Annotated in this window: 49 protein-coding genes; 18 read left to right on the top strand and 31 right to left on the bottom strand. The window is 47.6% G+C overall.

What is annotated here, in order from left to right; translation table 11 throughout:
- The first annotated feature begins 175 nt into the window (after positions 1-175).
- Genes NDA06_RS14640 through NDA06_RS14625 form a run of 4 tightly spaced genes read left to right on the top strand, consistent with a single transcriptional unit; the run spans position 176 to position 2,904 of the window.
- Positions 176-430, top strand: a complete 255-nt coding sequence (locus tag NDA06_RS14640; protein WP_190411567.1) for a hypothetical protein — start codon at positions 176-178, stop codon at positions 428-430.
- A complete protein-coding gene (locus tag NDA06_RS14635; RefSeq protein ID WP_190986350.1) occupies positions 373-1,335 on the top strand; it encodes a trypsin-like peptidase domain-containing protein in 963 nt (320 codons plus the stop codon). The genes NDA06_RS14640 and NDA06_RS14635 overlap by 58 nt, the downstream gene beginning before the upstream one ends.
- Position 1,336: 1 nt before the next feature.
- Entirely contained in the window at positions 1,337-2,266 is a 930-nt protein-coding gene (locus NDA06_RS14630; RefSeq protein ID WP_190986351.1) for a trypsin-like peptidase domain-containing protein, read from the top strand.
- On the top strand, positions 2,263-2,904 hold the full coding sequence (locus NDA06_RS14625; protein ID WP_190432572.1) for a response regulator transcription factor: 642 nt from the start codon (positions 2,263-2,265) through the stop codon (positions 2,902-2,904). Before NDA06_RS14630 ends, NDA06_RS14625 begins: the two co-directional genes overlap by 4 nt.
- A 785-nt stretch (positions 2,905-3,689) precedes the next feature.
- Here the strand turns inward: NDA06_RS14625 and NDA06_RS14620 are convergent.
- From NDA06_RS14620 to NDA06_RS14610, 3 genes are all read right to left on the bottom strand, one after another.
- Positions 3,690-4,085, bottom strand: coding sequence for a VOC family protein (locus NDA06_RS14620; protein ID WP_190411571.1), 396 nt, complete (start codon positions 4,083-4,085; stop codon positions 3,690-3,692).
- A 216-nt stretch (positions 4,086-4,301) separates the two neighbouring features.
- Entirely contained in the window at positions 4,302-5,366 is a 1,065-nt protein-coding gene (locus NDA06_RS14615; RefSeq protein WP_190986352.1) for an aldo/keto reductase, read from the bottom strand.
- A gap of 138 nt (positions 5,367-5,504) precedes the next feature.
- Positions 5,505-6,491 (bottom strand): aldo/keto reductase, encoded by a 987-nt coding sequence (locus NDA06_RS14610; protein WP_190986353.1) that lies wholly within the window; start codon positions 6,489-6,491, stop codon positions 5,505-5,507.
- 226 nt (positions 6,492-6,717) lie between these two features.
- Here NDA06_RS14610 and NDA06_RS14605 point away from each other — a divergent pair, with 226 nt between their 5' ends.
- A complete protein-coding gene (locus NDA06_RS14605; RefSeq protein WP_190986354.1) occupies positions 6,718-7,191 on the top strand; it encodes a GNAT family N-acetyltransferase in 474 nt (157 codons plus the stop codon).
- A gap of 37 nt (positions 7,192-7,228) precedes the next feature.
- Here the strand turns inward: NDA06_RS14605 and NDA06_RS14600 are convergent, their stop codons facing one another.
- From NDA06_RS14600 to NDA06_RS14580, 5 genes are all read right to left on the bottom strand, one after another.
- Positions 7,229-7,858: a nucleotidyltransferase family protein gene (locus NDA06_RS14600; RefSeq protein WP_190986355.1), complete on the bottom strand. Its 630-nt coding sequence runs from the start codon at positions 7,856-7,858 to the stop codon at positions 7,229-7,231.
- Positions 7,855-8,988 (bottom strand): XdhC/CoxI family protein, encoded by a 1,134-nt coding sequence (locus tag NDA06_RS14595; protein WP_190986356.1) that lies wholly within the window; start codon positions 8,986-8,988, stop codon positions 7,855-7,857. The genes NDA06_RS14600 and NDA06_RS14595 overlap by 4 nt, the downstream gene beginning before the upstream one ends.
- Positions 8,989-9,119: 131 nt before the next feature.
- Positions 9,120-11,345 (bottom strand): xanthine dehydrogenase family protein molybdopterin-binding subunit, encoded by a 2,226-nt coding sequence (locus NDA06_RS14590; RefSeq protein WP_190986357.1) that lies wholly within the window; start codon positions 11,343-11,345, stop codon positions 9,120-9,122.
- Positions 11,342-12,328 carry a xanthine dehydrogenase family protein subunit M gene (locus tag NDA06_RS14585; RefSeq protein ID WP_190986358.1) on the bottom strand — a complete coding sequence of 329 codons (987 nt, stop codon included), beginning with the start codon at positions 12,326-12,328 and terminating at the stop codon, positions 11,342-11,344. Before NDA06_RS14585 ends, NDA06_RS14590 begins: the two co-directional genes overlap by 4 nt.
- A 208-nt stretch (positions 12,329-12,536) precedes the next feature.
- A complete protein-coding gene (locus NDA06_RS14580; protein WP_199324155.1) occupies positions 12,537-13,064 on the bottom strand; it encodes a 2Fe-2S iron-sulfur cluster-binding protein in 528 nt (175 codons plus the stop codon).
- A gap of 413 nt (positions 13,065-13,477) precedes the next feature.
- On the opposite strand from NDA06_RS14580, the gene NDA06_RS14575 reads away from it, so the two are divergent.
- The gene (locus tag NDA06_RS14575) at positions 13,478-13,987 is read left to right on the top strand and encodes a GNAT family N-acetyltransferase (RefSeq protein ID WP_190986360.1); all 510 of its coding nucleotides are present in this window, start codon (positions 13,478-13,480) and stop codon (positions 13,985-13,987) included.
- A gap of 60 nt (positions 13,988-14,047) precedes the next feature.
- Positions 14,048-14,494: a low molecular weight protein arginine phosphatase gene (locus tag NDA06_RS14570; RefSeq protein WP_190986361.1), complete on the top strand. Its 447-nt coding sequence runs from the start codon at positions 14,048-14,050 to the stop codon at positions 14,492-14,494.
- Between the two features lie 169 nt (positions 14,495-14,663).
- Here NDA06_RS14570 and NDA06_RS14565 read toward each other — a convergent pair whose 3' ends face one another.
- The 10 genes from NDA06_RS14565 to murF form a co-directional block, all read right to left on the bottom strand.
- Entirely contained in the window at positions 14,664-15,875 is a 1,212-nt protein-coding gene (locus NDA06_RS14565) for a DUF3747 domain-containing protein (protein ID WP_190986362.1), read from the bottom strand.
- A 108-nt stretch (positions 15,876-15,983) separates the two neighbouring features.
- Positions 15,984-17,582, bottom strand: coding sequence for a mucoidy inhibitor MuiA family protein (locus tag NDA06_RS14560; protein WP_190986363.1), 1,599 nt, complete (start codon positions 17,580-17,582; stop codon positions 15,984-15,986).
- Between the two features lie 29 nt (positions 17,583-17,611).
- A complete protein-coding gene (locus tag NDA06_RS14555) occupies positions 17,612-17,869 on the bottom strand; it encodes a hypothetical protein (protein WP_190986364.1) in 258 nt (85 codons plus the stop codon).
- Positions 17,870-17,882: 13 nt separating this feature from the next.
- Complete coding sequence (locus NDA06_RS14550; RefSeq protein WP_190986365.1) at positions 17,883-18,452, bottom strand: DUF6193 family natural product biosynthesis protein; 570 nt, start codon at positions 18,450-18,452, stop codon at positions 17,883-17,885.
- Positions 18,453-18,509: 57 nt separating this feature from the next.
- Positions 18,510-20,735, bottom strand: a complete 2,226-nt coding sequence (locus NDA06_RS14545; RefSeq protein WP_190986366.1) for a DUF4139 domain-containing protein — start codon at positions 20,733-20,735, stop codon at positions 18,510-18,512.
- 122 nt (positions 20,736-20,857) lie between these two features.
- On the bottom strand, positions 20,858-23,116 hold the full coding sequence (locus NDA06_RS14540; protein ID WP_348251758.1) for a PAS domain S-box protein: 2,259 nt from the start codon (positions 23,114-23,116) through the stop codon (positions 20,858-20,860).
- 237 nt (positions 23,117-23,353) lie between these two features.
- Positions 23,354-26,941: a PAS domain S-box protein gene (locus NDA06_RS14535; RefSeq protein WP_190986368.1), complete on the bottom strand. Its 3,588-nt coding sequence runs from the start codon at positions 26,939-26,941 to the stop codon at positions 23,354-23,356.
- Positions 26,942-27,019: 78 nt separating this feature from the next.
- Positions 27,020-28,024, bottom strand: a complete 1,005-nt coding sequence (locus tag NDA06_RS14530) for a BMP family protein (RefSeq protein ID WP_190532120.1) — start codon at positions 28,022-28,024, stop codon at positions 27,020-27,022.
- A gap of 481 nt (positions 28,025-28,505) precedes the next feature.
- Positions 28,506-29,081: a 3'-5' exonuclease gene (locus tag NDA06_RS14525; protein ID WP_190532122.1), complete on the bottom strand. Its 576-nt coding sequence runs from the start codon at positions 29,079-29,081 to the stop codon at positions 28,506-28,508.
- A gap of 73 nt (positions 29,082-29,154) precedes the next feature.
- Positions 29,155-30,507 (bottom strand): UDP-N-acetylmuramoyl-tripeptide--D-alanyl-D-alanine ligase, encoded by a 1,353-nt coding sequence (gene murF / locus NDA06_RS14520; RefSeq protein ID WP_190532245.1) that lies wholly within the window; start codon positions 30,505-30,507, stop codon positions 29,155-29,157.
- A 420-nt stretch (positions 30,508-30,927) separates the two neighbouring features.
- Between murF and NDA06_RS14515 the strand changes: the two genes are divergently transcribed.
- From NDA06_RS14515 to rpsU, 3 genes are all read left to right on the top strand, one after another.
- Positions 30,928-32,208, top strand: coding sequence for a hypothetical protein (locus NDA06_RS14515; protein WP_190524064.1), 1,281 nt, complete (start codon positions 30,928-30,930; stop codon positions 32,206-32,208).
- Between the two features lie 499 nt (positions 32,209-32,707).
- Complete coding sequence (locus tag NDA06_RS14510; protein WP_190411592.1) at positions 32,708-33,028, top strand: RNA-binding protein; 321 nt, start codon at positions 32,708-32,710, stop codon at positions 33,026-33,028.
- A 613-nt stretch (positions 33,029-33,641) separates the two neighbouring features.
- On the top strand, positions 33,642-33,824 hold the full coding sequence (gene rpsU / locus NDA06_RS14505; protein ID WP_190411722.1) for a 30S ribosomal protein S21: 183 nt from the start codon (positions 33,642-33,644) through the stop codon (positions 33,822-33,824).
- A 41-nt stretch (positions 33,825-33,865) separates the two neighbouring features.
- Here the strand turns inward: rpsU and pth are convergent, their stop codons facing one another.
- The 7 genes from pth to rsmA form a co-directional block, all read right to left on the bottom strand.
- The gene (gene pth / locus NDA06_RS14500) at positions 33,866-34,513 is read right to left on the bottom strand and encodes an aminoacyl-tRNA hydrolase (protein WP_190411593.1); all 648 of its coding nucleotides are present in this window, start codon (positions 34,511-34,513) and stop codon (positions 33,866-33,868) included.
- Between the two features lie 83 nt (positions 34,514-34,596).
- Entirely contained in the window at positions 34,597-35,184 is a 588-nt protein-coding gene (hemJ, locus tag NDA06_RS14495) for a protoporphyrinogen oxidase HemJ (RefSeq protein ID WP_190986204.1), read from the bottom strand.
- A 68-nt stretch (positions 35,185-35,252) separates the two neighbouring features.
- On the bottom strand, positions 35,253-35,477 hold the full coding sequence (locus NDA06_RS14490; protein ID WP_190411595.1) for a DUF2811 domain-containing protein: 225 nt from the start codon (positions 35,475-35,477) through the stop codon (positions 35,253-35,255).
- A 529-nt stretch (positions 35,478-36,006) separates the two neighbouring features.
- The gene (locus NDA06_RS14485; protein WP_190986203.1) at positions 36,007-37,674 is read right to left on the bottom strand and encodes an HD family phosphohydrolase; all 1,668 of its coding nucleotides are present in this window, start codon (positions 37,672-37,674) and stop codon (positions 36,007-36,009) included.
- Between the two features lie 887 nt (positions 37,675-38,561).
- Positions 38,562-38,897, bottom strand: coding sequence for a DUF3082 domain-containing protein (locus NDA06_RS14480; protein ID WP_190411597.1), 336 nt, complete (start codon positions 38,895-38,897; stop codon positions 38,562-38,564).
- Positions 38,898-38,949: 52 nt separating this feature from the next.
- Positions 38,950-39,897 (bottom strand): 4-(cytidine 5'-diphospho)-2-C-methyl-D-erythritol kinase, encoded by a 948-nt coding sequence (gene ispE, locus NDA06_RS14475; RefSeq protein WP_190432523.1) that lies wholly within the window; start codon positions 39,895-39,897, stop codon positions 38,950-38,952.
- Positions 39,898-40,034: 137 nt separating this feature from the next.
- Positions 40,035-40,886, bottom strand: coding sequence for a 16S rRNA (adenine(1518)-N(6)/adenine(1519)-N(6))-dimethyltransferase RsmA (rsmA, locus tag NDA06_RS14470; protein ID WP_190986206.1), 852 nt, complete (start codon positions 40,884-40,886; stop codon positions 40,035-40,037).
- A gap of 212 nt (positions 40,887-41,098) precedes the next feature.
- On the opposite strand from rsmA, the gene NDA06_RS14465 reads away from it, so the two are divergent.
- From NDA06_RS14465 to NDA06_RS14450, 4 genes are all read left to right on the top strand, one after another.
- On the top strand, positions 41,099-41,764 hold the full coding sequence (locus NDA06_RS14465) for a TIGR00266 family protein (protein ID WP_190986202.1): 666 nt from the start codon (positions 41,099-41,101) through the stop codon (positions 41,762-41,764).
- A gap of 67 nt (positions 41,765-41,831) precedes the next feature.
- A complete protein-coding gene (locus tag NDA06_RS14460) occupies positions 41,832-42,509 on the top strand; it encodes a TIGR00266 family protein (protein WP_190986201.1) in 678 nt (225 codons plus the stop codon).
- 78 nt (positions 42,510-42,587) lie between these two features.
- On the top strand, positions 42,588-43,286 hold the full coding sequence (locus NDA06_RS14455; RefSeq protein WP_347275876.1) for a TIGR00266 family protein: 699 nt from the start codon (positions 42,588-42,590) through the stop codon (positions 43,284-43,286).
- Positions 43,287-43,583: 297 nt separating this feature from the next.
- The gene (locus tag NDA06_RS14450) at positions 43,584-44,405 is read left to right on the top strand and encodes a M48 family metalloprotease (protein ID WP_190986200.1); all 822 of its coding nucleotides are present in this window, start codon (positions 43,584-43,586) and stop codon (positions 44,403-44,405) included.
- 112 nt (positions 44,406-44,517) lie between these two features.
- Here the strand turns inward: NDA06_RS14450 and NDA06_RS14445 are convergent, their stop codons facing one another.
- Positions 44,518-45,033, bottom strand: coding sequence for a hypothetical protein (locus NDA06_RS14445; RefSeq protein ID WP_190429154.1), 516 nt, complete (start codon positions 45,031-45,033; stop codon positions 44,518-44,520).
- 112 nt (positions 45,034-45,145) lie between these two features.
- Between NDA06_RS14445 and NDA06_RS14440 the strand changes: the two genes are divergently transcribed.
- The gene (locus tag NDA06_RS14440) at positions 45,146-45,571 is read left to right on the top strand and encodes a hypothetical protein (RefSeq protein ID WP_190429155.1); all 426 of its coding nucleotides are present in this window, start codon (positions 45,146-45,148) and stop codon (positions 45,569-45,571) included.
- On the opposite strand, the gene thrB is transcribed toward NDA06_RS14440, so the two are convergent.
- The 3 genes from thrB to NDA06_RS14425 are packed head-to-tail and all read right to left on the bottom strand — an operon-like array spanning position 45,558 to position 50,024.
- The gene (gene thrB, locus NDA06_RS14435) at positions 45,558-46,523 is read right to left on the bottom strand and encodes a homoserine kinase (RefSeq protein WP_190986199.1); all 966 of its coding nucleotides are present in this window, start codon (positions 46,521-46,523) and stop codon (positions 45,558-45,560) included. The two genes, NDA06_RS14440 and thrB, sit on opposite strands and share 14 nt — an antisense overlap.
- 55 nt (positions 46,524-46,578) lie before the next feature.
- Positions 46,579-47,706: an ATP-binding protein gene (locus tag NDA06_RS14430; protein ID WP_190986198.1), complete on the bottom strand. Its 1,128-nt coding sequence runs from the start codon at positions 47,704-47,706 to the stop codon at positions 46,579-46,581.
- Between the two features lie 8 nt (positions 47,707-47,714).
- The gene (locus tag NDA06_RS14425; RefSeq protein WP_190986197.1) at positions 47,715-50,024 is read right to left on the bottom strand and encodes a CBS domain-containing protein; all 2,310 of its coding nucleotides are present in this window, start codon (positions 50,022-50,024) and stop codon (positions 47,715-47,717) included.
- Positions 50,025-50,673: 649 nt separating this feature from the next.
- On the opposite strand from NDA06_RS14425, the gene NDA06_RS14420 reads away from it, so the two are divergent.
- The gene (locus tag NDA06_RS14420; protein ID WP_190411608.1) at positions 50,674-51,261 is read left to right on the top strand and encodes a Yip1 family protein; all 588 of its coding nucleotides are present in this window, start codon (positions 50,674-50,676) and stop codon (positions 51,259-51,261) included.
- Positions 51,262-51,513: 252 nt separating this feature from the next.
- On the opposite strand, the gene thrS is transcribed toward NDA06_RS14420, so the two are convergent.
- Positions 51,514-53,340 carry a threonine--tRNA ligase gene (gene thrS, locus NDA06_RS14415; RefSeq protein ID WP_190411609.1) on the bottom strand — a complete coding sequence of 609 codons (1,827 nt, stop codon included), beginning with the start codon at positions 53,338-53,340 and terminating at the stop codon, positions 51,514-51,516.
- 173 nt (positions 53,341-53,513) lie between these two features.
- On the opposite strand from thrS, the gene NDA06_RS14410 reads away from it, so the two are divergent.
- Together NDA06_RS14410 and NDA06_RS14405 are read left to right on the top strand one after the other, a co-directional pair.
- Positions 53,514-53,843, top strand: a complete 330-nt coding sequence (locus tag NDA06_RS14410) for a DUF2605 domain-containing protein (protein WP_190411610.1) — start codon at positions 53,514-53,516, stop codon at positions 53,841-53,843.
- Positions 53,844-53,962: 119 nt separating this feature from the next.
- The gene (locus NDA06_RS14405) at positions 53,963-54,277 is read left to right on the top strand and encodes a DUF2973 domain-containing protein (RefSeq protein WP_190411611.1); all 315 of its coding nucleotides are present in this window, start codon (positions 53,963-53,965) and stop codon (positions 54,275-54,277) included.
- A gap of 117 nt (positions 54,278-54,394) precedes the next feature.
- Here the strand turns inward: NDA06_RS14405 and NDA06_RS14400 are convergent.
- Positions 54,395-56,240: amylo-alpha-1,6-glucosidase (locus NDA06_RS14400; RefSeq protein WP_348251757.1), on the bottom strand; the 1,846-nt coding region annotated here is incomplete at its 5' end.

Raw genomic sequence — 56,240 nt, 5'->3', positions numbered from 1 at the left:
GACCTGCCTGCTGTCTATGTTGGAGAAACCGCTCTCAGCTTACCTCGTTCTTAAGAACTACCTTCGTGGCGGGTGAAGTTCTGCCAGAGGGGTTAGCCCCCATAAAGTTAACTTGTAATTAGGAATACATGGAACCCTAGCCATTTTTCTAGGGTGAGTTCTCCCCATTTCTCTGATGCCGCCCGTCTCTTCAAAACGGCACGATATCAGCAGGAGGAAGTGGCAATCCGGTTTAGATCGGGCAGACCTCACCCCCGAACCCGCTTCTCTACCCCCGCGAGGAGGGTTAGGGAGAGATGGAGAGGGGTTGAGGGAGTTTACCGAACCGGATTGGCAGCTGTCCCGTAAAAGCGATCGCATGGGAGAAATGGAATGTCTTTATCTTCATCGGAGATATCCAGCACCTTGCTGGCTCTGTCCAACAATTTAGCCGATACTGTTGAGCGAGTCGGTGCCTCAGTTGTTGCAGTCAATGGGCGAACCTCCCACGGGAGAAGAGGATGGCTAAGGCGGAATTCCTCCTCAAGCGGTATCCACTGGCGACCCGGTATCATCGTCACCTCTGACGAAACCATCAAGCGCGAAGAGGAAATCACCGTCACCTTACCCGATGGTCGGACAGTCCCCGTTACCATCCTGGGGCGTGACGCTAGCACCGATGTCGCTGTCCTGAAGCTAGAAAACATCGAATTCCCGGTGGCGGAAATTGGCGATGCGGCAACCCTAAAGGTCGGTCATCTAGCACTTGCACTCGGACGCGGGACTGAGAACGGCGTGAGTGCCTCTATGGGTGTGGTGAGCGCGATTGGGGATGCTTGGCGTAGTATGAGCGGTGGTTCGATCGATCGATTTGTGCGTCTTGATTTAACCCTCTACTCCGGATTCTCCGGCGGGCCGATGGTCGATGCAGCCGGTAAAGTTGCAGGCATGAACACCTCCGGGCCTCGCAATATGGCTTTAACCATTCCCGCGTCTACGGTGAACCGGGTGGTCAATCAGTTGCTTTCAAAAGGACGGATTGCACGAGGCTACCTGGGTTTGGGAATGCAGCCGGTTCGCTTGCCGGATACGCTGAAGAGGGCGCTTTCTCTGGCTTCCAATGGTGGGGTGATTGTTGTCAACGTTGAGCCGAATGGCCCTGCGGATAAAGCTGGGGTGCTGATTGGCGATGTGTTAGTCGCAATCGATGGCAATCCGGTCAGCGACACGGAGAACGTGCAGGCGATGTTGGGCACGGAAAGCGTCGGAAAAAGCCTGAAAGTGCAGATGATTCGGGGGGGTGCGCCTCTTGAAGTCACACTCACCGTTGGCGAACGACCGGCGAGGGAGGATTAAGATGGTGAACTTGACAAGTCAGCGCTTCGCGATCGCAACCATAGAAAATACAGGTGCAAGTGCAGAGATTGCCCTGGAGTTGTCGCAAATCGCCGAACAACTACGCCGTTGTACCGTACAAGTCCGCAGCAGGGGCGGGGGTGGCGGATCGGGTACAATCTGGAATTCTCAAGGTTTGATTATCACTAACGCTCATGTCGCCCCTTTCGACCGGGCAATTGTGGAACTTTGGGATGGACGAGTCATTGAGGCTATCCGCACTGATATCGACTCCCGGCAGGATTTAGCGGCACTCCAGGTTGAGGCAACTGACCTGCCAGCCGTCACGGTGGGCGACTCCAAGGCTCTCCGCGTGGGCGAACTGGTGCTGGCAGTGGGAAATCCTCTGGGTCTAGTCGGCGCACTCACCACGGGAATTATCCACGCGACTGACGCCACCGAAGACTTCAGCACTCAAAGATGGGTGAAGGCTGATATTCGGCTAGCACCCGGAAATTCTGGGGGTTTGCTTGCCGATGCACGGGGGCGAGCGATCGCAATTAACACGATGATTGCCAATGGTTTAGCGTTGGCAATCCCCAGTAAGAGAGTAGAACGATTTCTCAAACGCGATCGCCCACTCTCTCTGGGTGTCACTCTCCGTCCCGTGCTGTTTCGTTTAGAAAATCAGCGCGTTTTAGGCTTATTGGTGTTGGAAGTTGCTCCGGGGAGTTTAGCTACCTCGGTGAGTCTTCAAATGGGCGACGTGCTAATAGCCGTGGGCGGTGAATCTTTTCATACTCCTGAGGATCTGCTCAGCATTCTCAAGTATGCCGAACCGGGGAAGCCCCTGATGTTGGAATTTCTGCGTTCTGGGAGACGCTGCTACGCGATCGCATCTGCTCCTCAAGACACTATCGAACCAACCTTTCCAGAGGTGAAGTCAGCGTGATTTCGGTCGTGGTGACAGCCGAAAATCCCATCGTGCGTGCGGGGTTGGAGAGCATCATCCGCACCTCTGAGTTGCTGGAAATCGTCGGTAGTTCCTCTAGCACAGACACTCTGGTGCAGCTGCTTGAGGAACGACAACCCGATGTGGTGTTGCTGGATTATTCCTTCTCAGATGACGATCCGGCTGAAGAGAAATTACTCGCGCTTGGTGCAGAATCTCCGGCACTTGTCATCTTAGCGAACAACCCCCACAGCACTTGGCTAGAGTCGGTTTTGCAAGTCGGCGTGCGGGCAATCTTACCGCGAACGGCAACGGCTGAGGAAATTGTCGCAACTGTGGTGACAGCAGCGCTGGGGCTGATGGTGCTGCATCCAGACTTTATGGATTCTCTGCTGCCTCTCAAAGAGTCCTCCGCACGCCGACTCCCTGCTTCCCCGATTCAGGCGCTGACACCACGGGAGATCGAGGTCTTAGGGATGCTGGCGCTGGGAATGGGGAACAAGAACATTGCCAAGCAGTTGAGCATTTCTGAGCATACCGTCAAGTTTCACGTATCATCAATCTTTCAAAAGCTCAACGCTTCCAGCCGAACTGAGGCGGTGACTCTGGGTGCGAGGTTGGGTTTGATTATGTTGTAAGCAAATGAGGTCGTGGCTATCAACTTAAAACGCCATGCTTGGCAAATCGAATTTCCTAGCCCCTTTCCCTGCTAGGGAAGGGGCTAGGGAGAGGTTAGATCGGGATGCCAACCGTATCCTACAAGTGGGGCGGGTCATATGAAGACGGAACTCGTCTAGCTCGGTTTACTTCCCTCCTGGTGGTCCGTCATGTCTATTCGGATCTTTCTTCTGCTTCTTAGTGCCGTCAGATTCCTTTTTAGGCTTTTTGGCTTCTTTGCCACCCTTTTCCTTTTCCTTGCCCATAACAATTCCTTAATAGAGGTTCCCTTAATTGTGGAACAATTTACAGATTTCGGAACATGGAAAACTGTAATTTTATATTTCGATTTAGGGGAGCAATGGTGGTTTGGAGACCGATAGTTAGCGCTGGGACAACAAGGGCGGAAAAAGTCAGTTCGCCAGATTAAAGTTGCGATCTTCTCTCTTCAGCTACATTATTCGCTGGAAAGCCCTCTTCTCGGATCGGTAGCACGCCAGGATATTGGCTCATTTCACATGGGTTCGATTAAACCTGCACCGCCTTGTGTCAGGAGTTCTTTAAAGGTATCGAAGGCACTGTGTCCGTCAGCAAGCCGCACCTAAGAGGGATGCGGAATTTGGTTTGCCTTTGGTTTCCGAACGCTGAGATAAACTGCTATCCAGGGGCAGCGCTTTTTTTGTAATGCTGACGGCAGGCCCAAAATGCAAATAGCGATCGCACAATCATTAGCGTAGGAATCGCTAACCAGACTGGCTCTTTTATATCAGTCTAAAAATTGATATAAACCGATAAGATTTCCATCAGGATCTCGAAGATAGGCTGTCTTCATTCCATAGTATGGGTTGGTCATCGGATCTGTAGTAAATTCGATGTCTTTATGTCTTAATTCGTGATAGGCTTCGTCCAAGTTAGGTACTGTGAAAATTAATACAACTTTGTCTTGACATTCGGCACTGGAGGGCTTCTGATCGTTGCCTATCATCTCTGCCATTTCCTTGCGCCTGAATAAAGCCAGCTTCATATCTCCCGCTTCAAATTCAGCATATCCGCTCGTGAAATCTTCTACATTTACCTTGAATTGCATTACATCTCGGTAGAACAGAAAGCAAGCTTCAATATCAGTAACCAGAAGCCTTGTATATGCAGATTTAACTTTCATGGCAACTTCACCTTATTTAAGCGATACATTTTTGTGGGAGATTTAAAATCATTTCGTTCTGGATTTTGCAACCTTAACATTACAGATTCTCGCTCCAATTCCCCCAAGCATTCCTGATTCTCTGGCTTTAGCGTAAATTCTGCAAGGTGAATTAGATCGCCATTGGAAATTATCAGGAAATAGCATGGGTTTATTGATTTATTCCTTACCCTGGTTTCAGCTGCGATGATTGTCGATTAAGTTGAATGTGCCGCCATAAAGGCGATCGCGGATCGTGTCATTACTCAGGAAGTCATGGGGGAAGCCCAGATCGATCTGACTCACCTCATTGAGGCGTTGCAAATGCTCTGGCGTCAGATGGACATCTAGGCAAGCCAGATTATCTTCGATCTGGCTGACCTTCCGAGAACCGATAATCGGGATGATGACGCTGCTTTGAGCGCTTAGCCAAGCCAGCGCCACCTGTGAAGGCGTGTGTCCAATTTCTTCGGCAACTTGACACACAACGTCAGCGATCGCTAAATTCCGCTCAGAAATATTCCCCCCTATCGTTCCGATTCGCCCCTGTTCGCCCCCCTGTTCGCTATTGTTGCTCTGGGTGCGCTGATTGTACTTGCCCGTTAGCACACCGCCACCCAAGGGCGACCACGGCGTAATTGCCAAGTCGAAAGCCTTTGCCATCGGTAACAAGTCCCGTTCCGGCGTCCGCTGAATCAAACTGTACTCGACTTGCAGCGCTACAAACGGCGTCCAGCCGTAACACTGCGCCAGCGTGTTTGCTTGGGAAATAATCCAGGCGGGTGCGTCAGAAATGCCAATGTAGAGAACCTTGCCAGAACGTACCATGTCATCGAAGGCACGCATCACTTCCTCTACAGGCGTCATAAAGTCCCAAGCGTGCAGCCAGTATATGTCAATGTAGTCAGTTTTCAGGCGTTTCAGACTGCCTTCTAGCGACTGCATCATGTTCTTGCGATGGTTGCCACTGCCATTGGGATTGCCCTTGCGATCGCTCATGTGCAAGGGAAATGAGTATTTGGTAGCAACGACAAAGCGTTCCCGTTCTGAGGCAATGAACTCACCAACCATTTTCTCGCTGGTGCCCTCTGTGTAGCCGTTGGCAGTGTCAATAAAGTTACCGCCTGCTTCCACAAAGGCATCAAAGATTTGGCGGCTTTCATCTTTGGATGCGCCCCAGCCCCAGTCTTCACCAAAAGTCATTGTGCCAAGGCAGAGTTCGGAAACTCTTAATCCACTCTTTCCTAGTAGCTTGTATCTCATGGTTTTCCTCGTAGAACGAAGGGAGTTTTAGCGCGAATAAAAAATCTGATTGCGAGGAATTAACCGCCTTCAGGATTACACGCAGTAACTTTGACCTGTCACAAGCATCTTTGTAGCAGAAACCGTCGCTCAAAAATGTCAGCGGTTTACCATGCTCATCATCGATTCCGGATAACGTCCGCCGCTAGCAACGCCCTTAGGTGCCACTTCGTCGATGCGCTGCAAATCTTCTGGTGTCAGATTCACTTCCAGCGCAGCGGTATTTTCTTCCAAATATTGTCGTCGCTTAGTTCCGGGAATGGGAACGATGTCTTCACCCTGCGCCAGCACCCAAGCAAGAGCCAGCTGCGCTGGTCGGCACCCTTTTTCTTGGGCAATTTCGCCAATCCGTTGTACCAGTTCCAGATTTTTCTGAAAGTTCTCGCCCTGAAAACGCGGTGAGTTGCGGCGGTAATCATCAGCAGCCAAGTCATCAAAGCTTTTGATCTGCCCGGTCAAAAAGCCCCGTCCGAGCGGGCTATAGGCAACAAAGCCAATGTTAAGCTCTCGACAGGTGGCAAGAATATCGTCTTCTGGATCGCGGCTCCACAGGGAATACTCGCTCTGCAATGCGGTAATTTGATGTACGGAGCAAGCACGACGCAAGGTTTCCGATCCGGCTTCCGAGAGTCCTAAATATCTGACTTTGCCTTCTTGAACCAGTTGCGCCATCGCACCGACGGTTTCTTCGATGGGAGTATTGGGGTCAACTCGATGCTGGTAGTAGAGGTCAATCGTCTCTACACCCAGACGACGCAAACTCGCTTCGCAGGCAGAACGAACATACTCCGGTTTGCCATTGATACCGCGAACGTTAGGGTCTTCGCTGCGAACGATGCCGAATTTAGTAGCGAGAACCACAGAGTCGCGGCGATCTCTTATCGCTTGTCCGACCAATTCTTCGTTCTTGAATGGCCCATACATATCAGCCGTGTCGAGAAAATTTAGCCCCAACTCCAGCGCCCGATGAATGGTGGCAATTGATTCAGTATCATCGCGGTCGCTGTAAAAATCTGACATTCCCATGCAACCCAAGCCGATTGCCGAGACGGTGAGATCGCTTTGTCCTAACTGTCGTATCTTCATCGCTAATTTCTTGTTGAAGTTTGCCTGATTGACTTGCGCTCAGTCTACGCAGGGAACGATGTTTTGTCACTTGCCTGGGGATACGTCTTAAGATAGACATTTTTCCTAACTGGCAATCTGGTTTCCGCTTTCACACTTGGTGGGGCTTGACTCAGCAGTTGCACATCGACTTTAAGGATCTCAAACTTATAATCTGTCCCGTTTATACGCAACAGCAGAAAAACAGATGATAGAAATCAAACCGATACAATCACACCAAGTTGAAGAACTCAAGCGCGTAATCATCGCGGTTTGCAACGAAATATGGCAGCTTCCTGAAGAAGTGATTAGGCATTACGATGCCATGTCTGATATAGATGACGTGCAATCGCACTACTTCGACAATAAGGGCACATTTTTGGTGCTGATTGATGAGGAGCGGGTTGTTGGTAGCGGCGCAATTCGGCGTTTGAGCGACGACATCTGCGAACTAAAGAGAATGTGGTTTCTTAAAGATTATCGAGGACGCGGGTTGGGGACGAAAATGGCTCAGATGCTCTTAGATTTTGCCAGAATTACAGGTTATAAGAAAGTCAGGCTGGATACGATTGATGAGCAAAAACAAGCACAAGCTCTGGAGCTTTATCAGCGGCTCGGATTCTATTTTATTGAGCGATACAATACGAGTCCTTGTACTGTGTTCATGGAGAAAATGCTTTAAGAAGTAAAAATTGCATTATCTTTCATTTTGATATTTGCTAAATACCAGTCCTGCTTTGTAGAGACTCATCAGCGATCGCTTGAAATTTTTGATAATCTTTTGGCGTATCAATGTCGATAGCACCCTCCGGGAAGGAGATGCGAAAGACTTCGGCGGAATATTTTTTAATGATTTGTTTTGCACCTTCGGTCGTTTTTAGGCTCATGAGTTCTGAAAACAAGGTGCGGCTGAACAAAGCGGGTACGCCCAAGCTTCCTGCATACTCTGAAGCAATAATCGGTCGGCGCGTCACCTGATAGGCTTCCACGATTTGATTGAGTAGTGGGGAAGAAATGAAAGGCTGGTCGCAAAGAGCGATCGCAACGGCGTCTATGTTCTGATTTAAATTACTCAGCGCTTCAATACCCACCCGAATCGAAGAACTCATCCCCTCCGCCCACTGTGGGTTTTCGACAATTTGGATGGGTAACTCGCTGAGTTCCGGCTTAATTTGTTCCACATTCGCTCCCAGAACGACGACGATGGGTTGACAGCGGGAAGCGATCGCAATTTCTGCGGTATGGCGGAGGAAGCTGCGTCCTTGATACAACAGCAGTTGTTTTGGCGTCCCCATGCGAGTAGATGCTCCTGCTGCCAGAATTATCAAACCGACGACAGGCGCATTCATCCGGTACTCCGGTTGTGGATTGGTTCCTGGCGCTTTCTTAATAACCCGCCCGAACGATTGGCGAGAACCGCTTGAATTTCCGCCACAATTGAGAGTGCGATCGCTTCCGGTGTATCAGCGCCAATATCCAGTCCAACAGGACCATGCAAGCGGTGAAGTTGGGCTTCTGTAAGCTGAATTCCCTGTTCTTTTAGCTCAAGAAGTAACTGTTCGGTTCTTCTCTTGGGGCCAAGAATGCCTAAATATTGCACGGGAGAAGGTAAAAGAGTTTTCAGGATTTCTAGGTCGTGCAGATAGTTATGAGTCATCACGACAGCTACTGTGCGCTTATCGATTTCTAGGGTTTCATTGACGATTTCTGGGCGAGACAAAATCACTTCATCGGCGCTGGGAAATCGGTCTGATTTTGCATTGGCAGGTCGGCTATCAACGACTGTTACGCACCATCCCAATTCTTTCGCCAAGCGTACAACCGGGATAGCATCGTCACCTGCTCCAAAAATGACCAGCGAGACAGGTGGCTGAATCGCTTCGATAAAAACTTCGGCTTTCCCTCCCAGTAAGGGATACGCTTTAAAAAGCGAGCAATTTTTATCAAGCACTTCACGGGCATCTTCGAGTATGTCTGCACTCAAATCTGCATCTTCGAGGTTACTGAAAATTGTGCCATCTTGATGCAGCATTAAATGGGTTCCGACTTGTGCCTTGATTTGACCTTCAATGTGAAATATCGTTGCTAGAACTCCTACCTGCCGCTGATGCAGACACTCTCCCAGAAAGGTCATCGGACTTAACTCGTTCTCTGGAATTAGGCGTTCAATCAACACCTGTACCATTCCCTTGCAACCGAGTCCCAGACCCCAGACGATGTCATTGTCGGAGGTCGTATCGTAGTTCACCAACATGGGTTGACCAGACGCGATGACCTGTTGAGCGCGTTCAAAAACGTCATTCTCCAGACAGCCGCCGCTAATTGAGCCGATTCTCTGACCCTCTAGCGTTATCAGCATTCGAGCGCCCGGTCGCCGGTAGGTAGACCCACTAACTTTGACTATGGTGGCGATCGCTACTGTCTTGCCGCAATTTTTGGCTTTTGCAAATGCGGCAACAATCTCCTGTAATTCTTTCATAGAGCGCTTTGCAGTTTGAGCCAATACGGATTGACCTCTCCCCAAACCCCTCTCCGACTCGGAGAGGGACTTTGAATATGGCTCCCCTTCCCTAATAGAGAAGGGGATGGGGGGTTAGGTGCTAAGACAGATTACAGCAACTTATCCGGCGTAATCGGGAGGTCGCGGATGCGCTTCCCGGTGGCGTGATAGACAGCGTTTGCCACCGCCGCTGCGACGCCAGTGATGCCGATTTCGCCCGCGCCTTTAGCTCCAATCGGGTTAATGTGCGGGTCGATTTCTTCAACGAAGTACGACTCAATTGCGGGGATGTCTGCGTTGACGGGTACGTGGTACTCACCCAGGTTGGCGTTGACGATGCGTCCGGTACGGGAGTCTGTCACCGTTTCTTCTAGTAGTGCCATACCTAGTCCCATGACGATACCGCCAATCATTTGCGATCGCGCTGTTTTGAGGTTGATTACCTGTCCCACCCCAAAGGCTCCCACAAAGCGGGTTACGCGCACTTCGCCAAAGTCAGGATCGACGCGCACTTCGGCAAATTGAGCGCCGAAGGAGTGCATGGAATACTTCTTCTCGGCGCGGTTAAACTTGGCATCAAAGCTTTCTTCGACTTGCGGCAAATTTTGGCGCGTCAGCACTGCTTGGTAAGTTTCGCCCTGGTTGCGATCGCTCTTGCGAAACAGGCGTCCGCCCTCAATCGCTATGTCCGTTTCCGGGACGTTGTAAAGCGGCGAACTAGCATCCGTGCGTGCTAATTCCAGTACCTTCCTACGGGCTGCTTGCGCCGCTTCATGCACAGCAGTCCCCACGCTTCCCATCGTCGCCGATCCGCCCGATATCGGCGCACGGGGCAACTGGGTATCTCCCAGTTCAAATCGCACTCGCTCAACCGGCAACCCAAGGGCGTCAGCGGCGACTTGCGCCATCACCGTCGCCGTACCTGTCCCCATCTCTTGAGAACCACTCTGCACTAAGGCGGTGCCGTCTTGCAGGATGCGGACTCTCGCGCTAGCGGGAAAATGGTTTACGGGGTACGTGGCGCTTGCCATGCCCATCCCGATTAGGTAACGACCGTCCCGCATCGAACCCGGTTCGGGAGTGCGCCGCGACCAGCCAAATTTTTCTGCGCCGAGTTGGTAACATTCTTTGAGGGACTTGCTCGACCAAGGCAGGTTATTGCTGGGATCTATGTCTGCATGATTGCGGAGGCGCAACTCAATTGGGTCAAGTTTCACGGCATAAGCGAGTTCGTCCATTGCCGATTCCAGGGCGTACATCCCCGGAGTTTCGCCGGGGGCACGCATAAAGGTCGGCGTTCCCTTGTTGAGACGGACGAGACTTTGCTTTGCTTGCAAGTTGGGAGTGGCATACATCATGTGTGTGCCCACCGTGTACGGTTCGAGGAATTCCTCGAACGTTGAAGTATGAGAAATGCCCCGATGGGCGATCGCGGTGAGGCGACCGTCGCGGGTTGCGCCCAGTGCGACTTGTTGCTCGGTTTCCGCCCGGTGCCCGACCGTGGTGAACATTTGTTCGCGGGTTAAAACTAATTTCACGGGACGACTTACCTGACGGGCAGCGATCGCTGCCAGCGTTACGTGAGGCCAAACCAAACCTTTGCCGCCAAACGCGCCGCCGATGAATTGACACACGACGCGCACGTTCTCTTCGGGGATGCCAAACGTCGTCGCCATTGCCTGACGCACGCCGAAGTTATACTGCGTTGCGTCGTAAATGGTGAGGCGATCGCCCTCCCACACGGCAGTTGTCGCGTGCGTCTCCATCGGGTTGTGGTGTTCGGTGGGCGTCCGGTAAGTTTCTTCAATCCGCACCTCAGCATCGGCTAACGCTTGCGCCGGATTGCCGCGTATCGTCTCTGGCGGTTTGCCAAACACGGACTTCGGCGCGAATGCCTGTGCCTTTTCCATCTCCACTACTGGCGTTTCGGCTTCGTAATCGATGCGGACGAGGGATGCGGCGTGGGTGGCGTTTTCTAGGGTGTCGGCGATCGCAACGCCGATGTGCTGACCGATGTGATGTACAACCGCTTCTTGCAGCACCAGCCGGTTTTCGGCGGCAGCCCCACCCCCGAACAAGGTTGCGACTGGAAGGAGTTTGGGCGGGTTGAGGTGCGTCAGGATGCCCAGTACACCGGGGGACTGTTCTGCTGCACGGGTGTCGATGCTCTTAATCCGCCCACGGGCGATCGCGCTGCCGATAGTGACAGCATAGGCGAGATTTTCTAAGGGGATTTCCGCCGAGTAGCGGGCACCGCCCGTCACCTTCAGGCGTCCATCCACCCGATTTATCGGCTTGCCCACAGCTTGGTTGGTTGCATTATCAGATTGACTCATACGGTGCCTCCTGCTGCTTTTGTGAGTGCCCGCGCGATCGCTCGTTTTGCCATTTCAACTTTGAATCGGTTGTATTTTTGGGGTTGGGCTTCCCGAACTGTTGCCTCTGCTGCTGCTGCAAAGGTTTGCTCGTTCGCTTTTGCACCAACCAGAATTTTCTCCGCCTCAACCGCCCGCCACGGCTTATGTGCGACGCCCCCCATTGCGACTCGTGCCGCTTTGATGGTGCCATTATCAATATCGAGGGCGGCGGCGACGGAAACCAGGGCAAAAGCATAACTGGCGCGATCGCGTACTTTTAAATAGTGCGATCGCGCGGCAAAGGGTGAATTTGGCAAATCAACCGCAACGATTAGTTCGTCATGTTGAAGCACCGTATCGATTTGGGGCGTATCTTCCGGTAAGCGGTGAAAGTCACTGATGGGGATTTGTCGCTCTCCGTTCGGCCCCTCAACACGCACTACGGCATCAAGGGCTGCCAGCGCCACGCACATATCCGAAGGATGCGTTGCAATGCACTGTTCGCTTGCACCGAAAATCGCGTGAATGCGGTTGTACCCTTCAATCGCCGAACAACCGGAACCGGGTTCGCGCTTGTTGCACGGCATCGTCGAATCGTTGAAGTAGTAGCAGCGGGTTCTTTGCATCAAGTTGCCGCCGATGGTTGCCATATTCCGCAGTTGCGGTGACGCGCCAGCGAGTAACGCTTGAGAAAGTAACGGATAGCGATCGCGCACCAACCGATTATTTGCCACGTCGCTGTTGCGTGCCATCGCCCCGATGCGTAAGCCATTCGAGATTGCCGTCACGTCTGCCAAGGGTAGCCGGGTGATGTCCACCAGTTGGTCAGGCTGCGCTACTCCTCCTTTCATCAAGTCGATTAAATTAGTGCCGCCTGCGATGAATTTCGCTGCCCGATCCCCCGCAACTGTCTGAATGGCTGCGCCTTTTTCAGTAGCACGCACATAACTAAAAGGTTTCATGAAGACTCCTGTGCATGGGTTTAAGTTGAATGGCACTGACTTAAGAGCCATGAAATAAATTTCCGGCTTCACCGCTCAAACCCATTTCAACCCGTTGAAATCCATATCCAGTTAGCTTTAGCTAACTTTAGCGATTAGCCCGATTATTTCAGGGCGGAGCGGGTATGCAATTGATTGGTGAAACGACGGAATTGCTCATGCGTCCCGACTACCCATTGCTAGTCTGCGTCTGATGAACTTCGCGCACAGCGGCAACAATGCCAGGATAGGCACCACAGCGACAGAGATTGCCGCTCATGCACTCCCGAATTCCCTCATCGGATGTCGGGCAACCTTCTGCCAATAGACCCACCGCAGACACGATCTGACCGGGCGTACAATATCCACACTGAAAGCCGTCATGCTTAATGAAAGCCGCCTGCATGGGATGCAGTTCATCGCCACGAGCTAAACCTTCAATCGTTGTAATTTCCGCACCCTCCTGCATCACCGCCAAGGTCAGGCACGAGTTGATGCGCCGTCCATCGACCAACACAGTACACGCACCGCATTGTCCGCGATCGCAACCCTTCTTGGTGCCTGTCAGACCGATGCGTTCGCGCAGTGCGTCCAGTAGCGTCACGCGCGGTTCTATTTGCAAAGTGTGCGATTTACCATTGATCCGCAGCGTCACGTCAATAGTACCAGGCTCCAGGGTTTTCGCGACTGCGGTGGAAGTCTTAGGGCTTGTTTGCATAAAAATATTTTTTGTAAGGTTTGCATTCGCGATGCGGGATGCAATTGCATCCTTAGCAACGACCAAGGTACTTGCGATCGTTAGCATACCGAACCGTCGCCGTGTTATCCTCAGCCTCATTTTGCGGTGTCAAAATAGGTCTAATAACAAAGATAGTGCGTTTTACATTTCTCGGCATGAGAACTGAAGTTTAATGAGACGCAAGGAAAGCATTTTTTTTGCTGATAACTTTAATTTCGTTAAAACGGGCTAAAAATCAGAAATATTAAGGTTTTTAGTCTATTTCAATAGACCTGATTTATTCACCCAGAATTTGAATTCTGGGTAGGTTATCGGGTTGGTGCAAGATTGCAAGATATTGGTGCAAGATATCAGTTGAACTCAACTTTGTGAAACAGGCACCCAAAAATCAGATGATTGTAACTGAAACACCGCGCTTAATTCTCCGACATCTCACCTGGGATGATGTAGACGACTTGGCAGCCATTTTTGCCGATCCAGTCGTGATGAAGTTCTTCCCCAACACGCGAACATCTGAAGAAACGAAGGGTCACATCGAGTGGATATTTAGCTGCTACGAGAAATACGGCTTCGGTTTGTGGGCGACCATTCACAAGGTTGACAACCAGTTTATTGGTCGGTGTGGATTAATACCGCAGGGAGTGGATGGGCAAGAAGAAGTCGAAATTGCTTATATGCTGGCTAAGGAATACTGGGGAAAGGGTTTGGCAACCGAAGCGGCTAGTGCAATTCGGGATTATGGTTTTGAGCTGGGTTATAACCGCCTCATTTCCTTAATCCATCCGGGAAACATCGCGTCTCAGAATGTCGCAATGAAAGTCGGCTTAACTTACGAAAAAGACACAATTATTCAGGAAAAGACTGTTCGCGTTTATGCAATCAATAGACCCACTTTTCCGTAGAATTAACTACAGCAGTTTTATTGGCTGAGCCACAGCGAGAGAGAAAAGAGAGGGTCACAAATGCGGATTTTATTTGTGTGTACGGGCAATACCTGTCGTAGCCCGATGGCAGAAGCGCTATTCCGCCAAAAAGCGCAAGGAATGGAAGTGGAGGTGCGGTCGGCAGGCGTCGTGGCGTTTGAGGGAGATTCTGCATCCCCGCAGACCCAGCGCGTCCTGAAGGAGTATGGTATCGATTACTACCATGAAGCGAAGCGGCTGGATCGCCAGCTCTTCGATTGGGCGGATTTGGTGCTGACAATGACGGGCGGGCAAAAGAAAGCGATCGCTGATGCATTCTCTGCTGCTGCCGACAAAGTATATACCTTGAAAAAATACGTTGGCTATCACGAGCAAGCTGAAATTGCCGATCCCTATGGTGGCGACTTGGCAACTTATCGACAGTGCGCTGGAGAAATTGAGCAAAAGTTGGATCTGTTGTTAGCGAAGCTAGCGGCTACGCGCTGACCAGAATCAGCTGATTTTTAATCGGGAAGGCTTTTATAACCGGATGTCTATTAATCGGTCAGGGTTAAGCGGAAGGTTACTTGATCGTAGAAACAAGGGTTTATCGCGTCTAGAACAAACTATCAAAATTGTCTTGAGAGTCTATTTAGACGCGAAAGAACGATGAGGATTACTCAGTTTTGACGCAGTTGAGCATCCGCAGAGTGGCGGCGGCAGCATAGTTACGGCGAGTCGGAGAGTTTGGCTCAAACTTGCTGCCGACTTCATTGACTGGGGAGGCGACATTGCAATAAGAAGACATTTGACTAATCAGCGGGGCAGCCCAGTGTTTCTCGGTGTCTGAGAAGGTTTTCGCTGAGTTTTTGATCGCTAATTCTGGGGCAAGTCCACGCATATTTTTACCAAATTCCGCAGCACGTCGCAGCACTGCCATCAATTCAGCTCTCGTGACGGGTTGAGTGGGTTTAAAGGTGCCGTCTTGGTAGCCACTGACAATTTTGTTATCCCGCGCCCATTTAATTTTAGCGGCGCTCCAGCGCGAGGCATCGACATCAGGATAGGGTCGAGATGCAGCTTGAGTCGGGATCGTGACATTGGCTCCGGGTAGCTTTGTTAAAGATTCCAACACCATCGACACCAGTTGCTCTCTGGTTAAGGCGACTTGAGGGCGGAAGGTGTTGTCTTCTTTGAAGCCAGCGACGAACCCCAGCGCAACGGCTTGTTCAATTTCTTTTGCGTAGACATCTGAGGCGATATCTCCGAAGGTGGAGCTTCCGGGAGGCGTTCCGATATCGCCAGGGTCGATTCCCGGCGCGGCTTGGTCGCTGGCAAGATAGACGTGACCGAGGGTTTTACCGTTGTAGGTTCTTTTGGCGAACCGCCACGCCGGATCGAGATTGATTTTCATAAAACCATCGCTGAGTCCGTTGGTTCTGCCAATTTCAATGGTTGGGACAGTGCGATCGCTAAAGTTTGTACCGACGAGGACGAGTTCGCCGTCGCGCTTTACTAAGTTGAAGCTGTACTTCAGTCCCAAATCCGTCCCCGCCATGCGGATAGAATAGCCGTTGCTGTCGGTACTGCGTCCACAAATTCCGGTGAAGTCAAAGTTAAGTAGCAGCGGATCGATTGCCACCGGGCGATCGCCACTTTCACTCCAACACGCCCGTTTATCGGATATCTGTTCCAGAATCAGCAGTTGATGACTATTCGTTCCGTAAGGGGCGGCTACGGCGATAAATTTACCTTGTTCTACTTCTTTTTGAGCAAAAACGGCGGCTTGGCTGGGGTTGACGGCATTGAGGGTGGAGAGGACAACGGTGGCTAGGGCGGCAATTGACCGTCCAAATAGACGCTTGGAGGAGGTTGACGGCAAAGACATGGTGAGGAGGTTATGGAGCTGGGTAGATTTATTTTCTTTAGTTATGTGATAATATTATTCACCCAAAAGTTCCCCCGTCATAGCGCCTAAATTCATGGGAGCAAAGCCCTAGATGCCTTGTACTTCCGGTGCGGCTGAAACTTGGTAGACCAAGGATGCCTGGAGTTGAGAGTAAGGTTCGAGGGTAAAATTCCAGGTGCAAAAGCCGTTTTCATCCAGTTGCACGCGATTTGTGGTTTGAGCGGAGATTACCTCTACTTTCACTTGCTCTAGCTCCGAAATTGGCACCCGCTCGGTAGTTTTAATCGCTCTTTGTTCTGCACCTATATTGGAAAGGAACAATGTTGTTGTCGTTGTGACAGTGTTCCATTTAGTCAGATGATCCTGTTTTCTTTTTTGGGTTTGGGTGCGCTGCACGCGCATTGCATTATCTGCTCCCCATCCCAAAGCAAATTTCTCTCCAGGCGCGATAAATAGAACTGAGGTGCGACCGACAAAGCCAGAAGTCCGCACCAAATCCACTGGCCCAGCTAGAATCGGGAATTTAGAAGTGTTTGTCTGTTCGCTCTTGAGGATGACTTGACAGGATAATTCTGGCATCAAGACATACTCTACAGAGGCGGGAGAGTCGAAGGAGAAGATGGCAACGCGGTAAGGGCGACCATCTGAGGGAATCGTTGCTTTTGTCTGGCTGCGTAGGTTGCGAACTTCGCCGCCGTCATCAACACCGGGTAAATCAACTGTGGCGGGGGTGGTGTCGGTTCCGAGTCCGGCTGTCTGAACTTGTTGATCTCTCGCTTGAATGATTATCTGCTGAGATTTTTCTTGAACATTTAAAGGGTCATCTGTTAGCAGTGGTGGTTCAGTTCCCAAGGATGCGCGAGCGGTAGAAAAGACTAAATCTACGTCTTTCCAATCTTCGCCAGTGCGTTGCCAGACGCAGCCATCGAAGCGGAAAGAGAGACTCGGCTTTTCGTCAAGGAGAAGGCGTGCTTGGTGCCAGGGTCGCCACATGGCATTGGGAACTACGTAGTCGAAAACGATCGCATACTCTCCCGCTTGGCGAATCATTAAGTCGGCTTCGATGTTGGCAACATAGACCATATCGGAACGCGATAAGGCTTCTGCTTTGGCAATTAAGTCGTGAATTTGCTGGTGTAGTTGTTCTTGAGTGTGATAGCTGCTTAAGATTTCCGATCGGAAATCTCGCAATTGTTTAAATAAAGTAGAAATTTGCTCTCGCCAGGATTTAGGGTCAATTTGTCCCCAAATCGCATCCACGGGGAGTTCCTGCAAACCTTTAGCAAGGATGGTGTTTACTCGCTCGAAGCACGATTCGAGGTGCTGGCGGTCTTCGCTGATATTGTTGAAGGAGTTAAGTAGCGATCGCAGTTCTGCTTGTAGAGACGCGAAATTTTGCATCTCTACATTGGCTAGTCGATCTGTTTCCTTAACCAACATCTGGCGGCGAACGCGAACATCGTCAATCCGTGCCTCTGGATATTCCTCACAAAACTCTGCCCGAAGAGATTTATCTGAAAGAACTGGGGCAACTTTCTGGACTTGAATTCTCCACAGTCCTTGGGTTAAATTAATTTTGCCAATTCGTCGCACCTGTGCCCTATCTTCTAAGAGTGTTACTACACAAACAGGTGCATCGAGCGTTAATTCTTGAATGACTTCTGGCGACTTTTGAATTGCTTGCATAATTTATCACTTCCTCATATCAAATTTATTTAAATCGTCATTGTTTGGAACCTCACCCCTATCCCCTCTCCGTTAACGGAGAGGGGAACCGGAGCCGCAGGCGATCGCGGGAAGAGTTTCTGAGGGAATGCTAAAGCAAATGCTGAATAATCAACCGGATTTGATGACATCATTTGAAACCTCATCCCTAACCCCTCTCCGTTGACGGAGAGGGAAACCGGAGCCATCGGCGATGGCGGGGAGAGGTTCTTTGCAAATGCTGAATAATCAACCGGATTTAATATCATTTAGCTTTTGCATTTAAGTAGGAAGATTAGAATATTTACGCGGCAAATTTTCAACTATCAAGCTAATTGCTGTTGGTGCATCATTAACGATTGCAATAATCTGTTGATAATTACTAGGAGCCAATACTTCATACTGCCCCTTTCCTGTGGGTACAGCAGCAGGGCAATCATACCAAAAAGGAGGTTCCGTATATCTGCTGAAACCTAAACAATAATGACTGGTATACGGATAAAGTTGACTCAGCACTGAGTGTTTTCTAGCAGTTTGAATAAGATGAACTAAATCGTACACAGAACGGTGAGACTCAACCATGCGGATTCGGATGATAGGGGGCATTTGATTGTTTTCCCAAGTTTGCTCTGTGTATTGCCACCGCTGCTCGTGTTTTTGCAAAATTTCTTGCCACCGCTGTTCGAGTTCTTGCCATTTATTTTCAACATACTCATTCGTTGATATTTTTGTGGAAATAGGATTGGTTGATGCTTGAGAAGGCTTGCTGCTAGCACTAACGCTCAGTAGCAAGAGGCTGCAAACGGTGGCTGAGCCATACACAATAAACTCCCGCCGATTGTATTTTTCCACGGTACAACTTACTCTCTTTAGGCTATATATTTAGTAAGCCCAAATCTTCAATTAAAATTACGACTCCCGCCGATTTCCCCCAATCAATTCGCTGTCTACAAAAGTTTTAATGATGTAATCAACTGATAGGGTAGTTTTCTCTTTTGCGGGGACTTCGACTTGCCAGCGATAGCCGCCTTTGATGGGTGAGTTACGTTCTTGTTGTTCGTATTTTTCCCAAGGTGGCGAGACGCGATCGCAATGGATATCTACTTTGGCTCCTTCTTGGGGAATGGGGAGTCTTTCTCGTACTTCAATCTTGGCAACTCTTGGTAGATAGTTGTTAATATCGATTTTAATTTTGTGGCGCAGTTCGTTGAAGGAGACGATGGTTTCGCCGGAACGAACTTCTTCATAAACGGTGTTTCGAGCAACTTTGATGGCTTGTTCCACTCCTAGCCCTAATTCCATCTGTGCTTTTGGTGGAACTGTGGCAATATTTGTAGATAAGATGTACTCGCCATCGACATAGACATCCGCAGGGCCAGTGAGTAGCGGTGCTTGTAGGGGGTTGCGGAGTTGGGCAATTCGGAAGACGTTGGTATCTTCGCGGGGAACGACGATGTAGCGCAAATCTACATCTGTACTGTTGCTAGTTAGGGCGACGGAGTGAAATTGCGCGTCTGAGGGGACATCAATTCGTCCATCAGCGCTATAGGCATAGTCGAAGGAACCTGCAACGTCTCTCACATGGATACCACCGGGAGGAAACATCATCCACAGGCATTTTTGGGCGTTATCAAAAGCCTGTTGCACGACCTGCATGATATTAAACGTAACCGTAACTTTCTGACGTTGAAGGATTTCTAAATATATTTCCTGCTGTTGTTCTATCGACAATTTACCGCGCTTTGCTCGGTCATCTGCTGCGCCCATTCGCATGAGACCGTATGCAAGTAAATCGGTTACAGAATTCTCATCTGTAGTATCCTCCAGGTTCTGCCTCCTTCGACGCTGGAGAAATTCTGGTGCTGCTGGTGGGGCAGCTGCCGCCCGTTTCAGTGCTTTGTGAGCCGCTAGTCGGTCTCCTAGGGAAGGGGATTCTACTTGCGGTGCCAGTGATTCCTCTATATAGTCTGCACAAGGCCCTGCTGCTGGCATAGCCATCCCATAACTAGCGTACATTTCAGAGCGATCCTGCGCCGTCAGATCGGGTAAGGGTGGAACTGAAGGAGCATCGCATAAGAAATTCGCGATCGCATTTTCCTCCGATACAGCAGCTAAAGCTGTCGGTTTCTGGCTATCGTAGTCCTCAAAAAGAATCTCTGCACCAATTGGGGGACGACGCCACCCTGATTTTCTGATCGCTGGTTGCACTCGTCCTAGCCGCAAGGAGGGCAATTCCGGTAACGCACACCAACTCATCGGTTCGGCTGTAGAAAGTTCCAATCTTACCCCTGACCAATCTTCACCTGTGCGCTGACAAATCAACGCCCTGACGGCAATGCTGGCAGTAGATTCCGCACTATTTAGGCGGCAAACATAGGTGGGTGTCCAACGCGCACCGGGGACGAAATACTCGATAACTAAGCGTGAAAAACCTAACCCGTCTTCCCCCGTTTCTACAAGGGAAGGAGGAGAATTTTGCCCTTCTCCTGGTAGAAAAGGGGTAGTGGAAGTAAACTCTTCGTAACTCAAACGGACAATGACCGTCTTGCGAAGCTCATTAGGTCTAGCATTTCTGGCGGTGGAAGCGATCGCCTGCTTTTGTTGCAAATCAGCAAGAGATTCCTGCGCTAGACGCAATTTTTCCAAATTTTCCCGCTTTTCCTGGATTCGGGCGCGGATTTGTTCGTCGCTGAAGTTTGCCAAAGCAAGTCTAGCGTTCATTGGCGAAGGCGGCGGTGCTGTCCCAGGTTGAGCGTTGGGGCGATCGGGTACTTTTAGATTACTGAGGACGCCAATTTCTTTTTCGATGAGAGCGATCGCGTCCTGAATGCGTTTTACCTCAGCCGTCGCTGCACGCAATTCCTCCTCCGGGGGTGGGTTCTGTGTCTCTTGCGGCGGGGGAACGGCTAAACCAATGCGAACATCTGAGGCAATCGGGGACGGGTTTTGCGTCTCTACAGATTCAACCCTCACTCGGACACTGCTATCATCTAGCGCCAAAGGCAATCCCGGTATCTCAACGTGTTCGGGCAGTTCCCCAACGTTCAGATGTAACTCAGCAATCCGAGTCACGGTGGCACCGGCAGCGTAGACTTTAACTGTGTCAATCCGAGAAGCCAGTTCTTGCATTGCCATGATATTTGTGCTGAGTTACTGCCTATAGATCCAGTAAGGCACAGGGGAAGAAGCGATCGCAAGTAACTCTATGAAAAATTTAAAAATAAAAGATAGACTTTAAACTTTTTAATTTTGCAGTTTTAACTTTCCGCTGTTGCCAAAGGGAAGGTAAACCAGAAAGTAGAGCCGCGATTCGGGCGACTTGTCACTCCAATTTCTCCGCCGTGAGCGGTAATAATTTGCCGACAGAGATACAATTTTAACCCGATGTTAGTCGAGCAGCGAGCTTGAGGATCGCGGACGAAGAGATTGAATAAGCGATCGCACTCAAGCTGACTCATTCCTCTACCATTATCCTCAATGGTAAAGCGAATCATCTGCTTATCAACTTTAGCTTTTAGAGTCAATTTCAATCCAGGCGGATTTTGTTTTAAAGCATAGGTGAATAGGTTTTCAAAAACCCGCTGACTCTGATACGGATCGACCATGACTAACGGTAAATTTGCCGCCATCATATTTTTGATAGTTGCTTGATTTTCCGCCAGCATGGGTTGCAAGTCTCGGAGAATCGCCGGAACCAATGTATTTAATTGAAGTAACTCTCGCTGAAGAACAATCCCTCTATTTTCGTTAGTATTGGTTTCGATTAATGATTTAATCATGCTCAGATGGCGTTCGTTGCCTTGGATCATTCGCTCTACAAGAGAGCGAGGAATGGTCACTTTTTCTTCTGGCGAACCGAGCAGATTATTTAACACCATGATAGTGCCCTGAACCGAGGTGCGGAGATCGTGAGAAACTGTATGTAAAACAACGTCTTTAATCCGGTTCAGCTCTTGCAGTTCTTGCATTTTCTGCTGTAGCTGAGCGGTACGTTCTTCTACTTGGCGTTCTAGATTAGCATTCAGCATTTGTACTTGTTGGAAGAGAGAAGATTGCTGAATTGCGATCGCTACCTGTACTCCCAGTTGATCGAGCAAGTCAATTTCATACTGCTGCCACTCCCGTGGTGCAGAGCATTGATTGGCAATTAAGATGCCATAAAGTTTGTCTCCTAGCATGATTGGGACACCGATGCCAGCTTTGACTTGATATCGATTGTGGTATTCAGCGATAAATGCAGATTTTTCTACTTTTGTTGTATCGTTGACAACTCGGATGCGAGCGAGTTCAAATATTTGTTGAACTTCTTTGTAAGCAACGTTCTCCGTAACCCAACCTAAAATTGACGGAAAATTAGGATCTACTGACTCTGCAACGGTTGTACCTTGCCCCTTTTCATCAAAGTAACTAATAAACACGCGATCCGCGTGCAAAAACTGCCTAACTTCTTCAACTGTGGTGTTGAGAATTTCATTCAAATCGAGCGAGCGCCTAATCCGCAAGGCAATCTCGTAGAGCAAGCGATCGCGTTCTGCGGTGGCGCGAGCCAAAGCTTCAGCAGCTTTGTTCTCAGTAATATCGCTCCTTACAGAAACTAAGCATGATTCGCCATTAATGTTGACAATTTCTGCTGAAAATAAATAGATTCCTACCTCGCCAGACTTCTTGCGAAACTCAAATTCCTGGTTGTGAATCGCTCCCTGTTCCCGCAACATCTGTTGCATCCTCATGCGATCTTCTGGATTCACCCAGGCATTGATTTCAAGTGAGGTACAACCAATAACTTCTTCTTTTTTATAATTACTAAGGCGGAGATAGCTATCATTGACATCAATATAACGCCCCTCATTGAGGGTTGTAATACTCATAGCATCAGGGCTATAACGAAACGCTATAGAAAACTTTTCTTCCGAAAGCAAGAGTGCCTCTTCGCGAGTCTTGCGCTCGGTAATATCTATCAGTAAACCATTCCAATAAATGTCATTATTTCCTTGCAAAATAGGTCGAGCCGCAGTTTGCATCCACTTGAGGTTGCCCGATTTGGTAATCACACGACCTTCCCATATCCAAGGTTGAAGATTCGCTGCCGAAATAACTAATGATTGTTCATAAGCTTCCCGATCGTCTGGATGGATCAGTTTCCATAGCAGAGGTGGGTCTGTATAAGCTGAATAAGATGCTAATTCTAAGAATTCTTGGCAACCGGAATGGGCAAATAGTAACCAGCGAGAATCATCACAATTGAGAAGCTGAAAAATAATTCCCAGCTTATTTGCTGCCACTTTTTCAAGTGTTGAGTCACTTTGTGCCAGGGAAATTTCTGCGGGTAAAAGATTTTCCCAGGAATGGGTGACAGTTGGGAACTGAAAATCTGAATCGACTTGTGTTTGAGTTTGGCTGACTATTTCTTCAACACTTTCTTCCTCCAAATTCAGGAGCAGCTTTAACTGTTCAAAAGCTGCTTCATCTCGACAGCAAGCCCGTAAAGCTTGTAAATAATTTAAATCAGAAACCATGTCCTTCCTAGATATGGGATGACACTGAAAAACTGATTGATGAGCAGCACGTGATTGAGTTCTCTGAGCCAAGAATTTCTTTTTCAACATTGCACTCACCCTTCATTTTCAGTATTATTCAGTCTTATTCCAAGTTACAATAAGCACTGGCGATCGCCTTCGTGCAGGTGACTCACCCGATTGGGTGATTTTTAGCGATCGGTCATTAGTCAGTGGTAACGCAATAATGACGATGAACTAACCAGCTTTTTCTGCCTCTGGTGAGGTTGCTAAAGGTAATGTGAACCAGAAAGTTGCTCCAGTTCTGGGGGCGCTAATGGCACCAATTTGTCCCCCATGAGCGGTGATGATTTGCCGACAAAGATATAACCCTAGACCGATGCCAGCAGAACGGGCGCGGTTTCCTCGAACATAACGATCGAAAAGACGATCGCACGCTTCTGGAGTCATCCCGATCCCGTTATCAGCAACGGTGCAATGAATCATCTCTTCTTCTATGGTGGCTTCCAAGGTGATGCGAAGTCCGGGTGGGTTATGGTTCAGAGCATTAGTCAGCAGATTTTCAAAAACTCGTCTTAGCTGCAATGGATCGGCTGTCACGCCCGGTAAATCGTCGGGAACTCGATTTATCAGCGACGCTTGATGTTTTGATAGCAGCGGTTCTAAGTCTTCTGCGATCGCTTGAATCAACGTACTCAATTCTACAAACTCATATTGGAGGACAACGCCGCGAACTTCGCTGGAATGCGCTTCGAGGAGAGAGTTGATTAAACCCAGTTGGCGATCGCTACTCTGGATCATCCGCTCTAAAATTGAGCGAGGAATGGGAATCGTGTCTCCTGGCTTATTCAACAAGTTATTCACTACCAAGGACATTCCCATAATCGGGGTGCGAAGATCGTGAGAAACTGCATGAAGAAACTCATCTTTGAGTTCGTTCAGCTCTTTGAGTTCCTCCATTTTTTGAATGAGTTGGGCAGTGCGCGTCTCAACTTGACGTTCCAAACTAGCATTGAGATCCTGTACTTGTTGATAGAGTTTTGCTTGCTGAATGGCGATTGTCACTTGAGTTGACAGCGATGAAAGCAAATCAATTTCCAATTGTTTCCAGTCACGCGGGGTTGTACATTGATCGACCATCAAGATTCCCCACGGCTCGTCATTCAGAAGAATCGGTACAGCCAGATAAGCTTTGATATGATAATTGGAAAAATCTTGAGAAATGGCTGAAGAAAGCTCTATTTGAGAAGTATCTTTGACAACGTGGATAGTTTTATTCTCAAACATCGCTCTGATTTGTTGCATATGTTCTTCATCTGTGGGACTCCATCCCAAAACAGGTCGCCAAGGGGGAGCGACCGATTCCGCAACCACCTCAAAATTGCTATAAATACGACTGATAAAAACCCGATCTGCTAACAGAAAATTTCGGACTTCTATCACAGTAGTATCTAGAATTTGCTGAATATCGAGTGATTGTCGAATCCGGAGTGCCATCGCGCCCGACAAGCGATCGCGCTCCGCCGAGAGTAACAGCGCCTCTTCTGCACGCTGGCGCTCGGTAATATCAATTCCTAACCCAAAGAAAAAGTCAAGTTCCCCATTTTCTTTCGCAACCGACTTTCCGTGCCATTCTACTAGCAGTTTTTCGCCTTGTTTGGTAAGCACGTAGTTGTGCCTTTGAGGCAGTTGCTGTAGTTGGATGACATGCTCAAAGACTTCAGAAACGATTGCGCGATCGCTTTGGGGAATAAAAGTTGAAAGATAATCAGTTCCTAAAACCTCCTCAAAGGTATAACCAAGAGCGTGAAGCATTGCGTCATTCATCATCCTGACGGTGCCATCCGGATTGATAGCCACAAAAAAAGCTGGAGAAGTTTGGACAATCGTGGTGTTAAAGTCTCTTTCTTGGCGTAGTTTCTCCTCTGCTTGCTTCCAATCGGTAATGTCTTGCGTCATCACCATTGCCGCAAAAATTTCTCCGCCCTCATTTTTGACGGGAAGTGCGTGCAAAAGATAGATCCTGGAAGCAGCGCGATCGCTATCAGACGAATTATTGTAAGGAACTTCAATAACAGTGCCTTTTCCTGCCAGCGCCGCCCGATAAGTCGGCTCTAACAATTCACAAGTTTCACGAGGTAATGTCTCCCAAAGCATCTTTCCTTCTAACAACTCTTTAGAAAGACCAATCGCAGCTAATCCTGCACCTTCAGCAATCGTGTAACGGAGGTCTTGATCGAATAAGAAAACTGCGCCGTTCGGAAAGTTTCTTGCAAGCGTGCGGTATAGTTCCTCACTTCGCGTCAGAGCCTCTTCCGCTCGTTTTCGTTCGGTGATATCTATCCCAATACTGATAATGTAATTAACTGAGCTATCCGCATCGACGAGAACCGTATTCGACCAAGCAATCGGTCTTCGGCTTCCATCTTTCGTTACCCAGTAGTTTTCATTAGTCTTAGGAAATTCCCCTGATTGAAGAGCTTTAAAGATAGTTTTGACGGGTTCCAATTCCTCCGGAATTATAAATAAATCCCAGAAATATTTGTTCTTGACTTCTTCAAATGAATATTGAGTTGTTTTCTCGCAAGCTCGATTAAAACGGATGATTCGTCCTTGGCAATCGAGAACTACCACTAAAGCACCAGCCGTATCAAGGATTGCAGAAACAAAATTTCGCTCCTTCCTCAAATCTTTAATGAGTCCCCGCAATTGAGACGTCATTTCATTAAAAGTGGTCGCTAATACCCCCAATTCATTGCCTTGTCTAACTGTGACTTCCGTATCTAGATTTCCCCCACTAATTTGGGCTGCTGCTTTTGTTAAACGCTGCAAAGGTAATACAATTTGCCGGGAGAAGAACCAACCCAGCTCAATTGCCACTAGCATCGCCACGCTCAATGCTATCCCCATCACCAAAAGCATTTTTCGCACCGGAGCGTAGGCTTCAACGGTGGGTAGTTCTACCACCACCTTCCAGCGCCCAGTACGGATGGTAGAAATGGCTCCCACTACCTCAACACCTCGCAAACCTTGATAAGTAGTCAGCCGTTTTGCACCATTTAATTTAGTTAATTTTTGGATGAATGGGTAGTCTGAGAGGTCTTTCAGATTAAAATTTTCAGGAGATTTTCCTTTCTCAGCAATTAAATAATTGCGATTATCGATCGCATAAGCATAACCCGTCTTCCCTACTTTGGTGTGAGAGAGAACATTCCAGAGAAACTTTAAATTGATCCAAGCCATTAAAACGCCATTAATTTCATCCTGTTGATTGCGAATGGGCACAGCTAAGATGACCGTCTGCAAGTGAGTCTTAGGGTCAATTCTAACGGGGCTGACAAAATCTTCCTGTTGTCTAAAAGCTTGTAAAAATGATGTAGAAGCTTCTTCTTGATAGAAAATTGCTTTACCATAAGGCGAAGAGGAAGAAACAATGTTACCCTTATCATTAAAAATTGCCACTGTTTCATAAGCACTATTGTGGCGGGTTAACGCTTCCAGAAATCTATCTTGAATCTCAGGCGAAAGATCGGTCAATCCTTGCACTCTCGCTAAATAGCTTAGTTTCCGCTGCAAGTCATCCAAGTAAGCATTGATTTCCCCAGCAGCCGCATGACTACGCTCTTGTTGGACAATTTCTACTTGTTGCAATTGAGCTTGAAAGCTTAGATAGATTAAAATTCCAGAAGTGAGCAATAGTGTTGAAACGACTAGCAAGACCAGGCCGTATCTCAGCTGATTTGCAATTGAAGAAAGCCAAGATAAAGGTAAATTTATACCTGTATTAGCTTGATGCGAAGCACTGTTGCGATTTCTTTTGTTCATCGTGCCTCCTAGCTCAGAAAGTTGCACCCGCTGATTCGCAATTGTTTAAAGCCCCTACAGAAGCGATGTAAATTGCCTCTAGGGTGAAACATCTATTTTGCCAGTGACGATCTCTTGCTTAACAGAAGCGACGAAAGCTTCTTGCTCTGGAGTTAACGAGCCGTAAAAAGGAGCTAAATCTTGGACTTCCTCTAGCAGCCCAAACTTGTATTGCTTGCCTTCCCATCGCCCCTGTTGTACCAAAGTTGCTCCCTCCAGCATTAACATAGGCACCTGCTGGATAACGCTGGTAACAATCGTCTTTGGAGCCAGTTTGTGCTGATTTTCAATCTCATTGGTGGCATGTCTCCAGCTGATAACGTAAACGCCCTTACTTTGGGCAGCTACTTTAATAACACCTATATTGGCTCTATCGGCATCAACGACTAAAACGTCAGTTCCCGCTGCTACTTGCTCTTGGGCAATTTTTCTAGCTTTGTCTGCATCTGACCAACTGTTAAGCCACTTGATAGAAACTGTACTGTCCAGTTTCGTTGCCCGGACACCCCGTTTAAATAAGATAGCCTCTTCTTCCATCACTGGATATGCTTGACCGCCAATAAAGGCAACTTTTTTAGTTTTGGTTTTGAGTCCGGCAACGACCCCAGTTAGATAACCCACTTCCCCACTCCGAAATGCCAAAGCACCCACGTTTTTATTGTTACCGGCATAACTGCTCATGAGGGCAAATTTAGTGCGGGGAAAATCTTTGGCAACTGTTTCGGCGGCGTCGCGATATTCATCACCATGACTGATGAGGAAATCAAAACTTTTTTGGGCATATTGACGAAAAAGTTTCTCACCATCAGCTTCAGGAACGCTAGCACTATAAGCCACCTCAGCCCCAAGTTCTTTTTCAATTAATTTCAGCCCTTCGTAACCTGATTGATTCCAACCTTTGTCATTTATAGGGCCAGGAAAAAGCATCGCTACTTTAAAAGTCCCGGCTTTTCCAGCCTCAGGTGTAGGTGTAATCTTGCTTCCGGTTGCACCGCAGGCCACCAAAAACAAAGTTAAAACTAGGCAAATAGTTTTCTTGCTCATGGATAGTGGGTAGTGGATCGTGGGTGGTGGGTAGTTGGTAAGAACGATCGCTGATTACCTACTACCTCTTGACTAAGGACTCAGGACTACTAAGACACTAAAATAATTTTGCTTCTAGATTCTATCTACTTTCACTTAATTGGTCTACCTGGGGACAGCAGGCAATATCCTCTCTAAAAAGCGTTCATTATATTTGCGTTTTTTTTTATTGATAAATATAAAAAAAATATTTTATGGGGAACAAGATGAGTATTATTGCAGCTATTGATAATATTTCCCCACAGGTTGTTGCCCCAATTTTATTTTCAGCTAACTTATACTAATACTATTTAACTTTTGTGATGCTAAACTTCAGATACTTCCAAGCTAAGCTCAAAGAAGTGCAACTCGCTATCAGCCTCTGCTGAACCTAAGAGAATCGATGGAAGTAATGTGGGTGTTGGTGTTTCCGCGGGCATAACGAATGGGTGAGTTTAAGTTTTCAACTTGCACCTAGTGTTAAATTTATTCTTTTTTGTAATATTAATATCGATAAAATACCGGCTATATTCCAAGCATCATCTCCTCCTCTATGGTGAGTTCCTTCAAGGGGAAGATTCAGTAATTCTAATGCCATATCCATGCCAATTTCATTTGGCATGGCATGAATAATCCCAAAAAGAGTTTTGATATTTATATGTCGGTTTCCGAAAGGATAACTGATATGGCGAGATTGGCATTGTTTTTCAAATTGTTTTCGGTCGTAGTCGCCGTAGCTTGCCCAAACTCTATCTTTTGATAAATATTTTTTCTTTAAAATTGAACAGGCTGATTCAAAAGAAATTCCTAGATTAACTTGTGCTTGAGTTAATGTGGTTAGATTGGTGCAAAATTGACTAACTTGGGAACGTTCGGGTTTCACGAGGATACTTTCTTTTTCCAAGCGATCTCCCGTAGCGATATCAATTGGACAAATCCCAATTTCGATGATTTCGTTTTCTTGCCCAGCGGGTGGATTTCCTTGCCAGCAAGTTGATTCAATATCAACCACAAGGATTTGGTCTAATTTCTTAGCCATTTTGGGGTGACTTCTTGTTTGGTGTGGACACCCCGTAGAGGTGCCTCTACGGGGTATTGGGAATTTGAAATAATTAGTCAGTTAATTCGGTGCGAAGTTGATTGACAACTCGGCTTAAGGCTACTGAATGGGAGGCTTTGAAAAGGATGCGATCGCCTTCTTGCACCATTTCTTTCAAACGCTCTACCACAGCCTGATGCGTCGAAAAGCACTCAGCAGGTAAAGGGGCAGCACCCAGAGCGATCGCTTCGGCTTCTTTGTCATCTACCAACACCAGCAAAGCGTCTAGATTCAACCGCCGCGCCGCTTCTCCAACTGCAAAGTGGAATTGGGGCGATCGCTCTCCCAATTCCTTCATCGTCCCCAGAACCGCAATATGCCTTTTTCCTGGCGTTTGTGCCAACAATTGCAGTGCCGCCAGCATTGACTCTAGCCCAGCATTGTAGGTTTCATCCAAAATGGCAACATCGTTGGGCAAATCGTAGCGCTGCGCCCTCCCAGATGGGAGATTTACCGACAAACCGGCGGTTAACGATTTCCAGTCAACCTGGAGAACTTTAGCTACTGCCAAGGCTGCCAGAAAATTAGATGCATTATGACGCCCCGGTAGCGGTAACGGCAGATGCACCCCTTCGACGCACAATGTCTCGTTATCAATCAATTCCCCGCGTAAATCTCCCCCTTCCAAGCCGTAGGTAATGGTTTGCCCTTGCCAAACTGTTGCCGCAGTTTCCATTAACAAGCGGTTGTCGTGATTCAGAACAGCGATGCTATTGGAAGGCATTTCCGCGAGTAATTCGCATTTCGCTTGGGCGATCGCTTCCTCCGAACCCAACCGCCCGATATGCGCGGTTCCCACATTCGTAATTACCGCTACAGAAGGTTGTGCAATTTGTGTTAATAGGGCAATTTCACCCCTAGCACGCATTGCCATTTCAATAACAGCATAGTTATGCATTGGTGAAAGTTCTAATAGTGTTTTGGGAACACCAATTTCGTTGTTGTAGTTAGCCTGAGTTTTAAGAATGTCGCCCTTTGTTGACAAAACTGCTGCAATTAATTCTTTGGTAGTGGTTTTACCTACCGAGCCAGTTATACCGATTACAGGGATATCGAACTGCAAGCGCCACCAATGAGCGATCATCTGATATGCTTTCAAGGTGTCTTCTAGGCACAAATGTGGAAGAGATCCCGACAATGGGTGGTCAGTAATGGCTGCGATCGCTCCTTTTTCTAGAGCCGTTTCCACAAACTCATGCCCGTCAAACTTGTCTCCCCGTAGTGCCACAAAAATTTCCCCCGGCTTCAGACTACGGGTGTCAGTTGTAATTCCTGCAACATATCTTGCTAATTCGGCGTCAGATAGATTGATTGGTTTCGCCCCTATGATTTGGGCTATTTGAGAGAGGAGGACGTGACAAGGCATGAGGCTTATGTTCATTCAAGAAGATTCATCCTTATCATGCACTACGCAAAGCGTTAGAACAAAAGATGCATTTTGAGCAGTGATTTCCATCACATAATCCGCTATCTTGTCCCACTACTTTAGAGGTAGATGCGCGAAGTGAATAATTGATGCTCTGCGGCATCCGTATTTCTACTTCATCGAAACTTCACAATTTTGCCGCATATTTGCGGAACCATTTGAAGAATCAACCAAGATATGCTCTATTTGGGGTAATCTTTCTCCGATTATAGGAGTATAGAAAATAGCCCCCTTATCAGGGTGATATTTAGGGTGCATCGATTCAAGCGTCTACTACACGACAGTTGCAATAGAAATAAACCGAATCAACCGAACTGATATAAACTCAGCCCTAGCGTGCGTACGTAGGGGGGCATTGAAGTGACAACCTGGACAGACTGTTATCACCGACACACTAGCACTGAAGAGCAGCAGCTTTACGATCATTTGCTTTACTGGGTTCAACATGAATCACCCAGTCGGATGATCGAGCGATTTCGCCAGCTGTTCATGGATGGCGTGGGGTATTCAGAGCCAAAAATCTGGATGGCGCTGGAGAGAATTACGACTTCCAAGCAGGCTGAGCAGGAATTCCGGTTTATTCTTAATCGGTGCTGCCATATTCTGATCAATCGCTGGCAGATGCACCCCAATCTCCAAGCGTCCATCCCGGATTTGGTAGAAATATTCCAGACGCCTCCGGTCATGGGAACGGTTCGCTCTCGCGGAGCCAGACGTTTGCGGGAACTGGTAAGGATTTTCAACCAGACGGAGCAATATCTGACCCTGCGACGGCTAGCCCAGGTGATGAGTCAAGCCGCAGAGGCAGCTGGCAATGACTCTAAGCCTTTAGGAAGCTTAATTCGCCGGTATCCCTACCTATATGAACATTGCCTGTTGAGTGAAGACAGCTCTTACGAGCATCAGCAAACAGTTCGGCAAATTCAATCCCGAATTCAGCGGGGATTTGAAGTCGATTTGTCTCAGTACGTGACTTACCAAGTACGGCGTGCCCAAGTGTCGCGTCAGACTTGCCCCAGTCAACGCGAACGAATTATCCAGCCGGTGACGAATCCAACGTTATTGAGCGATCGCGAACTGGGTGTTGCTCTCAAACAATTTTACGGCAAAGTAGAAGGCTCCCACACCTACCGGGATTTATCACAGCGCTTCCTCACCCACACTAGCCAAACACCTTCCTACAGAGCTTTTAAATGGGATTTATACGAATATCTGACCGCTTCCATTGACCCAGAATTTGGTAAACGTCAGTTTAACGAGCGCTTGTATGCCCAGCTAAAAAACACTCTCCCGAATAGCGATTCCCAAAGACCTAGCGAATTCTTGATTGTCCGAACTTGTAGTCAATTGTTGAACTTTTTAGTGGTAGAAAGTCCGCAGCGACCGAATCACTATGTCTTCGTCGATCTGATTACGAATTTGGGGGCGACATTCACAACCGGCTTGCTTTTGAAAATAGTGCTGCTGTGCCGCAAGGTCAAGCCCTACTTGGAAAAGCGATTTTCAATTCTTTTTAACCACTACGAGTCTTATGCCAGAGATGGTGTGCCGTGGTTAATCAAATCTCTGGAAAATCTGAATGTAGCTTTAAGCCTACACTTTGGGGATGCTGATGTTTCCTGCTTGAGCCAAATATTATGAGCTAAATATTATCAGGAATTGCCGCTGATTGCCCCAACGAAGGCAAGAGGCATTATTTTTTACTTTTCTAGTTTTTCCAATTACCACTACATTTCATCTGTCTATTGCCCCGAATTCAGCAGGGGTTCAGGAAAGCTGATGTGTAGCCTCACAAAAGTGAAATGGTAACAGTTAGCTCAAATACAATCCCTAACCCCCTAAGCCTCCTTCCCTTAGTGGAGGAATTGAGGGGGTTCGCGGGGGCGCAAGGAGGGTACACAGACGAAGAAATCCGACTTCTGCTGCTGGTGAAAAACAGTTTTCCCCTGATTTTGTACGCCTGCTTAATGAAAAGTTAGGAACGGTTCGATGCAGAAAATAAATTTTATGCTAGAATCTTGCTCGTGAATCAGAATCGGATGTAAGCTTTGTTACTCGCGCAGCAAGTTTATCTCTACTGTGTGGGCAAATAGCTCTCCGAAACTGGAGCTTGAAAATATTGAATGGTGGAGATATTTCCGTGTCGATATATGTAGGAAACCTATCCTACGAAGTTACGCAAGACGATCTCACATCTGTCTTTACAGAGTACGGAACCGTTAAACGAGTTCAGCTGCCTACAGATCGAGAAACGGGGCGGATGCGTGGCTTTGGATTTGTAGAAATGGGAACGGATGCTGAAGAGGAAGCTGCAATTGAAGCCCTCGATGGAGCAGAGTGGATGGGTCGCACCCTGAAAGTAAATAAAGCCAAACCCCGTGAAGATAGGGGTGGGAGTCGCAGTCCAGGAAGCCGGAGCGGTCAAGGAGGAGGAGGAAATTTCTCTTCCCGGCGCTATTGAGCTAGTGGCTTAATCATGTCAACTTGAGATTGGAATAACAGCAAAGATCGATTGCCTGTAATTCTCTGCTTGATTTCGGTTAGGGACTAGCAGTGTTAGTTGGTCAAAATTGAGTAAAAATGCGCCCAGCATCTTACGACTACACCAGACCAGGTTAGTCGTAAGATGCTGGGTGGCGCATGGTACAATCAATGCTTAGGGTAGCTTAAGTGTGCTGCTCGCCCGTCGTTTGGCTGGAGTCATCTCAGGTACTCAGAGCGACTGAATAAGGTAGGGCTGCTCCTGGAAGTTCGAGACTGAGTACGTTGGTAGGCTAATCGCACTCGTCGGGAAAAACAATAAGCAAAAAGCTTTGTACAGAAGCGATATTGGGTCTGTACAACTCCAGTACGCAAATGGTCTGGAGGTGAGTAGGGCACTAGAGACTCGGCAGCCAAGTCTTTACCCGAAACACACCGAAAACGGCAGTAGGGACATGGTCATAACCCTTGCCCCTGCTCCAATCGCAGGAGGAATGAACGAAAGCTGCGATCGCTCAAGCGAAGCCATCGATCGTGGATTAAGTTCACACCCGAAAAGCAACTTAATCACCTATACAGAGGAATCATCAAGAATGACCCAAGTGGTTTTAGGCGAAAATGAGGGAATAGAATCAGCTTTGCGCCGCTTCAAACGGCAAGTATCCAAGGCTGGAATCTTAGCAGATTTTAGATATCGGCGGCATTTTGAAACTCCCATAGAAAAGCGCAAGCGCAAGGCAACTGCTGCCCGCCGCAAAAAAAGACGTTTTGGGTAACAAAAGTGAGTTGCCCTGGCGTGCTACCACTACAGCATCAGCTAGGGCGCTTCTTTAGATTCTTTATTTGCCATAACACTACGGCTATTGTAAAGACTCATAGATTTCTCAACTCCTTGTTTGAGGCTCAACTCCACCGCCTCAACCACGAGTTGCATGACATCAGACAAAGCTTTACTTTCATCAGGGGAAAACCGACCCAAGACGTGGGAAACCGTGTCCTGTTCTACTTTGGTTTTACCGATGCCAATCCGCAATCGAGGGAAATTTTGAGTACCGAGATGAGCGATCGCAGACTTCATTCCATTATGTCCCCCAGCCGAACCAGAAAGACGCAAGCGAATCTTTCCCAGGGGCAAATCCATATCGTCATAAATTACTAGGACAGACTCTGGCGGCAATTTATACCAATCCGTCACCGCGCGAATTGCCTGTCCGGAGAGATTCATATAGGTAAGGGGTTTGAGTAACCGCACCTTGTCTCCGTGTAATCCGCGTCCCTCCCCAAACTCCCCCTGGAACTTGCGATTTTCACTCTTGGAAATTTGCCAGGAACGCGCTAAGGCATCAATCACTTCAAACCCGATATTGTGTCGCGTCTTCTCGTACTTGGGTTCTGGATTCCCCAGACCAACGATTAGCTGGGGAATCACTAGAGTAGAGGTTGCTTTTCCGTTGTCAGTGGTCATTTTTTGATTGTCCATTATCAATTGTCGATGATTAGTAACCACTAACCTGGGTCAAGCGAATTCAGAAGCGATCGCTAACTTCGTCAGATTACTTGTTGAGCCTCTTCTTGGGGAACAGAAGCCATGAGTTTTTCTTGGTCTCGCTTGCGCTTTTTCGCATAAAGCTGAATGGTCGCTGCCATCGTCACAATCAGCCCAACAACGAGCCAAGTGGTAATGTCTGTAGGCAGGCTATTCTTAAACACAGCCAGCAAAACAATCACCACTAAAAGTAACGTCGGCGCTTCATTCAAAGCGCGTAACTGCTGACTATTCCAGGTGCATCGGTCTTCGGCTAACTGTTTGATGAGACGACCACAGTAATGATGGTAGCCAATCAAAGCAGTCACCAGACCGAGTTTGATATGCAACCAACTCTCTCGTAGCACTTCAGTCTCAGTACTTACCAGACCAATTGCCATCGCTACCGTGACAATCATGCCCGGTGTCGTGATGATGCTGTAAAGGCGTTTTTCCATAATCTGATACTGATTCTTCAGAATCGTTTGGGCAGGTTCTGGCTGTTCCGACGCCTCTACGTGATAAATAAATAAACGTACTAGGTAGAACAAGCCTGCAAACCAAACCACAAAGCCGACAATGTGAAAAGCCTTAAACCAGAAATAAGCCATCAATCGTGTCCTCTACAGTCAAACTCTGTAAAATCAACAAGTTTTTGCAAGGGTAGCAGAGCAATTTTTCAAACTGAGTGCTGGAAGAGAGTTTCCAGATAGACCCGTGCTGCTTTGCGATAACTGTGCGAAGCTTCTGGGGTGCTGCCATTACCATTTTGCAGCAAGAACAGCGACAGCGCTGCGGCAAATACCCGGTCTTGATCCCAATCGGGATGAGTTTCCAGGTAATCTTTGAGAGATTCGTGTAGGTCTTCGGGAATTTCTGCCAAGATACTGATATTTGTGTTCATAGAATTCCTTTGCGTTGTCTATGGGTAAGGGCGCAACAGCCCCATGCCCTTACAAGGGTCAGTCTTGCAGTTGCCAATCACACTGACCGTCGCATCATTGTCTGCTGAGAGGGGGTAGGGTTGTCAATGCTGCGAAATATTACAGGCCGGGGTATGTCTAAAAAATATTCACGAGTTAATCAGCTTTGTAGGCGGATTTTTGTTACTTATCTTTACAAAAACTCGGTTGCTCTCGGCTGAGTTACTGTCTTTTAGAAAAATCCCCAATAGAACAGCAAAACCCGATCCGAGTGTTCAACCCTGTGGAAAAGGTCAGAGAACCTGTGGAAAAAGTTGAACGCCTTTGTGGAAAGGCTGGGGAATGGGTGGGGAAAAGTTGGGTGAAAGATAAGAATTGCAAAGTGCTAATCGAAGGACGGCTGATACTCAGTCGAGGGTTGAAATGTTGATACTTTAAAACGTTGGTCGGTTAAAATTTAACGTTTTAATCCGATCCAACATTTCAACCTTAAATGGCTATCCTACGGAATCAGGCGGCTGAAGGAGCTGGAACTGAGAGGGAATGTCCCAAAGCAGCGAAAACTTGGCGTTGCTCAAACAGGGTAACGAGGTCGCTGTTGATTTTGTTTTGGGCGGCTTCTGCTTTGAGGATTTTCAGGGCAGTTTCTACGGGCAAGCGGCGCTTATAGGGGCGATCGCTTGCTGTAAGAGCATCATAAATATCCGCAATTGTCAATATCTGAGACTGAATTGGAATCGCTTCCTGTTTCAAGCCTTGAGGGTAGCCACTCCCGTCGAGTTTTTCGTGATGCCCTGCGGCGATCGCGGGAACATCTTTGAGGTGTTTCGTCCAGGGTATCCGGTTGAGAAACTCAAAAGTGTGCGTGACGTGCGCTTGGATGATTAAACGCTCTTCGGTTGTCAGGTTGCCTTGTGGCACCATTAGCTGAGCAATCTCTGTCGGTGAGAGGAGAGGCTTGATCTGTCCATCCACATCTTGATAAGTGTAAGCAGACAGCTCTTGGAGCCGTTCTGGAAGCTCTTGGGCGAGAATGTGGGGTTCGTTCGCCTCTAGTAGGAGATGCCAATATTCATTGAGTTGCGCGATCGCATCCTCTAACTGACTATCTAATTGTTGTAGCTGTTGGCAGTGGGAACAGACAATTTCCGAATCTTTATGTTGATGGCTGGGATGCTCCAGTAAATACTTAAATTTAGTCTGGGCGCATTCCATTTCCAGCGTTCGCTGCGCCACAGCAAAGCGGTTACGAATCACCTCTATCTGGGATGGGTAGAGTTTTTTCTGTTTCCCCAGAATCGCTTCGGGTGTACTGACTTTGCCAAAGTCATGTAACAGTGCGGCGTAGCGAATTTCTTGGATTTGGCGTTCGTTAAAATAAATTGACCGCAGCGATCCCGTGGTAATTGTACTGGCTTCTTGCGAGAGACGCACCACTAAGTCGGCAACTCGTTCGGAATGCCCGGATGTTGTGGGATCTCGTGTTTCAATAATTTGGACAGAAGCTCTAACAAAGCCTTCAAATAGATTTTCAATACTTTCTTGCAGCTGATTGCGTTCGATCGAGATCGCCGCCTGAGAAGCAAGCGATCGCACAACGCGCTCTTCCCAAGCAGAATAAGGTTGGGTAACATTCAGCACATTTTCAGGCGTGACAATCCCATCACGATTAACCTTGCGATTAATTAGCTGAAGCACCCCAATAATTTCCCCTTCACCGTCTTGCATGGGTAGCACTAAGACGGAGCGAGTATGGTAAGGAATCGAGCTGTCAAAACTGCGATCCAACTGATAGGGAACTTCCAGGGGTAAATTATAAGCATCCGGCAAATTTAAGCTTTCACCTGTCAGCGCCACATACCCTGCCAGACTTTTCGGAGTCAATGGCATCAAAAACTCTTGAAAGGAATCGCTGCATTGAGAATCATTTTGCGCGACCTTAAACACTAACTTGGGAGTGTCACTACTTCGCTCTACTAAATAAACACTCCCCGCATCACTACAAGTAATTTCCCGACTCTTCGATAAAATCAGATTCAGTAATTCTTTTAAATTATGACTGCTCGAAAGCGCTGTCCCGATTGCCAAAAGTTGCTCAATGAGTTCTGCTGGCTCTTTGATTTCCGGAAGCCACACTTGGTTCTTCGCTGTGATTATCTGGCAAGGGGAGACAGTCATAAGTATGCACCGTTTGATTACACGTAAGCTTGATGGTAGCTGCTTGAATATAGGTTTCTAAAAAAGCAACTCAGGCACCGCAGAGCAGGAATACCGGGTTTATCTTTGCAGCCGGTAATGCTCCTCGCTCAACCAGGAGTATTTTAATCCTAGTTTTTGGAGCGAACCTCTCTATGACTATCATCTGCTATTTCTACGCACCTCTAAACAGAGATTTTAAAGAAAAGATAAAGTTAGCAAGATTTGCGACGAAATCAGAAGCATAGTTTGTCTTGAAAGTTACTGTCGAGTCTGTTGAAAAGGCTAAAAACCGTCTTTTTAGAGTGATTACTTATTTGCATACTTCATCTATTCTTCATAATTCTTCTTGAAAAATTTACACTGGTTGCTGAGTCCTAAATTCTAATTTCCAGGTAATTTGGCGTACCAGTCATCGGCATTTTTACTGATTCTTTTTAATGACTTTCGGGAGATGCGAGCTAAGTTAGCTAGAATCAAGCTCATCTTGCCTTAAAATAGGAGTTTGTGGCGGTCATGGGCAAGAAAGCCGCATCAGAAAAAATTGCCAAGACAAGTCTTTTTGACAGTGCGAAATTGTAATACTCATTACAATTTCCCTAGTAGTTGCTCATCTGATTAGGCATAGCAGTTCTAAATAACTCGGAAAGGTGAGATCCCAGACTTCTCTCCCGAAGTCTGGGATCTGATGGGCTGGCTCACCGGTCAAATCGGATTGCTCTAGTTCGCTAACGGCGCGGAAAATTGGGAAGCTAGCACCTACCATCGGCAAGCTTCCCCGATTCATTCCATTTGTCTCAAGATAAAAATGCCCACCCGACTTTTGGGATGGTATCTCGCTTTGCCCTGAAAGTAATTAGATAAGAATTCTAATTTTGACTGGGTGGAGGCGTCCGATTCGTCAAGCGTTGAAAGGCGATTTGGATCGCTAAGGCAACTAGACCAACAGCCACTAAGGCAAAGATAGAGGTTGCCAGCGTGCTGACGCCCACCACGAGGGTGCGAACAGCGATCGCAATATTGATGGTCGTTACATTATCCGAGTGGATGGGCTTGGCAGCAAAGCTTTGAGCAATTGAATTGGTGAGGAAATAACAACCTGTTGCCATTGCTCCTGCGATCGACGCACCACTCAAACAGCGTAGAGGACTCGTGGGCGTTTGGACTGGGGCTGGTGGGTTATCTGTAGTGTTTGGATTATTCATAGGTTCATTGAGCGATTCGCAATTAGGGATCGGTGATGAATATTTAGCGCAATCAATGGGCAACAACCCGAATCCCAGCGGTGGTAAACGGTGCTACCCACAAATCTAAATTGGGTTCGGGGATTGACTTTCTTACGTGCTGCTGTACTTGTTGTGCTTTGGCTTCTGATTCTGAGAGAGCAAACACGGTTGGCCCCGATCCCGACATCATTGCCCCCAAGACCCCCGCTTCATAGAACGCTTCCCGCAGTCGCAGCACTTGGGGATACTCCGGCAATACGACTTTTTCTAAGTCATTGTGCAGTAATTGACCGATTTTCACCTGATCTTTCTTGAAGATGGCGTTAACCATCGATCCAGAATGTACCCGTTGTCTGCGAGCCTCTAAACTATCAGCGTCAGAAACGTAGGTACTGATATACTTCTGCCGGTAAGTTTGATAAGCCCAGGGTGTAGATACCGCAAGGTTGCGGTATTTGCCCAATACCACCCAGGGATGCTCCAAATTAGGGAGGGGAGAGAGTTGTTCGCCTCGCCCAGTTGCCAGCGCTGTCCCCCCCGCGATGCAAAAGGGGACATCTGAGCCAATTTTTGCTGCCAGTTCTTGCAATTCCGACTGAGTGAGTCCTAGATGCCACAGCAAATCGATTCCCATTAAAACAGCAGCAGCATTGCTAGATCCCCCTGCTAACCCTGCCCCCACGGGGATTCGTTTGTTGATGTTAATCTCGACACCGCCGTACTGGGCAAAAGCTTGGGGAAATTCTGCCGCCATCAATTCTGCTGCGCGGTAGGCAAGGTTGGTTTTGTCTGACGGTACTAGGGGATGATCGCAGTGAACTTGGATGGATTCAGTGCTAAGCGATCGCAAATCAATTTGGTCGGTCAGACCAACACTTTGCAGCACCATCGCCAGTTCGTGATAACCATCTGGGCGATCGCTGATAATTTCCAGATACAGATTAATTTTGGCTGGGGAAATCAGGGTATAGGAACGCATTAGGGTTTTGTAGATATATGCCCACAGGCTCTCATACTGGGGCTACATAAACCAAGTTTGACGAGAGCAGGCTTAGTCAAACAAGCGATCTTTTCAGTCCGCGCACCATCCTGACAAGAGTTTGTGTAGCCGCAACTTTAGTCGTTAGGCTTGAGCAAATTACTCAAAGCAACCCACTGGGTAAGGCCCAAGTCTTCGGCGCGGGCTTGAGGGTTTACTTCTAATTGTTCCAGTATTTGGGTGAGGCGATCGCGTTCAACCACACTTTTCAGATTATTTCGCAACATTTTGCGCTTTTCGGCAAAGCCGAGTTTGACTAAATTCTCTAGGTGCTTGGGGTTCTGGGCGGGCGGTTCTATCAATCGCGGACGCAGCCGCACTACCGCTGAATCTACTTTGGGCGGCGGATAAAATGCTCCCGCTGGCACAATACAGATTAACTCGCACTCTGCCAAATACTGCACCCGCACGGTTAATGCCCCAAAATGTTTCGTGCCTGGTTTGGCATAAAGCCTTTGTGCAACTTCTTTTTGTACCAGCAGCACGATGGAATCAAACGGCTTAGCGGCTGGCTGGGCAATGGTACCTAACAACTTTTCCAGAATTGGGCCGGTGATGTTGTAAGGAATATTGGCAACAACTTTATTGGGATTTTGGAAGGCTGGAAAAGGAGCAAGTTGAGCATCTAAGTCGAATGAAAGGAAATCGCCTTGCAAAAGTAAAAAATGATCGACTTTACCTAATTGTTTAGCCAGCAGTTGACATAAATCGCGGTCAATTTCAACCGCAACAACAGATTGAGCTAAAGGTAATAAGCGACGAGTCAGGATGCCGGTGCCGGGGCCAATTTCTAAGACCCGTGAAGCGGAGCGATCGCCCTCAGGCGACTCGCTGCTGGATAACTCCGCTGCGGCGACAATTTGATTGAGCGCCTTGTCACTCCGCAGCCAGTGTTGAGCAAATTGTTTTCGAGGTTGAGGCGATCGCATGGAGGAAAGGATGCTGTTACAGTCTTCCTTCCAACCTACCACGCGGTCAAGTTGCTGCTTCCCCAAAGCTAAATAATGCCCTAAATCCAGAGCCAAGCCGCCTCAGTCGCCCCGGATCGACTTATTGCTTTTTCTTAAAAAAATCTGGATACCGGAAAAACTTCTGCCAGACTTGTATAGGTTTGCATCCTCCACAAGCAGGAGATTTGTCGGTGAAGTACGAAATTCGCTATAAACCAGCCTTTGCCTCTATTTTTGTCATCCTGAATCCAGGTGATAGCCTCACTGCTGAGGCGGGAGCTATGACCAGTATGGATGCCAAATTGTCGATAAAGACGGAATTTTCAGGGGGTTTAATCTCTGGATTGCTAAAGAAATTCTTTGGTGGGGAATCCCTTTTTGTGAATGTTTTTACCAACAATACACAGCAACCTCTGAATTTAATCTTGACTCAATCCACCATTGGCGATATAGCTTGTATTGACTTGCGGGGCGGACGAGAAATTTGCTTTCAACCAGGTGCTTATATTGCCCATACTCCAGGCGTGAATATGGGAGTTCAGTGGGCAGGTTTTAAGAGCTGGATATCAGGAGAAGGGCTGTTTAAGCTGAAGTTAAGCGGTCAAGGTCAGGTATTTTTCGGTGCTTATGGCGGCATCATTCAAAAACGGATAACCGGGGAATTTGTGGTTGATAGCGGTCACTTAGTTGCCTACGAACCTGGCATCAAAATGAATGTTGGACTCGCAGGCGGCTTGCTTGGTTCTGTCACGTCGGGGGAAGGGTTAGTCAACCGGCTGACGGGGCAAGGAGAAATTTATTTACAATCTCGCAGTATTGGGGGTTTGGTCGGATATTTACGTCCTAAATTCCGTTAAGAAAAAGCCGATCGTAATAGCTTTTTCGCCTAATTGCTGAGTGCATAAATCAAGAGGATTTGTAGCGATGGATGTGGAAGTTTTACATCAACCGGACAGCGCGATCGCTCGCGTTACTCTCGGTGCCGGTGAAGAATTAGTCGCAGAAGCTGGCAGGATGATTGCCATGAGCGGTTATATCAATGCCAGTACGACTTTAAGGCAAGGAAAAGGCGGCGGAATTTTGGGCGGGCTGAAACGCATGGTTGCCGGTGAGTCGCTGTTTTTGAGCGTTTTTCGCTCTCCCACGGCTGGCGGTGAAGTATTTTTATCTCCCAAATTGATGGGCGATATTTTACTTTATCAAATGACTGGATCTGGGCTGGTCGTCCAATCTGCTTCTTACCTTGCTAGCGAGTCAGATGTTGATCTTGAATTAGGATTTCAAGGCTTGAAATCTTTGTTTTCTGGGGAATCAATTTTTTGGTTAAATGTCAGCGGTCATGGCTCTGTTCTGCTTTCTTCCTTTGGGGCAATTTATGAAATTCCTGTGAATGGCGAATATATCGTTGACACGGGACATATTGTGGCATTTGAAAAAAGCCTGAAGTTTGAAATTAAAAAAGCAACTTCCAGTTTAATTGGTTCGTTCTTGGGCGGAGAAGGATTCGTTTGTCGGTTTCAAGGGCAAGGTCGAGTGTTTTGCCAAACTCACAATCCAGGTGCCTTCGGGGTGCTAGTGGGTTCTCAGCTTCCGCCGCGATAAAGAGTGAGTGGGAATTTGTCATTGATAAATAGATTTTGAACGATTACCCATCCTTCAATTAGGAATTAGCAAAGGATAATTATGAATGAGATTGCCTACGAAATCGAGCATTCCCCAGCCTATGCTTCCCTACGCCTCGACTTACAAGCAAATCAAACTGTCTTGGTAGAATCGGGCGCAATGGCAGCAATGGATACTTGCATTAAAATGAAGTCCAAAGTCAAAGGTGGCTTAATGCAAGGTATCGGTCGGATGCTGGGCGGTGAATCTTTATTTTTGAGTGAATTTACCGCTGAAGGAAGGGCAGGACAACTCTATGTTTCGCCTGGAGTCCCTGGAGACATTCAGCATTACTACCTGAGTGGTAATGGATTGATGGTGCAATCTTCGGGTTTTGTTGCAGCTAACCCTAGTGTCGAAATTGATACTAAGTTTCAAGGTTTTAAGGGCTTCTTTAGTGGAGAGTCGTTATTTTTACTGAGAGCAACAGGTCAAGGAGATATCTGGTTTAGTTCTTATGGAGCAATTGTAGAAATTCCAGTTGCCGGTGATTATGTAGTAGATACGGGCTATATTGTGGCCTTTGAAGATTCGTTACAATACAATGTCGAAATGTTAGGAGGTTTGTCATTCAAAGGGCTGAGAACTGGAATTTTGGGTGGGGAAGGATTAGTTTGTCGCTTCCGGGGTCAAGGGCGTTTATGGATTCAGTCGCGTGAGCTTTATGCACTGATAAATTTCTTGAATCCGTTCCGTCCAGTGAAGAGTAGTAACTAAGCTGAATCTTGCTGTAACTGCACGAAATAGAACTTTTAGACGGTCGCGTTATGTCGGTTCTTACTTAAGGGCAATATAGAAAGGAACCTCACCCCCAACCCCTCTCCGTTCGCGGAGAGGGGAGAATCTTGAACCCCTGTGGGTAAATGGGGTGGGGGTGAACTGTAGGGCATCTAAATAGAGAATTGCGATCGCGTGCAGGTAACTCACGATGCAATAGAAAGAAGGTCAATGCATTGCTATATCGGATGCAACTAGGCAATGCAGTAACAATAGCGTTTTTGGAGCAAGCCTAAAGTGTCTGGAACTGCAACATCGAGCGATCGCAACCCACCTCCCAATAACCGCCAGTTACTGATTGTCTTAGGGCTATTTATTGGATTTATCGTCGGCGTTATTTGGCTGCTGGGGTTGTTTATTAATAGCTTGGTGTGGGTAATTCCTCCCAGCGTGGAGCGACAGTTGGGTGCCGTCATTGTCCCGGCTTATGAGCGCTTGGCGAAGCCCTCACCGGCTCAAGATACGCTAAATCAGCTGCTAGATACGCTGGAGACAAAGTTGCCTTCCGAGCAGCGCCAAGAGCGAGATTATCGGGTGCTATATGTTCCCGATAATACGGTGAATGCGCTGGCGCTACCGGGCGATCGCATTATCATCTACGCCGGTTTGCTGAAACAGACGGAATCGGAAAATGAGCTGATGATGGTGTTGGGGCATGAATTGGGGCATTTCGCCCACCGCGATCATTTACGGGCGTTGGTGCGACAACTACTGTTACCCATTGCGATCGCTACTGTCTTTGGGGATGCTGCTGGGTTATCATCGGCAGCGGCGACGGGTGTTCAAGCTGTTAGCAGTTCCCGATTCTCTCAATCTCAGGAATCTGAGGCGGATGAGTTTGGCTTAACATTGTTGCAACAAACTTACGGTCATGTTGCGGGTGCAACCGACTTTTTTGCTCGAATGAGTCGCAAAAGTGGTGCAGACTTTGATTTCTTGACCTCCCATCCTGCCCCTGGTAGGCGCGTTAAAGAATTGCAGCGCTTAATTGAGCAGCGGAATTATCCTGTACAAAAGCGATTGCCTTTACCGGAAACACTGGCGAACCTGGAAAAATAGCCAGCGCTCCCAGACCTAACCGTCCACCCCTTCCTACCTTTCTAAGGGGCGCAAGCTATCTTCAAAGCCCCTCTCCGAATCGGAGAGGGGTTAAGAGAGATGTTTTTCCCGTTCACACGACTTGATTCGTAATCATCCACACAGTGCTATCCGAGCGGACGTAGGGAACCGAAATTTTGCTAAATCCAGTAATGAAAGGTCTGTTGTATAACTGCCAATAACTGGGACTAATCTCATCAGCGATCGCCTTGAGCGCTTGCACTTCCTGCTTCAGTTCCTCCGCCAGTTCGTTAATTCGTTCAGCGCGATCCTGAGCGCGTTGTTTTCCTTCCTCTACCTGCTCTGCGAGAGGATGTTGTGTCCGCTCATGCAATAACTGTTGCGCCAATCCTTGCGATCGCCCGATCTCCTTCAATTTAGCTTCCAAGGCAGCGATCGCATCATCGATTCCCTTGACTTCAGCAGAGATTTGTGCTGTTTCTCTAGCATGACGACGATAAGCCTCAACGATTGCTTCTGGCGTGTTATAGCTTGGCAATACTGGATCGACTTTCAGGATGGCGCGTTCTTCTTTGAGCGCCTCAATCTGAGTGCGAATCGCTTCAATTTCTACTTGAATTGGCTCCATAATTACTTTCCTAACTTAGGTGAATAGTTCCGTAAAACTTCTGGCATTTTGTGAATCAATTTACAGGGTTACGATTACTCGACATTAATTCACCCGTTTGTTGACCTAACTTATGTTGAACCGAATTAGTCTTAAAAAGACAGCAAATTCGTTTTTAGTCATTGCCACAATTTTAAGTATGGAAACGGGATTGCTAAATGAGTCAATGCCTGCTTTAGCGGATATGACTACAAGTAACTGGAGCGAATGGATTGAAATCAATGAAACCAACAGTGTCAGCCGAGTGACGAATCGGAGAGACGATACCAGCCAGAACAACTGTCTGGATAATGCGCTTGAATTCCTGAAAAGTAGTAATGCCCAAGAGACAGGAGTTATCACAGAAGCAGCTTACGGACGATTTGGGAATCTGTCAGCTTATTTAATTTGTGCGCCTGAAGGGGATAAAGTTCTCGTTTTTGTTTCAGGACCTAGAAATCAATCTCGACAAATTCAGCAGTTACGCAAAAATCTGAGTGACCAATTTAGGAAATATTAGAGGTTTTCGCCCCGTGGGTGTCAATCGAGAGCGATCGCACTTGTGCCATAATTCCCTCATCCTTCCAAGCCGCCGCCATTGCCTCCACAACTGTCGGTGCCAACGCCGCCTCTGCTAAAGCTAATAAAGTTGGTCCCGCACCACTAATTACCATCCCAAAAGCACCAGAAGCCATTGCTGCCGAGCGTACAGCATCATATCCTCGAATCAACGCTGTCCGATAAGGCTGATGGATTCGGTCTTGCATCGCAACTCGCAACCAGTCACCCCTGCCGGTTTCCAACCCTCGCAATAATAAACCCAGATGAGCTGTATTAAAAATTGCATCGGCACGGCTGTATTGAGTTGGTAAAACTCGCCGCGCTTCTTCAGTTGAAAGTTCAAAATCCGGAATCGCGACTACTGGCACAATCTCAGAATGCCAAGGAATCTCACAAATTTCCCATTCTTCTTTGCTTTCTCCGTGTCTGTGCGGTTCGTCACTCAAACCCGTCGCTGCTAGACGACACCCCCCCATCAGTGCTGGCACCACATTATCAGGATGTCCTTCCAGAGCGATCGCGATTCTTCCCACCTCATTTTCATCTAGAGGTGCCCCAGCCAGACAGTTCGCACCCACCAAACCTCCCACAATTGCCGTCGCCGAACTCCCCAGTCCTCTTGCCAGGGGCACACCCAGCTCGATCTCAATCTGCACAGGCGGTGGCGTTTTCCCGATATGCTCGTACAATTTCACAAATGACTGGTAAACCAGATTATCAGCACCCGTGTTGACTCGTGCGGCTTCTGTACCCTCAACCGTAATGCTGAGTCGTGTTGCAGCATCCGCTTCCACGTGGGTGAACTTGAACTGGTTGTACAGCGTTAAAGCTGCGCCTATGCAATCAAAACCCGGCCCCAAGTTAGCAGTTGTGGCTGGAACGCTGACGGTAACGGTAGAAACAGGATGCATCTCAACGAATTGCGAAATAGACTATTATAGACTCTACCGTTTAACAGTCTGCTGTCTATGAAGGAACGTTTTTTTCCGACATTACGCAGATATTCAATGGTAGCGTGACTGTAAAAGTAGTCCCCACTCCAACTTCACTATTTACAGCAATTTCTCCACTCTGTAAGTCTAAACATTTTTTGACAATCGTTAGCCCTAGTCCATGACCGGGAATACCACTCACATTTGTCGCTCGATGAAATGAGTCAAACAAAAGTTCTCGATCGGATGGAGGAATGCCAATTCCGTTGTCTTTTACCTGAAAAACTGCCTCTCCATTCTCACATAAAAGTTCAAAGTAGATATTGCTGCCTTCGGGTGAATATTTGATAGCATTTCCCAACAAATTGCTAAAGATATGCCGCAGCAGTTTTTCATCTAAACAAGCATCAGTACAATCACCTTGATTGGTGAAAATTATTCTATGTTTTGACCCAGAACTAAATTTCATGTGTTCTACCAAGTCTTGGCAAAAATCCACTAATTCCAGCGGTTCCGGGTTGCATTCTATTTTTCCTTCTTCTGCTTTCCCAAACTCTAAAACTTCATTTAACAAATTGTTCAGAGAGCGAACTGATGTTTGAATGAGATAGAAATATTCTCGCCTTTTAAGTTCTGTTAATTCGTGACTATAAGATTCCAGTAATTCCGCAGAAGATAAAATTGCCGTCAGCGGGTTACGGAATTCGTGGGCAACCATGAACCAAAAGCGAGATTTGAGTTCGCTTAATTGTTTTTCTTTTTCAAGAGCCACGCGAGTTGCTGCTTCGGCTAAATGTCTGCGAAGTGCGATTTCAATCGTAGTATGTAAATCTCTTTCATCAAAGGGTTTAATTATATAGCCAAATGGATCTGTGACTTTGGCTCTTTCCAGTGTTTGTTTGTCAGCGTAAGCAGTTAAATAAATTACTGGAATATCAAAGTTTTTATGAATTTCTTCAGTGGTCTCTATTCCATCCATTTGCCCTTTTAACATAATATCCATTAATACTAAATCGGGCTGAATTTCTGATACTTTTTGAATTGCCTCCTCTCCCGAAGCCACAGAAGCAACAACGTTATATCCTAAGCGTTGCAAGCTTTTTACGATATCCTTGGCAACAATTCTTTCATCTTCAACTACTAAGATTTTTGCCTTTGCCATTTTTTTATCTATGTCTTCCTAATGTTGCCGATTTCTGAAAATGCGATATTAAAGCTTGTCCCTTTCCTACTATCAAGTTCGATAGTCCCGTCTAATTGCTCTGTAAGGGTGCATACTAACTCCAAACCTAAAGATTCAGTATTCCGGAAGTCCAATTCTTTCGGAAAGCCAATCCCGTTGTCACTGACGTTCAAAATAAATTGATTATTGCCGCTTGAGTAGATATTAATACAAATTTTGTTATCCTTACTGGGAGTTGGAAAAGCGTGCTTTAAGGAATTGGACATTAATTCATTGATAATTAGACCACAAGGAATTGCTGTATCAATGTTTAGAGTAATGTCCTTAACGGTTGTTTCCAGCGTAATCGCGTGAGAGCTTGCTTTGTAGGAACGAAGTAAATTTCCTGCCAGGTCGCGAATATACTCAGCAAAGTCTATCCTAGATAGGTCTTTGGACTGATACAATTTTTCGTGAATCAGAGCCATCGAGCGAATGCGATTCTGACTGTCCTTGAACATTCCCAGAACCTGTTCCTCTTTGGTATAGGCAGATTGCAGCTTTAACAGACTAGAAATAATCTGTAAATTGTTTTTGACGCGGTGGTGAATTTCCTTCAGTAGCACCTCTTTTTCTTTAAGCGAAGCCTTGAGTTGCTCTTCTGCTCGTTTGCGTTCGGCGAGTTCAGCTTGTACTTGCTGATAAAGTTCAGACTGCTGAATTGCGATCGCTACTTGCGTTGACAATTGTTTGAGCAAATCAATCTCAAACTCCCGCCACCGCCTGGGTCCCGAACAGTGATAGGCGCACAGCAGACCCCACAAATGTTCTCCTTGCAGAATCGGAACCACGAGACTCGCTCGGATATCATACAAAGCCAGGATATCGATGTGACATTGGGTTAACCCGGTGGTATAAATATCTGCTGTGACTTGAATACGCCCTTTTTTGTAGGCTTGGGCATAATTCTTCCCAAAGCAATTGTCGTGAATTGTGCTACTTAGAGCAGGTTGCCAGCCCTCAGCAACCGATTCGACAACGACAGTGCCACTCATATCTGGATTAAAACGGTAGATAATCACGCGGTCAGTTTGGAGAAATTGCCGCACTTCAGCGACGGCGGTGTTCAGAATTTCGTCCAAATTGAGTGATTGATGAATGCGAAGGGCAATTGTGGTTAACAGGCGATTGCGCTCAAGCTGTTCCAAGAGTTCCGCTGGGCTTTCCTGTCCTTGAGGTTCTAGGGTTTCATTGTGCGGGGGGAGAGAGGATTCGGCTTCAAACTGCTCGATCGATTGCTGCAATTGCTCTACTGCTGTAGATATTTGTGTGAGATCGAGCGTTTGCAAAAAACTGGTTTGGGTAACAATACCTAACAGCTCCCTGGGATTCTCCGACACCACAACTCGCTGCACCTGGTGCTGCTGCATTTCCCAAAGGGCAACTAACACTGAATCTGAGGGGCTTAAAGACAACACGGATGCCCTCATTACCCTAAACGCCTGTATCTGCGATAAATCCAGGCTGAGAGCCTGAAGATCGATGATGTCCCGTTCGGTGACAATCCCTACTGGCTTCAGGAGGGTTGTTAGCGTAGCGGTAGGTCGCACGTTTTGAGTTTTGTTAGTGTAGCGATGCGTAGGAAGTTTTGAGTGTTGAACCTTTGCTTCGCTCAAGGGATCGGGTTGAAGTTTTGAGTTTTCAATAGAACTCGACTCGGAACTTTCTTCTGTAAGCACAACACAATTGACCTGGTGTTCTGCCATTAATTGAGCTAAGCTCAGCGCCGAAGCCGTCGCCGGTGCTTGAATAACTGGGGCAGTCATCACTTCTGTCAAAGGCTGCGATTTGATTAGCTCATCGAGGGGCAGTGCTTGGCGAATACTTTCTAGGGTGATGACGCCTACCACTTGCCTTTGCGCGTCTATAACAGGTAGGTGGCGAATTTGATGCTGGCGCAGGATTGACAATGCTGTGAAAATATTCTCGCTGTCAGATTCAGTCAGAGCGATGCTCGGCTGCGTCATCACCGAGGCAATCTTGACTTCTGCTAAATTGATTCCTGAGGCGATTACCTGGATAGCATCTGTGTGGGTAAACACTCCGATTAACTGCAACCCTTCTACTACAAAGACAGCGCTAGCTCGTGCCTCGCTCATTAGCACTGCTTCTGGGGGTATCTTCAAACTAGGAAGTACGCAACTGCTTTTCGCTTTGCCCATCATGGCGATCGCGTCCATCAGTGGGGTGTCAGCCGATACAGTCAGAGGACGACGATCGATGACAGATTCTAAGCTAAGCAATCCCTTTGTTGGCATGGGTCAACCTGTGTATTATTGCGGTGTATTGCAGTGGGCGATCGCATACTTGCATTTGCAATTCCTCTATTACCAAATAGATTTTGCGAAAAGCAGTTGCTCCTTCACTTAGGATTCCCGCCAGAACTGTATTCGGTATCACATCGCCGCCTCGCAACGGGATTTATTTGACACAAATTGCCTTCACACAAGTTGCCGCGCCTTTTGCGGTACAGTCAAAATTCACCAATCGCTACTACCGGCACCCTATTTGCGTGCAGGAAGGTAAATCTTTGATTCGTCTCTAGGCTTCGCGTGCTTTTGCCCTCATTCATCAAATTCATGACAGCAAGAAAACATCCCCGCAACCGTGAAATCCCATATGATTCGGATGTTTTACCAGGGCGATCGCTTTTTTACCACCTCCACCTTAGCTAGATCCTACCTAGCCAGAGAGTTAAGACAAAACCCTTTTTAGCATACCTTTTGTCAACCTCTTAAATCCTCTTGCTAAAGGAATATTTAAATGGATATTGATTTAACTAATATCTGCGCTGGCAGCATCTGACAAAAGGGTGAAATCCTAATAATTGGGAAGATATATAGTGTTTAGCTGGATTGGGGCTTAAAATCAGTTCTGCTACATCAAATCAATAAAACAAAGTAAAAAATGAACTTAATTAAGCGCATTCCAAATATCCTGTTGCACCCCAAAAGTGAGTGGCGAGCGATCGCAAAAGAAACAACCTCTAGCGCTAGATTGTATAACACCTATATTGCTCCTCTGGCAGCGATCGCTCCAATCGCCGCAGCTGTTGGTTGGGCAGTTATCGGCATCAATACCTCTAGTATCGTTACGTCTCGGTTGCCCTTAGTGCCAGCTATTTTATATGCAGGTGTTAGCTTTTTACTAACACTATTAAGCGTATTTTTCTTGTCGTTGATTATTAATGCTTTCGCTCCTCAATTTTCAGCCGAGAAAAATCAGCTACAAGCTCTTAAAGTTGCTGCTTATGCCAACACACCTGCCTGGTTAGCCGGTATCCTCCGTATCATCCCAAGTTTCACGATTTTCGCATTTCTTGCTGGGTTGTATAGCGTATATCTGCTATATCTGGGATTGCCGATTGTGATGAAATGCCCGAAAAATAAAGCAACCGCCTACACTGCGGTAACGCTTGCGGGTGCGGTTGTACTCTATGTATTTGTTATCGGGATTAGCAATTTATTTGTTAGATTTCCCAAACCAGCACTCTAAAAAATGTTGGAATCGGCAGGCACTGGGAAGCTGAAAAATATCAATATTAAACGGATTTATAGCGTGCAATATAAAGGCGGAACCTCACCCCCAGCCCCTCTCCGTCCACGGAGAGGGGGAAAGATTTAACCCCTCTTTGCAAGCAAAGAGAGACTGGGCTGGGGTAGCATTTTTGCTGTTATTGAGATGCACCCAATTGAAAAAGGGCACTCTTTTGGAGTGCCCCTATATGAACTATGAACTGGCAACTTCTTAAAAATTGTCGAAGTTAGCGATCGCGTTTTTCATCTTCTCCAACACTTCTTCTACAGGAATAACCCCCACATCGCCAGCCGCGCGGGTGCGAATACTCAGGCTATTTGATTCCAGCTCTTTCGCCCCTACCACCGCCATGACAGGGATCTTGTCCTTTTCGGCATTGCGAATCATTTTGCCCATGCGATCGCCGCTGGTATCGACTTCCACGCGAATACCGAGCGATCGCATCTTCTGTGCCACTTCCTGAGCAAAAGGCAACTGGGCATCGCTCACCGTCAGCAATCGCGCTTGGACTGGCGCTAACCACAGCGGGAAATCCCCCGCATACTCTTCAATCAAGATCCCGATGAGCCGTTCCAAGGAGCCAAAGGGAGCGCGGTGAATCATCACCGGACGCTTCCGGGAACCATCCTCCGCCACATATTCCAAATCAAACCGTTCTGGCAGGTTGTAATCCACTTGGACAGTCCCCAACTGCCACTCGCGGTCTAAGGCATCGCTGAAGATAAAATCCAGTTTCGGGCCATAAAATGCGGCTTCGCCAATGCCTTCAAAGTAGTTCATCCCCAAGGTTTCCACGGCGCGGCGAATCGCTCCTTGAGACTTCTCCCAAGCTTCATCGGAACCGATGTACTTATCTGAAGCCGGATCGCGAAAACTGAGTCGCGCTTTGAAGTTTTTCAGTTGCAGACTCTTGAACACCGACAGAATCAAATCCACCACTTTCAGGAATTCGCTGTCTAGCTGTTCTGGCGTCACAAATAAGTGAGAATCATCCACCGTGAAACCGCGCACCCGCGTTAAGCCGCCCAGTTCCCCAGATTGCTCGTAACGGTAGACGGTGCCAAATTCCGCCAGACGCATCGGCAGTTCCCGATAGGAACGCAACTCGCTCTTATAGATTTGGATGTGGAAGGGGCAATTCATCGGCTTCAGGACGAATCCCTGTTCTATCGCCGCCGCCTGCTCATCTTCCGCCATCAGCGGGAACATATCCTCTTTGTATTTCTGCCAATGTCCGGAAGTTTTGAATAAATCGACTCTGGCAATGTGAGGCGTCACCACCTGCTGATATCCCCGTTTCAGCTGTTCCTGCTTCAGGAAGTCTTCCAGAACACTTCGCAACACCGTTCCTTTCGGCGTCCACAGCGGTAATCCCGGCCCCACCGGATCTGAGAAAATAAAGAGTCCCAGTTCTTTGCCGAGTTTGCGGTGATCTCGGCGCAGCGCTTCTTCCTTGCGCCGCTTATATTCAGCTAGCTGTTCTGGCGTCTCCCAAGCGGTGGCATAAATGCGCTGGAGTTGAGCTTTCGTTTCATCCCCGCGCCAATAAGCACCAGCAACACTTTCGAGTTCGATTGCCTTCGGATTTAACTCACTGGTATTTTCCAAATGAGGGCCAGCACACAAATCCCACCATTGATCCCCCAAGTGGTAGATGGTAATTGGTTCCTCAATGTCTTCTAATATTTCTAGCTTGTAAGGCTCATTAATTGTCTTGATCCGACCTTCAGCTTCCTCGCGACTGACTTCTTCCCGAATCACTGGCAATTTCCGATTGATGATTTTGACCATCTCTTTCTGGATGGACTTCAAATCTTTTTCGGTAAATGGCTCTGGATTATCAAAGTCATAGTAAAAGCCGTTTTCTATCCAAGGGCCGATAGTCACCTGCGCTTTGGGAAACAGCTTTTGCACCGCCATTGCCATAACGTGGGAAGCGGTGTGACGGATTTTCTTCAACGATTCAGATTCGCTGGTACGGGGCAAATACATTTTTTCTGGCTGTTCTTGAGACGCTGGAGATTCTGAGACGCTCATCGGCGGTTCCATAAGGACGAAGAAACGGGCAATTAATCGGGTGTTACTGCCTCTATCATACCGAGGTTGTTTTTCCCTGGCGATGTGGTTGTTGTTTAAGAGAATCTAAAAATATTATTACGAATTGTAAACTACGTTAAGATTAAATTTAGATAGTATTCGGTTTTTGATTCATGGCTGCTTCCAACTTGCCTGAAAATGAATTGCTGAAAACGGTATTACAACCGCTCTTAGAAGATTTTCAGTATTGGTTTGCGCGATCGCGCGCTCTCTTAGAAACTGAAGAAATTACTTTTTTAAGTGCCCAACAGCAATCCGACTTACTGGATCGAGTCAAGCTTGCTCACGCGGAAGTCAGCACCGCTCAGATGCTCTTTCAAGCGACTGATGCTCAAGTTGGCATTGAAACGTCAGTTCTGATGCCGTGGCACCAGTTGGTTACTGAGTGTTGGCAGGTGTCGATGCGCTTCCACGCTGAGCAATCCACTTCCACGAACAAGTAAATCTAAGGGCGAAACATTTTTACGGAAAATCCGGGGGCAAGCATTACCGTTTCGCCACGAATGCGAAAGCCCCTATTGACGAACATCCCATTAGACTGTGCGGCTTGGAGGAAAATCGTATGTTACACCTGCTTTATTTAATTGCCTTTACTGTTCTGGCGTTTCTTGCTATAGGGAATATGCTCCGCAACTTGTTAACCATCAGTAGTATGGATTCTCAACGGCGCTACCCACCAGGGATGCAGTCCCAATTTAGAGATTCTCGCTCTCCTTATGGGTCAATCCCACACCCGGAACTATTAGATGATGCCGGGAACCCGATTAATGAACCGCTTCTCGTGATGCGTTCCATGACCGTAGAAGACGCCCGCGAACAATTGGACGCCCTCTACAAATCTTCTCCCGGTATCAATGGGGACACTGAGGAAGCATGAATCAGAGCTATTTCAAAAGGAAAATCAGATAATTTACTCAAAAAATTAGCAAGGTTTTTTAGAGACTGGCAATCAGCTTGATAGAGCTAGGTGGGCATTCCCCACCCAGCTTCTAAATCAAGCTTCAATCACAACCCGCAAATTACCGCGTTTTTTGGCAACCCGACAGGCAGTGGTATTGCCGGAACGCTCAAATTCCAAATCCAGCAAAGTCTGCCCGACTCTCAAGTTCTGTAGCGCTAGACGATTAATCGACTCCGGCAAAGCAGGATCGATAATCCGCAAGCAGTTATTGGGAGCATCGGGGACTAAATTTACCATCATTTGCAGCAACTGGAAGATACTGCCGGTTGCCCAAGCTTGAGGAGAACAAGCGACGGGATATTTGACCGTAGTGTTATCTTCTGTGCGTTCGTAACCGCAGAAAAGTTCTGGCGGTCGTTGATAAGGTTGCTGTAAAGTCATATCCATTAAAGCTTTGGCAAGTTCCAGCGCTTGATCGATTAGACCGAGCGATCGCACCCCCATCGCAATCATGGCATTGTCGTGAGGCCACACAGAACCGACATGATAGCCCATCGGATTATAAGCCGGTGACAAACTACTGAGGGTGCGAATTCCCCAGCCGTTGAACATATCCGGTGCCCGTAGCCGTTCCGCCACGCTATAAGCTTTTTCTGGTGTCAAGATGCCCAAATACAGACAGTGACCGGGGTTAGAAGTAATACTATCAACCTGATTGCCGTCGCCATCCAAAGCCAAGGCGCAGAAATCTTCCTCTGGCATCCAAAAATCCCGATTGAAGCGATTCTTCAAATCTCTCGCCTCATCTTGCCACCTGTCGGCTAAATCAAGGCGCTTCTTCATGCGGGCAATTTCTGCCAGACGGATTTTGGCAGCATAGACATAAGCTTGCACTTCACAAAGAGCGATCGCGCCCATCGCCATCTGCCCCTTGCGATTCACAATACAGTCGCCAGAGTCTTTCCACCCCTGATTCGCCAAACCCCGCTTCGATTGACGTTGGTAGATGAGATAACCCGTTTCCTTGCTGTTGCGGTCAATCCAATCCATTGCTGCCAAGGCATTAGGCCACAGTAGCTCTAGGGTTTCCCGATCGGCTGTCCAGGCAAAGTGTTCCGCATACAGCATTAACCATAGCGGGGTCGCATCTACGGTGCCGTAATAAGGTGTATGGGGAATTTCTTCACAACGCGCCATTTCACCCAAACGCAGCTCGTGCAAAATCTTCCCAGGCTGCTCATCGCGCCACTCATTATCCGTCTTCCCTTGGTATTCAGCCAAGATCGTAAGAGTTTCGCGGGCAATTGTAGGATCGAGCATCAGCGTTTGCGACGCCGCAATAATCGAGTCGCGCCCAAACAACGTCGAAAACCAAGGCACCCCAGCCGAGAGTACCTTCCCTTTGCCGAAAGACTGGCGCAGTAAATAAGTATCCTGCTCGGCTCGCTCGATCGCTCGATTAAACGTGTTTTTGTCTGAGCGAATCCCGGTTACGTGTTGACGCCACTCTTGCTGCTCCGATAACTCTGCGGCTCTAGCCTGTACCAGTGTGACTGGGGCAGATACCCTAGAAGTGGGACGGTTATTGGTACGCATTTGCAGCCGATAGCCCAGTTTTTGGGTTTCGTGAGGCTCCATCTCCAGCTGCCAAACTGCCGTATAACCACTGAGAGTGTCTGGCTGGCGATGAACAAACTCGATGTGCGATTCCATTACAGAGCCATCCAACCCTTGATAAGCGAGCGTCATTTCTTGCTTTTCGGGTTCTGCGGCTTGACTTTTAGGCACGGCTCGTAACAGCTGCCCCTTGTTTTTTCGACCGTACCCCCGGACTACAAATAAGTCCACAAAATCCGCATCAAAGCTGAGACTCAGTTGAAAGCGAATGGAACTGGTGCTGTAGTTGGAAACAGTTAATTCTTCAAACAGCGCTCCATTT

Source organism: Trichocoleus sp. ST-U1 (assembly GCF_039961835.1).
Taxonomy (GTDB): domain Bacteria; phylum Cyanobacteriota; class Cyanobacteriia; order Cyanobacteriales; family FACHB-T130; genus FACHB-T130.
This window is presented reverse-complemented; position numbering and strand designations above follow the sequence as displayed.

Coding starts and splice junctions, on each gene's coding strand:
- NDA06_RS14640 (WP_190411567.1), top strand. CDS start 176: ATGCCGCCCGTCTCTTCAAAACGGCACGATATCAGCAGGAGGAAGTGG.
- NDA06_RS14635 (WP_190986350.1), top strand. CDS start 373: ATGTCTTTATCTTCATCGGAGATATCCAGCACCTTGCTGGCTCTGTCC.
- NDA06_RS14630 (WP_190986351.1), top strand. CDS start 1,337: ATGGTGAACTTGACAAGTCAGCGCTTCGCGATCGCAACCATAGAAAAT.
- NDA06_RS14620 (WP_190411571.1), bottom strand. CDS start 4,085: ATGAAAGTTAAATCTGCATATACAAGGCTTCTGGTTACTGATATTGAA.
- NDA06_RS14615 (WP_190986352.1), bottom strand. CDS start 5,366: ATGAGATACAAGCTACTAGGAAAGAGTGGATTAAGAGTTTCCGAACTC.
- NDA06_RS14610 (WP_190986353.1), bottom strand. CDS start 6,491: ATGAAGATACGACAGTTAGGACAAAGCGATCTCACCGTCTCGGCAATC.
- NDA06_RS14605 (WP_190986354.1), top strand. CDS start 6,718: ATGATAGAAATCAAACCGATACAATCACACCAAGTTGAAGAACTCAAG.
- NDA06_RS14600 (WP_190986355.1), bottom strand. CDS start 7,858: ATGAATGCGCCTGTCGTCGGTTTGATAATTCTGGCAGCAGGAGCATCT.
- NDA06_RS14595 (WP_190986356.1), bottom strand. CDS start 8,988: ATGAAAGAATTACAGGAGATTGTTGCCGCATTTGCAAAAGCCAAAAAT.
- NDA06_RS14590 (WP_190986357.1), bottom strand. CDS start 11,345: ATGAGTCAATCTGATAATGCAACCAACCAAGCTGTGGGCAAGCCGATA.
- NDA06_RS14585 (WP_190986358.1), bottom strand. CDS start 12,328: ATGAAACCTTTTAGTTATGTGCGTGCTACTGAAAAAGGCGCAGCCATT.
- NDA06_RS14580 (WP_199324155.1), bottom strand. CDS start 13,064: ATGCAAACAAGCCCTAAGACTTCCACCGCAGTCGCGAAAACCCTGGAG.
- NDA06_RS14575 (WP_190986360.1), top strand. CDS start 13,478: ATGATTGTAACTGAAACACCGCGCTTAATTCTCCGACATCTCACCTGG.
- NDA06_RS14570 (WP_190986361.1), top strand. CDS start 14,048: ATGCGGATTTTATTTGTGTGTACGGGCAATACCTGTCGTAGCCCGATG.
- NDA06_RS14565 (WP_190986362.1), bottom strand. CDS start 15,875: ATGTCTTTGCCGTCAACCTCCTCCAAGCGTCTATTTGGACGGTCAATT.
- NDA06_RS14560 (WP_190986363.1), bottom strand. CDS start 17,582: ATGCAAGCAATTCAAAAGTCGCCAGAAGTCATTCAAGAATTAACGCTC.
- NDA06_RS14555 (WP_190986364.1), bottom strand. CDS start 17,869: ATGATATTAAATCCGGTTGATTATTCAGCATTTGCAAAGAACCTCTCC.
- NDA06_RS14545 (WP_190986366.1), bottom strand. CDS start 20,735: ATGGCAATGCAAGAACTGGCTTCTCGGATTGACACAGTTAAAGTCTAC.
- NDA06_RS14540 (WP_348251758.1), bottom strand. CDS start 23,116: ATGGTTTCTGATTTAAATTATTTACAAGCTTTACGGGCTTGCTGTCGA.
- NDA06_RS14535 (WP_190986368.1), bottom strand. CDS start 26,941: ATGAACAAAAGAAATCGCAACAGTGCTTCGCATCAAGCTAATACAGGT.
- NDA06_RS14530 (WP_190532120.1), bottom strand. CDS start 28,024: ATGAGCAAGAAAACTATTTGCCTAGTTTTAACTTTGTTTTTGGTGGCC.
- NDA06_RS14525 (WP_190532122.1), bottom strand. CDS start 29,081: ATGGCTAAGAAATTAGACCAAATCCTTGTGGTTGATATTGAATCAACT.
- murF (WP_190532245.1), bottom strand. CDS start 30,507: ATGCCTTGTCACGTCCTCCTCTCTCAAATAGCCCAAATCATAGGGGCG.
- rpsU (WP_190411722.1), top strand. CDS start 33,642: ATGACCCAAGTGGTTTTAGGCGAAAATGAGGGAATAGAATCAGCTTTG.
- pth (WP_190411593.1), bottom strand. CDS start 34,513: ATGACCACTGACAACGGAAAAGCAACCTCTACTCTAGTGATTCCCCAG.
- hemJ (WP_190986204.1), bottom strand. CDS start 35,184: ATGGCTTATTTCTGGTTTAAGGCTTTTCACATTGTCGGCTTTGTGGTT.
- NDA06_RS14490 (WP_190411595.1), bottom strand. CDS start 35,477: ATGAACACAAATATCAGTATCTTGGCAGAAATTCCCGAAGACCTACAC.
- NDA06_RS14485 (WP_190986203.1), bottom strand. CDS start 37,674: ATGACTGTCTCCCCTTGCCAGATAATCACAGCGAAGAACCAAGTGTGG.
- NDA06_RS14480 (WP_190411597.1), bottom strand. CDS start 38,897: ATGAATAATCCAAACACTACAGATAACCCACCAGCCCCAGTCCAAACG.
- ispE (WP_190432523.1), bottom strand. CDS start 39,897: ATGCGTTCCTATACCCTGATTTCCCCAGCCAAAATTAATCTGTATCTG.
- rsmA (WP_190986206.1), bottom strand. CDS start 40,886: ATGCGATCGCCTCAACCTCGAAAACAATTTGCTCAACACTGGCTGCGG.
- NDA06_RS14460 (WP_190986201.1), top strand. CDS start 41,832: ATGGATGTGGAAGTTTTACATCAACCGGACAGCGCGATCGCTCGCGTT.
- NDA06_RS14445 (WP_190429154.1), bottom strand. CDS start 45,033: ATGGAGCCAATTCAAGTAGAAATTGAAGCGATTCGCACTCAGATTGAG.
- NDA06_RS14440 (WP_190429155.1), top strand. CDS start 45,146: ATGTTGAACCGAATTAGTCTTAAAAAGACAGCAAATTCGTTTTTAGTC.
- thrB (WP_190986199.1), bottom strand. CDS start 46,523: ATGCATCCTGTTTCTACCGTTACCGTCAGCGTTCCAGCCACAACTGCT.
- NDA06_RS14430 (WP_190986198.1), bottom strand. CDS start 47,706: ATGGCAAAGGCAAAAATCTTAGTAGTTGAAGATGAAAGAATTGTTGCC.
- NDA06_RS14425 (WP_190986197.1), bottom strand. CDS start 50,024: ATGCCAACAAAGGGATTGCTTAGCTTAGAATCTGTCATCGATCGTCGT.
- NDA06_RS14420 (WP_190411608.1), top strand. CDS start 50,674: ATGAACTTAATTAAGCGCATTCCAAATATCCTGTTGCACCCCAAAAGT.
- thrS (WP_190411609.1), bottom strand. CDS start 53,340: ATGAGCGTCTCAGAATCTCCAGCGTCTCAAGAACAGCCAGAAAAAATG.
- NDA06_RS14410 (WP_190411610.1), top strand. CDS start 53,514: ATGGCTGCTTCCAACTTGCCTGAAAATGAATTGCTGAAAACGGTATTA.
- NDA06_RS14405 (WP_190411611.1), top strand. CDS start 53,963: ATGTTACACCTGCTTTATTTAATTGCCTTTACTGTTCTGGCGTTTCTT.